The organism is Micromonospora sp. NPDC005806 (assembly GCF_042871425.1).
Classification (GTDB): domain Bacteria; phylum Actinomycetota; class Actinomycetes; order Mycobacteriales; family Micromonosporaceae; genus Micromonospora.
Genome location: NZ_JBIAIL010000002.1, coordinates 56,149 through 112,329 on the forward strand (window position 1 = coordinate 56,149; position 56,181 = coordinate 112,329).

Genomic DNA, 56,181 nt, shown 5'->3' on the forward strand with positions numbered 1-56,181 from the left:
CACCCGCAGCCAGCCGTGATCGACCAGCAGCCCCCCGGTGCCGGCGACCACCGCGCCGAGCCAGGACCGGGTGGTGATCTCCAGGGCGGCCAGGCAGCCGGACGCGCGCGCCGGGTCGGCCGGCAGCACCTCGACCGGGTACGGCGCGACCGCCACCGCCGCGGCCACCTCGCTCCACGCCGACTGATCCATCGGCCCAGCCTGCCAGGCGCGGCGAGAGGCTACAGCGCCACCCCGGTCAGCACCATGACGCGCGGCTCGGTGTAGTCCTCCATCGCGCTGCGCAGCCCCTCCCGCCCGACGCCGGAGCCCTTCATCCCGCCGTACGGCATCTGGTCGGCCCGGAACGACGGCACGTCTCCCACGATCACCCCGCCGACCTCCAAGGTCCGGGACGCGAGGAAGGCCGTTTGCAGGCTGTGCGTGAAGACTCCCGCCTGCAAGCCGTACGCGGAGTCGTTGACGGCGGCGAACGCGGCCCGATCGTCGGCGACCGGGGCGACCACCAGCACCGGCCCGAAGACCTCCTCCGCGCAGACCTTGGCGTCCTTCGGCACTCCGGAGAGCACGGTCGGCGGGTAGGTGGCGCCGTCCCGCCGTCCGCCCACCTCGATGGTGGCCCCGGCGACGACCGCCTCGTCGACCCACTCCTCGACGCGCCGCGCCGCATCCTCGGAGACCAGCGGCCCGACGTCGGTCAGCTCCGAGGCGGGGTCCCCGGTCCGCAGTTCCTCCACCGCGGTGACGAGCCGGGGCAGGAAGCCGTCGTAGAGCCATTCGTGCACGTAGACCCGCTGGACCGCGATGCACGACTGCCCGGCCTGGTAGTTGGCGAAGGTGGCGATCCGGTGCGCGGCGAAGGTCAGGTCCCCGTCGGACGACCAGTCCTCGCAGATCACCGCAGCCGCGTTGCCGCCCAGCTCCAGGGTGACGTGCTTCTCGGGGGCAGCCCGGCGGATGGCCGCGCCGACCGGCCCGGAGCCGGTGAACGACACCACCGGCAGCCGGGGGTCGGCGACCAGTTCGGCGGCCCGCTCGTTGGGCAGCGGCAGCACCGAGAACATTCCCTCGGGCAGCTCGGTCTCGGCGAGGATCTCGCCGAGCAGCAGCGCCGACAGTGGGGTGGCCGGGGCCGGCTTGACGACGATGGGCGCGCCGACGGCGATGGCCGGGGCGACCTTGTGCGCGACCAGGTTGAGCGGGAAGTTGAACGGCGCGATACCCAGCACGGGGCCGCGCGGCACCCGCCGGACCAGCGCGATCCGCCCGGTGGCCGCCGGGTCGGTGTCCAGGCGTTGCAGCTCGCCGGAGAAGCGTCGGGCCTCCTCGGCCGCCCACCGGAAGGTGGAGACCGCCCGGCCCACCTCGGCCTTCGCCCATTTGACCGGCTTTCCGTTCTCGGCGGTGATCAGCGCCGCGACTTCGTCGGCCCGTTCGGCGAGCCGGCGGGAGACGTGGTCCAGGGTGGCCGCGCGGACGTGCGCGGGCAGGGCCGCGGCCGCCGCGGCCACCCCGGCGGCTGCCGCGACGGCGGCTTCGACCTGGTCGGGCGTGGCGAGGGTGGTACGCCCGACCGTCTGGCCGTTGTACGGGTGGGTGACGATCAGCTCGCCCTCGCCGTGGGCGGGGCGGCCGGCGACATAGAAGGCTCTCGGCTCCACGCTTCGGCAGCCTAGACCACCCAGGCTCGCGCGGAAACAGTTGCTCAAGCCCTTGTCTGCCGCGAATTCAGTAGCCAAGATGGCAGTCAGATTGCGATAACCTCCGCTGACCTTCCCCCCGGCCACCCTTCGGAGACTTCTGATGAGCGATCAGCAGCAGCTGCGCAACTTCGTCAACGGCGAGTACGTCGACCCCGTGGACGGCGGCTACGCCGACCTGATCGACCCGTGCACCGGCGAGGTCTTCGCCCAGGCGCCGGTCTCCGGGGCGGCGGACGTGGACGCGGCGATGAGGGCCGCCGCCGCCTCGTTCGAGACCTGGCGGGACACCACCCCCGCCGAGCGGCAGAAGGCTCTGCTCAAGCTCGCCGACGCGGTGGAGGCCCGGGCGGCCGATCTGGTCGACGCCGAGGTACGCAACACCGGCAAGCCGCGCCAGCTCACCGCCGACGAGGAGCTGCCGCCGGCCGTCGACGAGTTCCGCTTCTTCGCCGGCGCCGCGCGTCTCCTCGAGGGCCGCTCGGCCGGCGAGTACATGGCTGGCCACACCTCGTACGTGCGGCGCGAGCCGATCGGCGTCTGCGCCCAGGTGACGCCCTGGAACTACCCGCTGATGATGGCGGTCTGGAAGATCGCCCCGGCACTGGCCGCCGGCAACACGGTGGTGCTGAAGCCCTCCGACACCACCCCGGTGTCGACGCTGCTGCTGGCCGAGATCGCGTCCGAGTTCTTCCCGCCGGGCGTGTTCAACGTGGTCTGCGGCAACCGGGACACCGGTCGGGCCCTGGTCTCCCACCCGACCCCGCAGCTGGTGTCGATCACGGGCTCGACCCGCGCGGGCATGGAGGTCGCCGCCGCCGCCGCGCCGGACCTCAAGCGGACCCACCTGGAGCTGGGCGGCAAGGCACCGGTGGTGCTCTTCGACGACGCGGACGTGGCGGCGGCGGCCGAGGCGATCGCGGTCGGCGGCTACTTCAATGCCGGCCAGGACTGCACGGCCGCCACCCGGGTGCTCGCCGGCCCCGGCATCTACGACGACTTCGTCGCCGCCCTCAGCGAGCAGGCCCGGAACACGAAGACCGGTGCGCCGGACGACGAGGACGTGCTCTACGGCCCGCTGAACAACGCCAACCAGCTCGCCCGGGTGCGGGGCTTCCTGGACCGGCTGCCGGGCCACGCGAAGGTCGAGACCGGCGGCTCGCAGGTGGGCGAGCGCGGCTACTTCTACGCCCCGACCGTGGTCTCCGGGGTGCAGCAGGCCGACGAGATCATCCAGGACGAGGTGTTCGGGCCCGTCATCACCGTGCAGCGCTTCTCCGACGAGGACGAGGCGGTGCGCTGGGCCAACGGCGTGGAGTACGGCCTGTCCGCCTCGGTCTGGACGAAGGACCACGGCCGGGCGATGCGGATGACGCGCCGGCTCGACTTCGGCTGCGTCTGGGTGAACACCCACATCCCGTTCATCTCCGAGATGCCGCACGGCGGCTTCAAGCACTCCGGGCACGGCAAGGACCTCTCGGTCTACAGCCTGGAGGACTACACCCGGATCAAGCACGTCATGCACAACATCGAGGGCTGAGCCGTGGCGTCGAGCGAGGAACTGCACAAGCGGCGCGGGGCGGCGGTCGCCCGGGGCGTCGGCAGCACGATCACCTCCTACGTGGACCGCGCGGGCGGGGGCACGATCACCGACGTTGACGGGCGGGAGTGGATCGACTTCGCCGCCGGCATCGCGGTCGCCAACGTCGGCAACTCCGCCCCACGGGTGGTGGAGGCGGTGCGGGCGCAGGTCGAACGGTTCACCCACACCTGCTTCATGGTCGCTCCGTACGAGTCGTACGTGGCGGTCTGCGAGCAGCTGAACGCGCTGACGCCGGGGAGCTTCGAGAAGCGCTCGGCGTTGTTCAACTCGGGCGCCGAGGCGGTGGAGAACGCCGTGAAGATCGCCCGGCACGCCACCGGGCGGCCGGCGGTGGTGGTCTTCGACCACGCGTACCACGGCCGGACCAACCTGACGATGGCGCTGACCGCGAAGAACATGCCGTACAAGCACCGGTTCGGGCCGTTCGCCGGGGAGATCTACCGGGTACCGATGTCGTACCCGCTGCGCGACGGCGGGCTGGACGGCGCGACCGCGGCGGCGCGGGCGATCGAGATGGTGGAGAAGCAGGTCGGCGCGGAGAACGTGGCCGCGCTGCTGATCGAGCCGATCCAGGGCGAGGGCGGTTTCGTCGTACCGGCGGACGGCTTCCTGCCGGCGCTGCGCGAGTGGGCGACGTCCACCGGGGTGGTCTTCATCGCCGACGAGATCCAGACCGGGTTCTGCCGCACCGGCGACTGGTTCGCCTGCCAGCACGAGGGCGTCGAACCGGATCTGATCACCCTGGCCAAGGGCATCGCCGGCGGCCTGCCCCTCGCGGCGGTGACCGGCCGGGCGGAGCTGATGGACGCGGTGCACGTCGGCGGGCTCGGCGGCACGTACGGCGGCAACCCGATCGCCTGCGCGGCCGCCCTGGCGGCCATCGAGACCATGCACGAGCTGGAGCTGGCCGGCGCGGCCCGGCGGATCGGGCGGGTGATGGGCGACCGGCTGCGGGCGATCGCCGCCCGCGACCCGCGCGTCGCCGAGGTCCGCGGTCGAGGCGCGATGCTCGCCGTGGAGATGGTGCGCCCGGGCACCCTGACCCCGGATCCGGCCGCCACGGCGGCGGTCTCGGCGGCCTGCCACGCCGCCGGCCTGCTCACCCTCACCTGCGGCACGTACGGCAACGTGCTGCGTTTCCTGCCCCCGCTCGTCATCTCCGACGACGAGCTGGCCCGCGGCCTGGACATCCTGGAGGCCGCCTTCGGCTGACCACCGGTCAGCCCCGATCGTGGGACACCGCGGGCGTCGATCCCCCCAGGCGCCGTCCGCGGTGTCCCACCTCCACCGCGACCCCGCGTCGGCCTACAGGCAGAGCCAGCAGTACGCGTCGACGCCGTCGGCCAGCGCTTGGCGAGCCACGCGGCGCAGCTCGACGACGATCTCGGCGAGGATCTCCGGGTCGATGTCCCCCACCCACTCCTCGGCGGTGGCCCACCTGGCGGCGACCGGCTCGACGCGGTCGTCCGGCAGCACGGCCAGCTCGGCCACGAAGGCCGACTCGAGCCGGAGCAGGAACGGCCCCTCGTCGTCGTTGCCGTCGACCCGCTCGGCGTCGGCGGAGAGATCTCCGGCCGACTCATCGGGTCCGCCGTGCCGGACCGCCTCCCACAGCGCCCCGCCCAACACGGTCGGCTCGACGTTCTTGCACCGCAGCGGGGCCAGCTCGTCACCCGGCCCGGTCTGAACGGCGGCCTGCGCCCGCTCGGGGATAGCCGCGAAGTATTCAGTCAGGATGCCCACGCCCGGGACGCTACGTCCCACCTCCGACACATTCCATCGCCGACGGGACACCATGGAGGCATCTTCTGTCCTATAGTCCTACTGTCGTAGGACAATAGGAGGGAAGTTCCCGCGTGATCGAGTTCGTACTGGACGCCCGGTCCAAGGTGAACACCTACGTGCAGTTGATCCAGCAGGTGAAACAGGCGCTGCGGGTGGGGCTGCTGGCGCCCGGCGACCAGTTGCCCAAGGTCCGCGACGTGGCGCAGTCGCTGGCGATCAACCCGAACACGGTGCTGAAGGCGTACCGCGAGCTGGAGATCGAGGGCCTGGTGGAGGGACGGCCCGGGGTGGGCACGTTCGTCCGCCGTACCCTCGGCAGCCCTCCGCTGGCCGACCAGGCCGAGCTGCGCGCGGAGCTAGTCGCCTGGCTGCGCCGCGCCCTGGCCGCCAACCTCACCCCCGAGGACGTCAAAGCCCTGGTCGACACCACCCTGCGGGCCACGCTCGCCGCCGACGCGGCCGGCGCGCGGCCCGCCGCAGCCCGATGAGAGGACACCCGATGGAGATCGCGCTCGAGGCCGACCAGCTCGGCAAGCGGTACGGGCGACGCTGGGCGTTGCAGGACTGCGCGCTGCGCCTGCCCGTCGGGCGGATCGCCGGCCTCGTCGGCCCCAACGGCGCCGGCAAGAGCACCCTGCTGCACCTCGCCGTCGGCCTGCTCCGTCCGGACGCAGGCGAGGTGCGCATCTTCGGCCGCTCGCCGTACGACAACCCGGCGGTGCTGCCCGAGATCGGCTTCGTCGCCCAGGACACTCCGCTCTACCGCGACTTCACCGCGGCCGAGCTGGTCGAGTTGGGCGGCCGGATGAACCGGCGCTGGGACGCCGCGTTGGCCCGCGAGCGGCTCGCCCAGCTCGGCATCCCGCCGAAGCTGCCGGTCGGCAAGCTCTCCGGCGGGCAGCGCGCCCAGGTGGCGCTGGCCCTCGCCCTGGCCAAGCGGCCACGGTTGCTGCTGCTGGACGAGCCGGTCGCCAGCCTCGACCCGCTGGCCCGCCGCGAGTTCCTGCAGTCGTTGATGGGCAGCGTCGCGGAGTCCGGGACGACCGTCCTGCTCTCCTCGCACCTGCTGGCCGACCTGGAACGGACCTGCGACCACCTGGTGGTCCTGCACTCCTCCCGGGTGCGGCTCGAAGGCGCCGTCGACGACCTGGTCGCCACCCACCGGCAGCTGGTCGGCCCCCGGCACGCCGGCGAGCCGATCACCGGGGTGCAGGCCGTGCTCCGGGCCAGCCAGACCGACCGCCAATCCACCCTGCTGGCCCGCGTCGACGGGGTCGTCGACCCGGAGTGGACGGTGCACGACGTGACCCTGGAGGACGTCATCCTGGCCTACCTTGGCGACGGCGAGACCACGGCCAGCCGCAACGAATGGGAGGTGCCCGCATGATCTGGCTGGCCTGGCGGCAACACCGCAAGCAACTGCTGTACACGCTCATCGGGTTCGCGGCACTGGCCGCGCTGATGATCCCGATCGGCCTGTCGATGCGACACACGTTCGCCGACCTCGGACTGCCCGATTGCGTCCGCGAGCTGGCCCGCAGCGACGTGGCCCCGGCGACCGCGGAGCGCTGCGAGGGGGCGTTCCACCAGTTCACCAACCGGTACGGCAGCCTGAACCTGGTGGCGGTCCTGCTGCTGATCCTGCCGATGCTGGTCGGCCTGTTCTGGGGCGCCCCGTTGATCGCCCGGGAGGTGGAGCAGGGGACGCACCGGTTCGCCTGGACCCAGGGCGTCGGCCGCCGGCACTGGGCGCTGGTGAAGTTCGGTCTGGTGGTCGCGGTGGCGGCGGTCGCCGCCATCTGCTACGGGCTGGGCATGTCGTGGTGGGTCGACCCGCTGACCGAGACCGCGCGCCAGGGCCGGCTCGGCTTCATCGTCTTCGACCTGCAGGGCGTCGCCCCGATCGGCTACACCCTCTTCGCCGTGGCGCTCGGCATCTTCGCCGGCACCGTCTGGCGGCGGATGCTGCCCGCCATGACCGTCACCCTCGCCGGATTCGTCGGTGTCCGGGCGGCCGTGGAGCTCCTGGTCAGGCCGCACTACCAGCCGGCCCGCACCCTCACGTTCCCCGTGGCGGGGGACGGCAGGTTGTCGCTGAGCCGCGGCGACTGGATCCTCTCCAGCGGCGTCCGCAACCCCGACGGAAAAATGGTGGCACCCGACACCCAGATCGGCTGCCCGCCGGGCGCCCGGGGGCCGGGCGGCGGCGCCTGCGGGGCCGAACTCGGTATCCAGCCCGGCGCCTACAACTGGCAGCTCTACCAGCCGGCCGACCGGTTCTGGCTGTTCCAGGGCATCGAGACCGGCATCTTCATCGCCCTCGCCGCCGTCCTGCTCTACCTCGCCGTCCGCCGGATCCGCCGCATCGCCTGAGCACCCCCCGCGGTACGCCATGGAGGTCATCCGACCCTGGAGACCTCCATGGCGTTCCACCCGGCGACGTCAGCGGAGCAGCTCCACCAGGTTGCGGCGGACCAGGTTCTTGCCGGGCTCCCGGATCTGGTCCATCGCGGCGGCGTTGAGCAGCACGCAACTGCCCGACGGGCCGGTCACCGTCACGCTCACCGCCTTGCCGTTGTCGAGGTTGGTCACCCGCAACCGGGTGCCGACCGGGAACCGCCCGCTGGTGGCGGCCGGCGCGCCGCCCTCGGCGGAGAAGGTGATCGCCCCGGAGCAGGCGCTGCCGCCGGCCGGCACGTCCACCCCGCCGGCCGGCGCACCCGCACCGGGCTGGGCGTTGCCCGGGCGGACGTCCCCGCCGGCCTGGGGGCCGCCCGGGCGGGCCGCGCCGTCGAGCCGCTCGACGAGGTTGCGCCGGATCACGTTCTTGCCCGGTTCCCGGACCAGGTCCATCGCGGCGGCGTTGAGCAGCACGCAACTGCCGGACGGGCCGGTCACCGTCACCGTCGCCGCCTTTCCGTTGTCCAGGTTGGTCACCCGCAACCGGGTGCCCACCGGGAACCGGTTGCTGGTCGCCGCCGGGGCCCCGGCCTCCGCCGAGAAGGTCACCGAGCCCGAACAGACCGACTGGCGCGCCGGTGCGGTGTCGGCGAACCCGAAGCCGGTCCCCGCTGCCACTCCCGCCGTCGCGAGTACCGCCACGGTCGCCGCCAGCACATGCTTGCGCCGCATCTTCAACGCTCTCTCCCGTCCTCGGTGTGGTGCCACGCCGCCTGGTACGGACGGGAGCGCCGCAGCGTTCAGCCGTGGCGGAAAGTAACAACGGACCGTAGCTGGTGTGTCGCGTTCCGGTCAGCTGCGCCCAGTACCGGTCGCCGTAGGACCAGTGCCACCACTCGGACCGGTCCGGGTAGTGAGCGTGCATCCACCCGGACCGGGTCGACGCTCAGCCGCGCCGGATGCCCAGGGTGCTCTGGGCCGGCAGCATCCCCGAGGCCACCACCGCCTGGGTAACCGGGGCGACGAGCTGAGCGAACCGGCCGACCGCGGGGCCGAGCGCCCGCCACGGCGCGGCGGCCAGTTCGTCCGTACGCCGCTCCACCTCGTCACGGAGCCGCCGGCCGGCGTCGGTGGCGGCGCCGTCGGCGTCGACCAGGCCGCGCGCGGCGAGCCGGTCGCGGGCGGCAGCCCACTCCTCCGGGGTCCAGCGCCGGCTGGCGAACACCTCGACCGGGGCGGCGCCGACGGCGGCGAAGGAGACCAGCGCCTCGGTCGGGTCGAGCCCGGCGGCCAGCAGTGCCGCCACGTGCCCGTCACCGCGGTGCTCGCGCAGGATCGTGGCTGCCTGCCAGAGGGCGAGGTGCGGCGCGTCCGGCCAGGGGAGGTCGGCGTTGGCGGCGGCGAGCGGACGGCCAGCCAGGTCGGCGGCCTGCACGGCGCGCCGGGCCAGCACGGCGGCCTCGGCCAGCTCGGGCGAGTCGACCCGGTCGCCGAGCAGGGCACGCAGCACGCGGTCCACGCCGGACAGTCGGGCGTCGAGCACTTTCGCCGGCTCGGCGGTCGACCAGACGGCCGGCACGTACTCGGCGACCATCCGCGGGCTGAAGCTGTAGTAGGTGGCGGTGACCAGCGCGAGGCCGGCAGCGCCGAGCGGGGCGGACCGCAGGGCGAAGTAGCCCGGCCACCGCTCGTCGGTCGGCAGGCCGAGCGCGGCGGCCTCCTCGGTCAGCTCGGGCGCGTAGTAGACCAGTGCGTGCACGGGCTCGATCAGCTGCCACATCTTCCGGACCATCGCCAGTTCCATGTCGACCTCCCCGACCTCATCTTGTCGTTGTCAAGTTTGCGGCCCGTCATCGGAACTTGTCAACGACAAGATGAGGAGGCGTTTGGCGATCCCGGGTGAGCTGGGTCACCATGGGCGCGAGGAGGTCGCCGATGGCTGACCCGTGGCTCGCCCTGGAATTCGGCGCCGATCCGGCGGAGCGGATCGCGCAGGTCGGCGCCGCCCACGAAGCTTTCCTCACCGGCGGTACCGCGCCGGACCGCGTCCGCGAGGTGGTCCGGCGGTCGTGGGAGCGGTCCGCGCTGCTCGACCCCGAGGCCACCGCCCCGGTCGACCTCACCGACGACGCCCTGGAGAGCTACCGGGCCGCGCACCCCCTCGCCCGGGTGCTGCCGCTCTTCCGCGACCTGCTCGGCGGGATCGCCTTGGACGGCGCGCACCTGATGGCGGTCTGCGACGCGTACGGGCGGCTGCTCTGGGTGGAGGGCCATCCCGGGGTGCTCCGGCACGCCGAGCGGATGAACTTCGTGCCCGGCGCCCGCTGGGACGAGACACACGCGGGCACCAACGCCCCCGGCACCGCCCTCGCCGTCGACCACAGTGTCCAGATCTTCGCCACCGAGCACTTCGTCCGGCCGGTGCAGCGCTGGACCTGCGCCGCCGCCCCGATCCACGACCCGAGCACCGGCCGGCTGCTCGGGGCCGTCGACATCACCGGCGGCGACCACCTGGCCAACCCGCAGAGCCTCGCCCTGGTCCGGGCCACCGCCCGGGCCGCCGAGGCGTTCCTGGCCGGTGCCGTGCCTGCCGAGCCCGACGTGCTGCACGTCGCCGCGCTCGGCCGCGACGAGGCGGAACTGCGGATCGCCGGCCGACGGATCCGGCTCGGCCGCCGGCACAGCGAGCTGCTGGTGCTCCTGATCGACCACCCCGAGGGGCGGACCGGCGAGCAACTCGGGCTGGACCTCTACGGCGACGAGCGGCTGCATCCGGTGACCCTGCGCGCCGAACTGTCCCGGCTGCGCCGGGCGCTCGGCGAGGAGCTGCTCGACTCCCGCCCGTACCGGCTGCGGCCGACCGTGCGCGCGGACTTCCGTACCGTCAGTGAGCTGCTGGAACGCGGCGACCCGGCAGGGGCGCTCCAGGCGTACCCGGGGCCGCTGCTGCCCGGGTCGGACGCGCCGGGAGTGGCGCGACTGCGCCGGCTGGTCGACGGCCAACTCCGCGCGGCCGTGCTGGCCACCGCGGACCCGGCGCTCCTCGCGGCCTGGACCGCGACGCCCGTCGGCGCCGACGACCTCACCGCCTGGCAGGCCCTGGCGCGGGCGTTGCCGCCGGGCGCACCCCGCCGGCCACTCGCCGTCGCCCGGGCCCGCCAGCTCGCCGAGGAGTACGACCTACCACATGCAACGTCCCTGCAACGTCGGTGAAACTAAGGTCCCCCGCCATCCAGCCCTGACGGACGGCGGAGGTACCCATGACGCGCTACGACGCCCCCACCCACTGGCAGTCCCGCTACGACCACTTCATCGGCGGCGAGTACGTGAAGCCGCACGGCGGCCGATACTTCGAGAACCCCACCCCGGTCACCGGGCAGACCTTCTGCGAGGTTGCCCGGGGCACCGCCGAGGACGTCGAGAAGGCCCTCGACGCGGCGCACGGCGCCGCCGACGCGTGGGGCCGCACCTCGGTCGCCGAGCGGGCGCTCATCCTCAACCAGATCGCCGACCGGATGCAGGAGAACCTCGAGTCCCTGGCCATCGCCGAGACCTGGGAGAACGGCAAGCCCGTACGCGAGACCCTGGCCGCCGACATCCCCCTGGCCATCGACCACTTCCGCTACTTCGCCGGGGCGGTCCGGGCCCAGGAGGGCTCGCTCGGCGAGATCGACGACGACACCGTGGCGTACCACTTCCACGAGCCGCTCGGCGTGGTCGGGCAGATCATCCCGTGGAACTTCCCGCTGCTCATGGCGACCTGGAAGCTCGCCCCGGCGCTCGCCGCCGGCAATGCGGTGGTGCTCAAGCCCGCCGAGCAGACCCCGGCATCCATCCACTACCTGCTCTCGCTCATCGCCGACCTGCTCCCGCCGGGCGTGGTGAACGTGGTCAACGGCTTCGGCGTCGAGGCGGGCAAGCCCCTCGCGTCCTCATCCCGGGTGGCGAAGGTGGCGTTCACCGGCGAGACCACCACCGGGCGGCTGATCATGCAGTACGCCAGCGAGAACATCAAACCCGTCACGCTGGAGCTGGGCGGCAAGAGCCCGAACATCTTCTTCGACGACGTCAGCGCCGCCCGCGACGACTTCTTCGACAAGGCCCTCGAAGGCTTCACCATGTTCGCCCTCAACCAGGGCGAGGTGTGCACCTGCCCGTCCCGGGCGCTCATCCAGCAGGGCCACTACTCCGACTTCCTCGCCGCCGCCGTCGAGCGGACCGGTCAGGTACGCCAGGGCCATCCGCTCGACACCGAGACGATGATCGGGGCCCAGGCGTCGAACGATCAGCTCGAGAAGATCCTGTCCTACCTGGACATCGGCCGGCAGGAGGGCGCGAAGGTGCTCACCGGCGGCGAGCGGGCCGACCTCGGCGGCGAACTGTCCGGCGGGTACTACGTGCAGCCGACCGTCTTCGAGGGCGACAACTCGATGCGGATCTTCCAGGAGGAGATCTTCGGCCCGGTGGTCTCGGTGGCCTCCTTCGCCGACCTGGACGACGCCGTCAAGATCGCCAACGACACCCTGTACGGCCTGGGCGCGGGCGTCTGGACCCGGGACATCAACACCGCGTACCGGGCCGGGCGGTCCATCCAGGCCGGCCGGGTCTGGACCAACTGCTACCACGCGTACCCGGCGCACGCCGCGTTCGGCGGGTACAAGCAGTCCGGCATCGGCCGGGAGAACCACAAGATGATGCTGGAGCACTACCAGCAGACCAAGAACCTGCTGGTCAGCTACTCCCCGAAGAAGCTGGGCTTTTTCTGATGGGTGACCCGGTCACCCTCACCCCCGCGGCGGCCGGGCTGATCCGGTCGCTGCGGGCGGCACACGGCCCGATCATGTTCCACCAGTCCGGCGGCTGCTGCGACGGCAGCGCCCCGATGTGCTACCCGGCCGGCGAGTTCCGCACCGGCGGGTCGGACATCCTGCTGGCGTCGCTCGACGTCGACGGCGTCCCCGAGCCCGTCGAGTTCTGGATGTCCACCGCTCAGTGGGAGCTGTGGAAGCACACCAGGCTCACGGTTGACGTGGTGCCGGGTCGAGGTAGCGGCTTCTCCCTGGAAGCCCCCGAGGGCGTCCGCTTCCTCATCCGCTCCCGACTCGCCTGACCAGCCAGGGCCGCCCGACCGCCGGGCGGCCCCGGCTGCCGGCGGTTACCGGTCGAGGACGGCCACCGCCTCGCGCAGGTCGCGCCGGAGCCGCTCGTCCTCCCAGGCGGTGTCCACGTAGACCCCGCCGGTGATCACCCGCGCGTCCCGCTCGGCCAAGTCCCGCAGCGCCGGCAGCACACTCCGAGCTTCCATCTCCACCAGCAGCGGGAGCACGTCGCGCGTCCGTCCCTCCTCGATGAGGCGCACCAGGAGCGGCGCAAGGTCGTCCGGGGACCCGCCGATCCGCCAGAGCGCCCGTACCGGCGCCACCGGGCCCACCCGCTCGCCGAGCAGCTTCCACAGGGCCGGCTCGTACCCCGGCTCGGGGAACCGGGCCACCAGGTCGGCGGCGGCGGACGCGGCCCACCAGCCGGTGCCGAGCACCGCCTGGACGGTGGGCGAAACCGCGTCACCGTCCCCGGTCAACTCGCCCACCACCCGGGCGGCCAGCAGCTGCGCGTACCGCTCCGCCTCCGTCTCCAGCGCGACCCCGGTCAGGTACGACCGCAGCGTCGGCAGCAGCGCGCCGAGCGCCGGGACCGCGTCGAAGGCCTGCCGGAGCCGCCAGTCGTCGCCGTTCGGCCCGGCGTCGAGCTGCCGGGCGACCGCGGTCACCACCGGCTCGACCGCACCCGTGACCCGCCACAGCGTCACCCCGGCACGGACGTCGCCCCGGGCGGCCGCCATCCGCAGCTCCGGCACCGCCGGCTCGGGCGCCGCCCCGATCGCGGCGAGCGCGGCCGCCGCCCGCGCCGGGGCGATCGGCAGCGCGGCCACCAGCTCCGGTACGGCGGCGGAGGCGGTCGGCCCCCACCGTTCGAGCAGGGTGGCCAGCCCGGTGACCAACGTCAGGTTGTCCGCGCCGGCCAGGTGACGCCGGGCCGCAGTGAGCACGGCTTCGTTAAAGGGTGGCTGGTCGACCGGCAGTCGCACCTCGTGCCCGCCGGCCCAGACCGCGCAGATCACGTCGACCCAGCGCGGGTCGGCCAACATGGCGAGGGTCTCCACCGCTCGTTGCTGCGGCGTGAAGCCGGTGGCTTCCACCACCGCCGGCCAACCGGCGGCGACGCGTGCCAGCTCGTCGGCGTGGGCAGCCGCGGCCGGACCGGCGGTACGCAGCACCCCCACCGCCTCGGCCCGGACGCTCTCGTCCGGGTCGTGCAGCGCCTGCCCGAGCAGGGGCAGCAGCAGGGCCGGGGCGGAACGCAGCTGCCGGCACCGCTCACCGATCGCGTACGCGGCGGCCTTCCGGGCCTGCGGTGCGGCGGTCAGCAGGCGGCCGAGCAGGTCCCGCACGAACCGCTCGTCGGCCTCGCTCACCAGCTCGTCCAGCGCCCCACCCTGGCGCTGCCAGGCGTAGTCCAATTCCACCGCCGGGTCGAACGCGGCGGCCAGCGCCTCCGCCGCACCCGCCGGCCAGGGCAGCCCAGCCCGCTTGATCGCGACGGCGGCGGCGACGCGTACCGAAGGGTCCTCCTCGTGCAGAGCGGCGGCCAGCAGACCGGCGGCCCCGGCCGGGTCCCGCAGCCCGAGCGCCAGCGCGAGCGCGGCCCGGACGGTGGGATCGTCCTCGGTGGCCCACCGGTCCCGCAGCAGGGTCACCGGGAGCCGGTCGCCGCACTGCGCCACCGTGTACGCCGCGGCCGCCCGGATCTCTGGATCGGGATCGTCGAGCAGCGGCGGGAAGCGGTCCGCCTGCGCGCGTACCGCCTCGCAGACCTCCTCCGCCTCCTCGCCCCACGCGTGGTGCGGGTCGGCCAGCATCCCGACGGTGGCGAGGAACCAGCCCCGCCGGTGCTGCGCGGTCGACGCCAACTCGACGAGGAACGGCACGGCCGGCACCGTCGCGGGGTAGACATCGCCCTGGTGGAAGATGCTGCCGACGATCTCGTCAAAGGCCTCGCCGACCTCGTCCTCGTCCTCAGAGGCGAGCGCCCGCAGCAAGTCGGGGATATCCTCCGCCGTCCCGTAAGCGTGGCTAAGCCCCGCCCAGTCGATCTCCTCCAGCCCGTCCGCCACCCGCCGCACTCTACGCCGCACCCCTCCTTGCCCCCGCCGATCATGGAGTTGTGGTGCCTCGGATGCCCGACAAGTCCATGATCGGCAGGGAGGGGGGTTAGCGGGCGTCGAGGAGGGGTTGGCGGGGGTTCCAGGGGGGGCCGCCGGCGGCGTCGCGGCGGCGGCGGGCGATCGCGGACAGCGCCTCCAGGACGACCCGGTTGCCCAGGTACGCGGTGATGTCGGCGTGGTCGTACGGCGGGGCCACCTCGACCACGTCCACCCCGACGATCGGCAGTTCGTAGCAGCAGCGGCGGACCGCGTCGAGCAGTTGCCGGGAGGTCAGGCCGCCGGGCTCCGGGGTGCCGGTGCCGGGGGCCATGCCCGGGTCGACCACGTCCACGTCGACGGAGAGGAACACCCCCTCGCACTCGTCCACCGCGATCTCGAACGCCTCGGTCAGACACTCATCCAGGCCACGGGCCACCACCTCGGTCATCTCGTACGACCGCATCCGCTGCTCGGCCATCCACGCCAACGTCGAAGGGCCGGGCCAGTAGCCGCGCAGGCCGATCTGGAGGAAGCGGTCGCCGCGTACCGCGCCGGACTCGATGAGCCGACGCATCGGCTGGCCGTGCCCGTGCAGCGAGCCGAACTCGATGTCTCCGGTGTCGGCGTGCGCGTCGAAGTGCACCAGCGACACCCGGCCGAACCCGTGCTGCCGGGCCACCCCGGTGGCGTCGGGCAGGGCGATGGAGTGGTCCCCGCCCAGCACGATCGGGATGGCTCCGGCCCGCGCCACCGCGTGCACCGCCGTCTCGAGCGACGACAGCGACCGCTCGATGTCGCCGGAGAACATCTCCACGTCACCGGCGTCGTAGACGCGAAGGTCCTGCAGCCCGTCGACCCGCAGGGCGAGCGACGGGCGGGAGCCGTCGTGCGGCAGGTAGCAGGCCTGGCGGATGGCGGACGGGCCGAACCGGGTGCCCGGCCGGTGCGAGGTGCCGCCGTCGAACGGCGCCCCCACGATCACCACGTCCGCGTCGGCATAGGTGACGGGCTCCTCGAGAGTGCACGGCGGCACCCCGAGGAAGGTGATGTCGGGTCCGAACATCGGGCCGTAACGGGTCACCGCTCCTCCATCCCCCACGGCGAGCCGTAGCGGGTCAGCAGGTCGAGGAAGGGCACCGGGGGCAGCGCCTCGGGACCGAGCACGCCGGTGCCGGACCAGGCGCCGGTGGCGAGCAGTTCCAGCGCCACGACCGGGTTGACCGCGGTCTGCCAGACCACCGCCTGGTGGCCGTACTCCTTCATCGACCACTCGTTGTCGACCACGTGGTAGAGGTAGACCTTGCGCGGCCGGCCGTCCACCCCGGTGCCCGTCACGTACGTCCCGGCGCAGGTCTTGCCGCGCATCCGGTCGCCGAGCGTGGCCGGGTCGGGCAGGCAGGCGGCCACCACGTCGCGCGGCGAGACCTCGACGCCGCGCACCGACACCGGGCGCGTCGAGTCGAGGCCGAGCTTGTGCAGGGTCTTCAGCACCTCGATGAACTCGTCGCCGAGGCCGTACTTGAAGGTCACCCGCTTCGCCTTCACCCAGCGCGGGATCAGCAGCACCTCCTCGTGCTCCACGTTGACGCACTCCACCGGGCCGATCCCCGCCGGGAACTCGAAAACCTCCGGCTCGGAGAACGGCGGGGTGGTGTACCAGCCGCGGCCGGCCTCCCAGATCACCGGTGGATTGAGGCACTCCTCGATGGTGGTCCAGATGGAGAACGAGGGCGCGAAGTCGTAGCCGTCGACGGTGAGGTTCGCCCCGTCGCGTACCCCGATCTCGTCGATCTCGGCGAAGAGTTCGTCGGCGGCGTAGCGGGCGAAGATGTCCGACAGGCCCGGCTCGATGCCGATCCCGCAGAGCGCCAGGCGGCCGGCCTCGGTCCACCGACCGGCGACAGCGAACTGGTCGTCGCCGAGCTTGACCCCGGCCTCGGCGTAGGGCGCCGTCGGGTGCGGGTGGGACAGCGACATCGCCATGTCCAGGTAGTCGGCCCCGGCGGCGAACGCGCCGTCGAAGATCGGCATGACGAAGCGCGGGTCGACCGCGTTGAGCATGTGGGTGATCCGGTGCTCCCGGCAGAGCGCGGCCACCGCGTCCGCGGACGAGGCGTCGAGATGGGCGGCGACGAAGCGGGAGTCATGGTCGGCGATCGCCCGCGACGCGCGGCCGAGGTCGTAGTCGGCCACCACCAGGGTCTCGAAGAAGGAGCGGCGGGCGGCGATGGCGACGGCGGCGGAGCCGACGCCGCCGGCGCCGACGAGGAGGATGCGCATCAGGAATCGAACCCCAGTCCAAGACGATCGAGCGTACGGAGCCAGAGGTTGCGCCGGCCTTCGCGCGCGTCGGCGCGGGCCAGCGACCAGCGGGTGAGATTGATGCCGGCGGCCCGGAACGGCTCCGGCGGGAACGGCAGCGGCTTGCTGCGGACCAGGTCGAGCCGGGTCAGCGGGGTCTCCTCGGCACCGAGCAGGTCGAGCATCACCTGCGCGCCGAACCGGGTCGCGCCCACGCCGAGCCCGGTGAAGCCGCCGGCATACGCCAGCCGACCCTCGTAGGCGGTGCCGAAGAACGCGCAGAACCGGGTGCAGGTGTCGATGACCCCGCCCCAGCGGTGGCTGAACCGGAGGCCCGCCAGCTGGGGAAAGGTGGCGAAGAAGTGCGCGGCCAGCGCGGTGAAGGTGGCCTGCCGCTGCGCCAGCTCGGGGGCCATCCGGTTGCCGTAGTGGTAGACCGCGTCGTAGCCGCCGAAGAGGATCCGGCCGTCGACGGTGATCCGGTAGTAGTGGAACTGGTTGCCGACGTCGGCCAGCCCCTGCCGGTTCGCCCAGCCCACCGCCTCGCGCTGGGAAGGCGTGAGCGGCTCGGTCATCAGTGCGTAGTCGTAGACCGGCACCAGCCAGGCGCGCAGCCGGCGCAGCAGCGGCGGGAACGCGTTGGTGGCCAGCACGACCTGCCGGGCCCGGACCGCACCGGGCGCCCCGTCCGGGCCGCCGGCCGTGGCCGCGCGCAGCGCGCCGCCGTCGCGGGCCAGCCCGGTGACCCGGGTGTGCTCGTGGATCCGTACGCCGAGGTCGCGGCCGGCGCGGCGCAGCCCCCAGGCCAGCTTCGCCGGGTCCAGCATGGCCACCCGGTCCCGGTCCCACATCCCGCCGAGGTACGTCGGCGAGTCCACCTCGGCGCGTACTTCGTCGCGGTCGAGCAGCCGGACGTCGTGGCCGTACCGGCGGGCCAACTCGGCGTCCTCGGTGAGCCCGGCGAGCTGGTACGGCTCGACGGCCACCGCCAGCTCACCGGTCCGCTCGAAGTCGCAGTCGATGCCGTGCTTCGCGACGGTGCCGGCGAAGGCGTCCAGGTTCTCCCGGCCGAGCCGTTCCAGGTCGGCGATCTCGCCGGGGAACCGGTCGACGCCGTTGGCCAGGCCATGGGTGAGCGAGGCGGCGCAGAAGCCGCCGTTGCGCCCCGAAGCCGCCCAGCCGCAGGTGCCGGCCTCGACCAGGAGCACGTCCCGGTCGGGGTCGGCCTCCTTGGCCAGCAGCGCGGCCCAGAGTCCCGAGTAGCCGCCGCCGACCACCAGCAGGTCGGCGTCGTGGGTACCGGTCAGCGGCGGCAGCGGGTCGGGGCGTTCCGGTCGGTCGAGCCAGTACGGGACGGGCGCGGCGTCGGCCAGCGCCCGGCCGGTATGCGGGAGTTTCATGATCCGCTCTTCGCCGTCGACGCGGACGCGACGGGGGCGACGAGGGCGGCCCGCCGGGCCTGCCGTCCGCGCAGTGAGCTGGCGCCGACCAGCAGCAGCGCGATCACGAACATCGCCGTGCCGATGACGTTGACCTGCGGCGGGATGCCGCGCTGGGCGGCGCCCCAGACGTACATCGGGAAGGTGACGGTGGTGCCGGCGTTGAAGTTCGTGATGATGAAGTCGTCGAAGCTGAGTGAGAAGGCCAGCAGCGCGGCGGCCACGATGCCGGGCAGCACCAGGGGCAGGGTGATCCGCCGGAACGTCTGCCACTCGCTGGCGTACAGGTCCATGGCGGCCTCCTCCAGCCGCCGGTCCATGCCGGACAGCCGGGCCTTCACCGTGACCACCACGAACGACACGCAGAACATCACGTGCGCGATCACGATGGTCCAGAAGCCCTGCGGCACCCCGGCGGCGACGAAGAGGGCGAGCAGCGAGGTGCCCATCACCAGCTCCGGGGTGGCCATCGGCAGGAAGATCAGTCCGTTGATCCCGGACCGGCCGCGGAAGCCGTGCCGGACCAGGGCGAACGCCATCAGCGTGCCGAGGATGGTGGAGACCACCGTGGCGATCAGGCCGATCTCCATGCTGCGGACCACCGCGTCGCACATGTCGGCGGTGGCGCACGGCTGCGTCCAGTTGTCCAGGGTGAACTCGTTGAAGTCGTAGGACAGCCGGCTGGAGGGCCGGTTGAAGGAGAGGCCGGCCACCACGACGATGGGGAGCGAGAGGTAGCCGAGGACGAGCAGGGCCACGCCCATCACCCACCGGTCGGCGATCCAGCGCCGCATCACAACACCTCCTCTGTGCCGGCCTTGCGCAGGTAGACGAAGACGATCGCGAGGATCGCCGCCATCAGCAGGAACGACAGGGCCGCGCCCTGCGGATAGTCCAGCCGGACCAGGAACGCCGAGTCGATGACGTTGCCGATCATGTATTCGTTCGGGGTGCCGAGCAGTTCGGCGTTGATGTAGTCACCGGTGGCCGGGATGAAGAAGAGCAGCGTGCCGGCGATCAGGCCGGGCATCGACAGCGGCAGGGTGACCTTCTGGAAGGCCCGCAGCGGGCTCGCGTACAGGTCGCTCGCCGCCTCCAGCAGCCGGTAGTCGAGCCGCTCCAGGCTCGCGTACAGCGGCAGCACCAGGAAGGGGAGGAAGTTGTACGTCAGGCCGAGCACCACCGCGAACGGGGTGGCCAGCAGCCGGCCGTCCGGCCCGAGCAGGTGCACGTCGCGCAGCAGCCCGACCAGCCAGCCGTTGTCCGACAGGATGGTCTTCCAGGCCAATGTGCGGACCAGGAAGCTGGTGAACTGCGGCGCGACCACCGCGACCAGCAGCAGGTTCTTCCACCGTCCGGCCTTCTGCGCGATCGCGTACGCCAGCGGGTAGCCCATCAGCAGGGCCAGCACCAGCGCGATCGCCGAGTAGGCGAACGACCGGACGAACTGCGGCCAGTACGCCTGCAACGCGTCCGGGTAGTTGCCGAACGCCCAGGTCATCGCGTACCCGGTGGAGAGGGATCCGCTCGGGTCGTAGAGGCTGGCGGCGGCGAGCTGGAGCAGCGGCAGGGCGAAGAAGACCAGCAGCCAGGCCGCGCCCGGCAGCAGCAGCAGGTATGGCAGCAGCTTGTAGCGTCCCCGGCGGGGTGCCGACGGCGCGGCCGGCTCCCCCGACGAGGTCGGTACGTGGGCCAGCGCGGTCATGACGCCACCTCGCTCCGCTCGGCGTCGCCATGACCGGGCAATGGGCTGCGCCGGCTGATTCGCTCGCTCCGCTCGCTCATGACCCGACACCGACCGGCGGCTCGTCCAGCAGCGGGTTGGTCTGGTCGTCCTCACCGGGCTCACGGGGCAGCACGAAGGCGTGCCGGGGGTCCCAGTGGGCGGTCACCGGGGCGGCGAGGGACAGCCGCCCGCCGGCCCCGCTGTTCGCGGCGAACACCGACAGCTCGCTGCCCCACGCCGTCTTCACCAGGTACTGCGTGCTCACCCCGACGTACGAGGCGTCGGTGACCACGCCGCCGACGTGCTGGTGCCCGACCGGCACGTCGCCGGGGTCGTCGACCAGGTGCAGCTTCTCGGGGCGTACCCCGAGGAAGACCGGCCCGTGGTCGATGCGGGCCCGGGCCGCGGGCACCGAGAAGCGCGAGCCGTGCGCGCTGACGAGCACGTCGTCCCCGCTGCGCCCGGCCGCCTCGCCGGCGAGCAGGTTGGACTGGCCGAGGAAGTTCGCCACGAACGCGGTGGCCGGGTACTCGTACAGGTCGGCCGGGGCGCCGAGCTGCTCGATCCGGCCGGCGTTCATCACCGCGACGGTGTCGGCCATGGTCATGGCCTCCTCCTGGTCGTGGGTGACGTGCACGAAGGTGACGCCGACCTCGATCTGGATCCGCTTCAGCTCGATCTGCATCTGCCGGCGCAGCTTCAGGTCGAGCGCGCCGAGCGGCTCGTCCAGCAGCAGCACCTGCGGGTGGTTGATCAGCGCGCGGGCCAGCGCGACCCGCTGCTGCTGCCCGCCGGAGAGCTGGGCGGGCTTGCGCGGGCCGTACCCTTCGAGCTGCACCAGCGCCAGCATCCGCTCGACCTGGTCGGTCACCTTGCGGATGCCGCGCCGCCGCAGCCCGAAGGCCACGTTCTCGTTGATGTCGAGGTGCGGGAAGAGCGCGTAACTCTGGAACACGGTGTTCACCGGCCGCTTGTACGGCCGCAGCCCGGCGATGTCCCGGTCGCCGAGCAGCACCTGCCCGCTGGTCGGCTCCTCCAGCCCGGCGATCATCCGCAGCGTGGTGGTCTTGCCGCAGCCGGACGCCCCGAGCAGGGCGAAGAACGAGCCCTGCGGGATGGTCAGGCTGAGGTCGTCCACGGCGGTGAAGGCGCCGAACCGCTTGGTCAGGTTGGCCAGCCGCAGGTCGCCGGCCGGTGTCTCGTGTCCCATCGTTCTCACGCCCCGATGACCTTCTGGAACTTGGCCTCGTAGTCCTTCTCCTGCTTCTCGTCCAAGGCCATGAAGACCTTGGACTTCGACAGGATCGCCTCGTCGGGGAAGATGAGCGGGTTCTTGGCCAGGTCCGGGTCGATCTTCTCCATCTCGGCCTGCGCGCCCTTGACCGGGCAGATGTAGTTGACGTAGGCGGCGAGCTTCGCGGCCACGGCCGGGTCGTAGTAGTAGTTGATCAGCTCTTCGGCGTTCGCCTTGTGGCCGGCCTTGTTCGGGACCAGCATGTTGTCCGACCAGAGCATGACGCCGGAGTCCGGCACCACGAACTTGATCTTGTCGTTGTCGAAGCCGAGCTGGATCACGTCGCCGGACCAGGCGATGCAGGCGGCGATGTCGCCCTTGTTGAGGTCCTGGGAGTAGTCGTTGCCGGTGAACTTGCGGATCTGCCCGGAGTCGACGGCCTTCTGCAGCTTGTTCAGCGCGTCGTCGAACTGGGCGGCGGTGAAGTTCGCCGGGTCGTGACCGTTGGACTGCAGCAGCAGGCCCATGGTGTCGCGCATCTCCGACAGCGCGGTCACCTTGCCCTTCAGGTCCGGGCGGGTGAGCAGCTCGTCGACCGTACGGATCTCCTTCGTCACCTTGCCGTTGTAGGCGATGCCGGCGAGGCCGGACTGCCACGGGACGGCCAGCTGGCCGTCCCGGTCGAAGGAGCGGCCGCGCAGCGAGGGCAGCAGATTGGCCTCGACGTTGGGGAGCTTCGCCTTGTCCAGCTTCTGGATCCAGCCGAGCCGGATCATCCGGGCCGCCATCCAGTCGGTGAGGACCATGATGTCCCGCCCGGTGGGCTGGCAGCCGGCGAGCTGGTTCTGCACCTTGCCGAAGAACTCGTTGTTGTCGTTGACGTCCTCGGTGTATGTCACCTGGATGCCGGACTTGGCGATGAAGGCGTCCAGGGTGGGCCGCTTGGACTCATCCTTCTCGTCCACGTCCATGTACTGCGGCCAGTTCGAGAACGCCAGCTTCTTCTCCGTCGCGGAGAGGTCATCACTCTTGCAGCCGGCCTCGGTCTGCTGTGCACCCTTGGTGCCGCAGCCGGCCAGCGTGCCCGCCGTGGCGAGCAGAGCGGCCGAGCCGAGGGTGCCGGTGAGCAGACCACGCCGGGTAAGGGGCCGGAGGGGACTACGCATGACGACTCCTATGGGGGTCATCGTCGGCGGCAGGACGGGGGGTCGCACGCCGGCGGGAGGGTCAATGGCGATGGACGACTGATCCTGACATGAGGTGACCTTCCTTACAAGGGATTCCGTTGCGGGAATAGCCTGGGACGACGAAATACGCCAGACTACGCGCGGGCACTACGCTCATCCGCAAGGAATCGGACATGGGGAGCGAACGGATGGTCAACCGGCAGTTGGAGACTGGCAACGGCGCACGCCGGATCACGGTGCGCGAAGGGGCCAGTCACGCCCTGCTCGACGACGTGGCCAAGCAGATCATCGAGCAGCTCCAGGAGGACGGCCGGCGCCCGTACGCGACCATCGGCAAGGCGGTCGGCCTCTCCGAAGCGGCGGTCCGGCAGCGGGTGCAGCGGCTGCTCGACGCCGGGGTCATGCAGATCGTCGCGGTGACCGATCCGCTCCAGCTCGGCTTCCCGCGCCAGGCCATGATCGGCCTGCGGACCGACGGTGACCTGGAGGCCGTGGCCGACCGGCTCGCCGAGTTCGAGGAGATCGACTACGTGGTGATCACCGCCGGCTCGTTCGACCTGCTGGCCGAGGTGGTCTGCCGCAACGACGAGCACCTGCTGGAGATCCTGCAGAAGCTGCGCGGCGTCTCCGGCGTGCTGTCGACCGAGGCGTTCGTCTACCTCAAGCTGCGCAAGCAGACCTACAGCTGGGGCACCGCCTGATACGGAATCCGTTGCATCGGTCAGTTGCGCTCGCTGAATCCGTTGCCGAACGCCATCGGGACTTGCCTTATCAGCATCGGCTGTGCGATAACCGTCAGCAGAGCGGCCGGTGTCACCCCTGACCGGCCCGAGACCCGATGGGGCTGACATGGCCAACGCCACCGACCACCTCTGGATGCACTTCACCCGGATGGCCAGCTACTCCGCCGGCGAGGTACCGACGATCGTGCGCGGCGAGGGCGCGTACGTCTGGGACTCGCAGGGCCGCCGCTACCTGGACGGACTCGCCGGGCTCTTCGTCGTCAACGCCGGCCACGGCCGGACCGAACTCGCCGAGGCGGCCGCCAAGCAGGCCGCCGAACTGGCCTTCTTCCCACTGTGGTCGTACGCCCACCCGACGGCCGTCGAACTGGCCGAGAAGGTCGCCTCGCTGGCCCCCGGCGACCTGAACCGGGTCTTCTTCACCACCGGCGGCTCCGAGGCCGTCGAGGCGGCGTGGAAGCTGGCCCGGGCCTACTTCAAGCGCACCGGCCAGCCGAACAAGTACAAGGTGGTCAGCCGGTACATCGCGTACCACGGCACCTCGATGGGGGCGCTGTCGATCACTGGCCTGCCCGGCATCAAGAGCGACTTCGAGCCGCTGGTGCCCGGCGGCATCAAGGTGCCGAACACCAACTTCTACCGGGCCCCCGAGCACGGCGACGACCCGGAGGCGTTCGGCCGCTGGGCCGCCGAGGAGATCGGCCGGGCCATCGAGCGGGAGGGGCCGGACACGGTCGCCGCGGTCTTCCTGGAGCCGGTGCAGAACTCCGGCGGCTGCTTCCCGCCGCCGCCCGGCTACTTCGAGCGGGTCCGCGAGATCTGCGACGCGTACGACGTGCTGCTCGTGAGTGACGAGGTGATCTGCTCCTGGGGCCGGCTCGGTGAATACTTCGGCGCCACCCGGTACGGCTACCAGCCCGACATCATCACCACCGCCAAGGGGATCACCTCCGGCTACGCCCCGCTCGGGGCGATGATCGCCAGCGACCGGCTGATGGAGCCGTTCCTCACCGAGACCGGCATGTTCGCCCACGGGGTGACCTTCGGCGGCCACCCGGTCTCCTGCGCGGTCGCCCTGGCCAACCTGGAGGTGTTCGCCCGCGAGGACCTGGTCGGGCACGTGCGCGCCAACGAGGCCGCGTTCCGGTCCACCCTGGAGAAGCTCAACGACCTGCCGATCGTCGGCGACGTCCGGGGCGACGGCTACTTCTACGGCATCGAGCTGGTCAAGGACAAGGCGACCCGGGAGACCTTCGACGAGGCCGAGTCCGAGCGGCTGCTGCGCGGCTTCCTCTCCACCGCGCTCTTCCAGGCCGGGCTCTACTGCCGCGCCGACGACCGCGGCGACCCGGTGGTGCAGCTCGCCCCGCCGCTGATCGCCGGACAGCAGCAGTTCGACGAGATCGAGCAGATCCTGCGCGCCGTGCTGACCGAGGCATGGTCGCGCCTCTGACCGGCGGCCCAGGGCCGGACGGGGCCGGGACCCGCGACGGGTCCCGGCCCCGCGCCACCGACCCGGCCGCCGGGGATGGCGCCGTCGGGGGCACCGACCGGACCCGGGTACGCCGCCTGCCCGACCTCGCCGTCCACGACCGGTCGGTGCTGCACGCCGTGCTCGACGCCGGCCGGGTCGGCCACCTGGCCATCGCCGACAGCGACCAGCCGTACGCGCTGCCCGTCGCGTACGCCCGGGACGGCGAGCGGGTGCTGGTGCACGGCTCCACCGGCAGCCGGCTGTTCCGGCAGCTCGCCGCCGGCGCGTCGGCCTGCCTCACCGTGACCCTGCTCGACGGGCTGGTGCTGGCCCGCAGCGCCTTCGCGTCCTCAATGAACTACCGCTGCGCGATGGTGCTCGGCCACCTCGTCACGCTCGACGGCGACGAGAAGCTGGCCGCCCTGGAACGCCTCTCCGAACACCTGCTCCCCGGGCGCTGGGCGGAGATCCGGCCGCCGTCAGTCAAGGAGCTGGCCGCCACGCTGGTGCTCGCGCTGCCGCTGGACGAGTGCTCGGTGAAGGTCAGCGCCGGCCCGCCCGACGACCCCGAGGACGACCTCGACCGGCCGGTCTGGGCCGGGGTGGTGCCGGTCGTCGAGACGTACGGCACCCCGCAGCCCGACCCGCGGCTGCGCCACGACCTGCCCCCACCGGAGTGGTGATGCGCTACCAGGAGCTGTCGTACTGGCTGTCCAGCATGGACGAGCCGCTGGCCCCGCGCCCCGGGCTGCCCGGCGACATCGACGCCGACGTGGTGGTCGTCGGGGCCGGCTACACCGGCCTGTGGACGGCCTACTACCTCGCCGCAGCGGACCCGTCGCTGCGGATCGTGGTGCTGGAGAAGGAGATCGCCGGGTACGGCGCGTCCGGGCGCAACGGCGGCTGGTGCTCGGCCCTCTTCCCCACGTCGCTGCCCGCGCTGGCCCGCCGGCACGGCCGGGACCGGGCGCTCGCCATGCAGCGGGCCATGCAGGAGACCGTCCGCGAGGTAGGCCGGGTGGTCGCCGCCGAGGACATCGACTGCGACTGGCGGGCCGGTGGGACGGTGGTGCTGGCCCGCACCGAGGTCCAGCTCGGCCGGGCCCGGGCCGCCGTCGCCGAGGCCCGGGAGTACGGGCTCGCCGACGAGGACCTGGTGCTGCTCGACGCCGCCGAGGCCGCCGCCCGCTGCCACGCCGACGAGGTACGCGGCGGCACGTACACCCCGCACTGCGCCGCGGTGCACCCGGCGAAACTGGTCCGCGGCCTGGCCCGGGCGGTGGAACGCCGGGGCGTACGGATCTTCGAGCGGACCCCGGTGACGGCGGTACGCCCCGGCGCGGCGGTGACCCCGGCCGGGGTGGTCCGCGCGCCGGTGGTGGTCCGGGCGACCGAGGGCTTCACGCCCGCCCTGCCCGGGCAGCGGCGAGCCGTCGCGCCGGTGTACTCGCTGATGGTGGCCACCGAGCCGCTGCCCGAGGCGACCTGGGCGGAGATCGGGCTGGCCGAGCGGGAGACCTTCTCCGACTACCGGCACGTCATCATCTACGGCCAGCGCACCGCCGACGGCCGGCTCGCCTTCGGCGGGCGGGGTGCCCCCTACCACTTCGGCTCCCGGGTCCGCCCCGACTACGACCGGGAACCACGGGTCTTCGCCGCTCTGCGCCGGGTCCTCGGCGAGCTCTTCCCGGTGCTCGGGCCGGAGGTGCCGGTCAGCCACGCCTGGGGCGGGCCGCTCGGAGTCACCCGGGACTGGGCCGCCTCGGTGGGCCTGGACCGCACCACCGGTCTCGCCTGGGCCGGCGGGTACGTCGGCGACGGCGTCGGCACCAGCAACCTGGCCGGCCGTACGCTCGCCGACCTGATCCGGGGCGAGGCGAGCGACCTGACCGCGCTCCCCTGGGTCAACCACCGCTCCCCGCGCTGGGAGCCGGAACCCCTGCGCTGGCTCGCGGTCAACGCCGGCCTGAGGGTGATGTTCTCCGCCGACGAGGCCGAACTGCGCACCGGCCGCCCCTCCCGCCGCGCCGCCGCCTTCTCCCGCCTCCTCGGCCATTGACCGCCTCATACCCCGCCTCGTTGATCATGAGGTTTGCGGCAGCGAGGGAGATCAAAACGCCGCCAACTTCATGATCGACGGAAGCGTCGGGCGCGGCGTGCGGGCTGCGGGGGGGTCAGTGGGTGGGGGGGATGACGCGGAGGTGGCCGCGGCGGCCCTGCTGCGGGGCCTGGGGGAGGGCGTGGTCGTCCTCCGGGGGGCGGGGTGGAGCGGGGCGGGCGGCCTCGCGGACGGCCTCGGCCAGGGCGACCAGGTCGTCGGTGGTGGGCGGCGGCGGCTCGAACTCGCCCTCGTGCCGGACCACGTCCCAGCCGCGCGGCGCGGTGAGGCTACGGGCGTGCGGCTCGCAGAGGTCGTACGTGTGCGGCTCGGCGAAGGCCGCCAGCGGGCCCACCACGGCGGTGGACTCGTTGTAGACATAGGTCAATGTGGCGACCGCTTGCCGGGGGCAGCCGTTACGGGAGCAGCGCCGTGGTGACCTCACGGCGGCAGGGTATCTCCCTTACCGGGTCTGGCGCATCGCTTCGCGCTGCGACACGCCCGTCATGGTGATCACACATCATCCGATCGGAGCACTGGCGCGCCGTCCCGACGGCGCAACGGCGAGCAGCCAGGTCGCACGGGCTACCCTTTGCGTCATGACGAGCCCGGATAACCGCCGCCCCGGCTCCGGCCGGCGCACTCACCGCGACCGTCACGGGCGGGGGTTGCGGGGGCGGCTGGTGCCGGCCACCGTACCGCTGGCCCGGACCAAGGCCGAGGTCTTCGACGACCTGGTGCTGGACACGGTCGAGACCCTGGAACGCCGCTTCGCCAAGGAACTGGCCGGGGTCGAGTTCGCCGTCGAGGACGTCCCGCCGGACCTGAACGTCTACGACTCGGACGTGCTGGAGGACGGCGAGGTGCCGCTCGCCCGGCTGCTGCCCGGACGCCCGGGACGGCAGGAGGTGCCCCCGCGGATCGTGCTCTACCGCCGACCGCTGGAGTTCCGCGCGATGGACCGCGAGGACCTCGCGGATCTCGTGCACGACGTCATCATCGAGCAGGTGGCGAACCTGCTCGGGGTCGACCCCGACGAGCTGGCCTGACCGGTCACCGGTCCGGCTGCGCCCACAGATCCCGGCCGGCCCCCACCGGCCGAGCTGTCGGCCCGAGCCGGGCGGCCCCCACCGCCCCGGCCCGGTACGTCAGGCGGCGACCCGCCGCTTCAGCTTGCGCCGCTCCCGCTCCGAGAGCCCGCCCCAGATCCCGAACCGCTCGTCGTGGCCCAAGGCGTATTCCAGGCATTCCGTCTTGACTTCACACCGCGAGCAGATGCGCTTCGCCTCGCGGGTCGAGCCGCCCTTCTCGGGAAAGAACGCCTCCGGATCGGTCTGCGAGCAGAGCGCCCGCTCCTGCCACTCCGGCGCGTTTCCGAGCAGGTCGGCCACCTCGAGCTGGCCGTCCATCAGTTGCCTCCTTGTCGCGCACCGGCGTCATCGCCGCTGCAACCCCCCACGCGAAAGGCGTGCTTGTCCGTCCGGGCCCAATTTGTTGTGTTCCGAACGAACAACCCCATTCAAATTACACGCGTGTAATGCGTGCGCCGTCAAGCCGAACTTGATAATGGAGTCGCCCTCCCGACACGTGCCGGACGACCATCCGAGCCGCCCGAGCCTCGCAACCTGCCCTATCGATTCAGACCCCGGACGAGTAACGCCCTCTCCGGCGAGTTGCCCAAGATTTTCGCCGTGGCGCACCCGGTGCGGACACCGCCGGAGGCCCCCGCGGGAGGCTTCGGCGGGCCGTACCCGGGCGGCCTTCGCGACACCGTTCAAGATCAGCATTGTCGTGGGGCAAAGGTTAACCCGCCCGGCGCACAACCGCCCGTCGAGCCCGGACCCGCCGACAGCGCCCCGTCCACCTGATGGACGGGGCGCGACGGCGGGCAGGGTGGGTACGGTCAGCTCGCCCCCGGAGGTGAGCTGGTCGGCCAGACGAACTCGGCGATCGCGCCACCGGTGACGGAAATCGCGCCGGCCGCAGTGCGCTCGTCCCACCAGACGGTATAGCGGCCCGCCTCCAGATCCGGGTAGACGGCACTGTGGAACACCCCGTCGCGGACGTGGCGCTCCCGTACCGCCGAGTGGGTGCGCGGCCCCTCCCGGTCGGCGCGGCTGATCTCGATCTCCCGTCCGTGCAGCTCGCGTCCGGTGTAGATGATCAGCGCTCCGGAGGTGCCGCCCAGGTCGAGCACGACGCTGCCGCTCTCCGACGGCCCGAGGGTGTGCTGGTGCTGGTGCACGGCCCGCTCCTCAGGGCTTCTTCGTCGGTGGGTTGCTGAACCCGTCGTACGGCGTGCCGAGGAACGGGAAGTCGCCGAGGAACGGCGCGGTCACGTCGGCGGCGCTCAGTCCCGGGGTCACCGCGGCCGCCGCCGCGTCCGGCTTGAACGTCTTGTCCACCAGCGGCACGGTGACCCCGGCGATCGCCCGCAGCGCGATGCTGACCACGTCGTCACCGACCCGCCGGCCGTTCGGGAAGCCGGCCAGGTCGCCGCCGAGCAAGCCGAAGCGGTCCGGCTTGCGATTGGGCCGGATGGCGGTGTTCAGCCGCAGCATGTCGGCTTGGACGTCGCCGGTGGTGTTGGCGAAACCGTCGACCAGTCCGGCCGGGATGCCGGTGAGCAGGATCGCCACCAGGTCGGCCCGGGGCTTCTCGGACTTGTTCAGCGCGTCCAGGTTGGGAAAGACGCCCGGGTAGAGCGCGGGCAGCAGGGCGGCCAGCTCGGGGCGCTCGACCAACTCGGCGAACCGCTTGTCCTCCGCGGGCGGCAGCGTGTTCCACAGGTCCTTCTTGGACATCGGCACGATGACCTCGTTGAACAGCGGGTTACCCAGCCGGGAGACCTGGGTTAAGGGGCCGGCGGCGGTGTCCGCGGCCAGCCGGTCGCCGAGCACCCGGACCTGCTGGCGGGACGCGGTCGTCCACACGCCGATCGTCGAGGCGCGGTCGGCGTAGCCGTAGCGGCTGGCCCTGCGGCGTACCAGGCTCAACGGCACCTGCACCGCGATGCTGTGCACGTTCGTCCGGTCCAGCGCGTTGACCGGCTGGCCCTCGGTCTTGAAGAGCTTCTTGCCGGCGACGTGGAGCTGCTGGAACGGGCGGAGCGTACCGAGGTCGAAGATGGCGCCCAGGTCGACGAAGAACCCGTCCGCCCGCTGCCCGGCGAAGACCTTCTCCCCGGTCGACAGCCGGTACGTGGCCTGCCGGACGAGATCGTGGTATTTCGGCGTGGAGAGCGGACCGACGTTGCACGGCGGGCAGGGCAGTTTGTGCGCCAGCACGTGCGCCCGGCCGTCCGCCACCCGGGTCAACCGGTAGAACTGCCGCCGGTTCCAGTTCTTGCTGTCCAGCGACTCGATCGGTCCGGTGTTGTAAAGAAAGCTGTTCGGATTCGTGATCTCGGTGGTGAATTCGAAGCGATAGGTGACATCGGGATAACCGTCGCCGTCGTTGTCGAGGTGAATCTCGTACCGGACGTCGTCGCCGAACTCGAAGAAGTTCGGGCCGCCGGAGGGAAGCTGCACCGGCACGTAGTTGGCGATCAGCGTGACCGTGTCCGGCCGGTCGGGGCTGACGAACGCGTACAGGTCAGAGCTGTCGGCGACCGGATCCTTGGCTATCTCGGGGGCTTCGCGGTGAGAGGACATGGCGGACCACACCTTCGTCGAAATGAAGTCGAGGGGACGACCGGCGTCGAGAGCCCGCGCCGGGAGCGGGTCGCGCCGCCGACGGCGACGCGTACCGGTCAGCGCCGGCCGGCGGCGCGCACCAGCCGGTCCGCCAGGCCGCGGTCGCGTACCTGGATCCGCTTCGTGCCGACGAAGACGTCCAGCGCGCCGGAGGCCGCGTCGCGGAGGTGCACCACGATCGGCTCGTCGCGGCGGCCCGAGGAGGGCGTGTTCTGTGCGGCCGACAGGCCCGGCACGGTGAGGGCGGCGGCGCCCAGGGTGGCGCTCGCGGCGGCGGTCAACGTCTGCCGGCGGGTCAGTCGCGGCCAGGGCCGCTTCCGCTGATCACTGGTCATGGGCAACCTCTCCGGGCCGACGCCGCAGCGCCCGCGGTGGCGGGAGACCCGGGGGTCCGCCGAGGCGGACGCCGCCGGGTCCCCCGTGAGGGGTCACCGGCGGCGACCCTCGCCGCGACCGCCGCCGGCATGCACTGGTACGGGCGGCGGCGGGGAAAGGTTCGACGCTACGCGCCGGCGTGACCGTACGCGGTCGTCCGCTTGCGGGCCGGTCGACCGGCCGCCGCCGCGATCGCCTTCAGCTGCTCCTCGGTGCGGGCCGAGCCGTTGCCCGAGCCGGCCATCCGGGAGATCGTCTCCTCCATCAGCGTGCCGCCCAGGTCGTTGCAGCCGGCCCGGAGCATCGCCACGGTGCCCTCGTCGCCGAGCTTCACCCAGGAGCACTGGATGTTGGCGATCCGGCCGTGCAGCAGCAGCCGGGCCATCGCGTGCACCGCCCGGTTCTCCCGCCAGGTCGGCCCCGGCCGGGCGATCCCGGCGAGGTAGATCGGCGCGTTGGTGTGCACGAAGGGCAGCGCCACGAACTCGGTGAAGCCGCTGGTCCGGTCCTGCACGCCGGCCAGCACCCGGAAATGGGCGAGCCACTGTCCGGGGTGGTCGACGTGGCCGTACATCATCGTGGAGCTGGACCGGATGCCCAGCTCGTGGGCCGTGCTGACCACCTCGACCCAGGCGGCGGCCGGCAGCTTGCCCTTGGTGAGCACCCAGCGCACCTCGTCGTCGAGGATCTCCGCCGCGGTGCCCGGAATGGTGTCCAGGCCGGCGTCGCGGAGCTGGAGCAACCACTCCTTCACCGGCACGCCCGCCTTCGCCGCGGCGGTGACGATCTCCATCGGCGAGAACGCGTGCACGTGCATCCCCGGCACCCGGGCCTTGATCGCCCGGACGATGTCGGCGTAGCCGGTGACCGGCATCTTCGGGTCGATCCCGCCCTGGAGGCAGACCTCGCTGGCACCGGCCGCCCAGGCCTCCTCGGCCCGGTCGGCGACCTGCTCCACCGAGAGCCGGTACGCGTCGGCGTCGGACTCCCGCTGGGCGAAGGCGCAGAACCGGCAGCCGACGTAGCAGACGTTGCTGAAGTTGATGTTGCGGTTGACCACGTACGTCACGTCGTCGCCGACCGCGTCCCGGCGCACGTCGTCGGCGATCCGGCACAGCTCGTCCAGCGCCGGCCCGTCGGCGCCGAACAGCGCCAGCGCCTCGGCCTGGTGCCTCGGTTCCAGCAACGCGGCCGGGTCGTCGGCGGCCAGTCGCAGGCCGGCCCGCAGGTCGGGGTCGCTCGACCCGGCCACCGGGACGGTCACCTTGCCGGCCACCTCCGACCAGTCGCCGTAGACGCTGTCGAAGTCACCGCGCCGGTCCCCGGTCCGCCCGGTGGTGTCGATGGTGGTGTACAGGTCGATACGCCCGCCGAAGACCTCCTCCGGCTCCTGCCAGGGCCGGCCAACGGGGCGGGCCGCCTCGACGGCGAGGCCGGTCTCCGGGTCGGCGAGGGCGGTGACGTGCGGCAGCAGGCGCGGGTCCAGCCACGGGTCGCCGGCCCGGACGTACTCCGGGTAGATGGTGAGCCGTTCGCGCAGGGTGAAGCCCGCCTCGGCGGTGTGCCGGGCCAGCTCGTCGAGCTGCGGCCAGGGGCGCTCCGGGTTGACGTGGTCCGGGGTCACCGGCGAGACGCCGCCCCAGTCGTCGATGCCGGCGCGCAGCAGCAGGTCGTACTCGCCCTCGATGAGGTTCGGCGGGGCCTGGATCCGGGCCCGCGGACCGAGCACCACCCGGGCCACCGCCACGGTGGCGGCCAGGTCGTGCAGCTCGGCGTCGGGCATCCCCCGCATCGCGGTGTCCGGCTTGGCGCGGAAGTTCTGCACGATCACCTCCTGGAGGTGGCCGTACTCCCGCATCCGCCGGCGGATCGCGAAGAGCGCGTCGACCCGCTCGGCCGGGGTCTCCCCGATGCCGATCAGGATCCCGGTGGTGAACGGCACCCCGACCCGGCCGGCGTCGTCGAGCACCCGGAGCCGGACGGCGGGTTCCTTGTCCGGCGAGCCGTGGTGCGGCCCACCCGGCTCGGACCAGAGCCGGGTGGCGGTGGTCTCCAGCATCATGCCCATGCTCGGCGCGACCGGCTTCAGCCGTTGCAGCTCCGACCAGGACAGCACGCCCGGGTTGAGGTGGGGCAGCAGGCCGGTCTCCTCCAGCACCGCCACCGCGCAGGCGCGCAGGTAGTCGAGGGTGGAGTCATAGCCGCGCTCGTCCAACCACCGCCGGGCCGCCGGCCAGCGCTCCTCGGGGCGGTCGCCGAGGGTGAACAGCGCCTCCTTGCAGCCCTGGGCGGCGCCCTCCCGGGCGATGGCGAGCACCTCGTCCTTCTCCAGGTACGCGGCGGGCAGCCGGTGCGGCACCGTGGCGAAGGTGCAGTAGTGGCAGCGGTCCCGGCAGAGCCGGGTCAGCGGGATGAAGACTTTCTTGGAGAAGGTGACCACGCCCGGACGGCCGGCCTCGCGCAGCCCGGCGTCGCGCACCTCGCCGGCGATCCGGAGCAGCTCGTCCAGCGCGGCGCCGCGTGCGGCCAGCAGGGCGCTCGCCTCGTCGACGTCCAACGCCCGCCCGGTGGCGGCCCGGCGCAGCGCCCGCCCCACACTCGCCGCGGTCGGGACGGACTCGGTGCGATCAACCATCCGTCCAGCCTAGGCGCTGGACGACCCGCCCCTGCCTCCCCCGGCGGAGTGCGGACGCCGCGCCGCCCCGCGCGGCGGGGCCGGTTTCCCGGAAAGAGTGGCCGCCCGGCGTCGGGAAGCCACTCTTTCCGGAAATCCGCACGGAGGCGCGAGAGGTCAGCGCGAGTTGTTCGGATCGTCCCGGTCGAAGCGCTGGGTACGGTCGCTGTCCGGCGAGGACGGCTGACCCGGGTCGACCGGCTGGCGCGGGATGGCCTGGGTCGGGTCGGCCGACGGCGGCTGACCGAACGGCGGCGCCGGGTGCGGGGCACCGTACGGGGGCGCGGGCGGCGGGGCGGCGTTGAACGGCGGCGCCGACTGCGGCGAGCCGTACTGGCCGGGTACCGGATAGCCGCCGGGCTGGCCACCGGGGGCGTAGCCGCCGTGGCCGGGGACCGGGTAGCCGCCCGGCTGCTGCGGCCAGCCCGGCTGCGGCTGCCCGTACACGCCGGGCTGCGGCTTGGGCTTCGGCACGTAGTAGAGGCTGCGCCAGATGCGGAACACCACGAACGCGGCGACCCCGAAGATCGCCAGCCAGGCCAGCTGGGTGAGCAGGCCGAAGAAGGCGTCCAACACATCGCCGTTGGTGAGCCGGCCGACCAGCGAGATCAGGAAGGTCAGCGCACCGAACAGGAGGGCGAAGGCGTACTCGCCGAGGGCCACCTGGGTGATCACCTTCGCGCGCGGCAGCACCGGGTGCACGTGGGTGGCGAGCAGCGCGGCCAGCAGCGGCAGCACGGCCGACTCGAAGCCGATGAAGATGAAGAAGGTGTTCCCCGCCCGGCCGGTGATGGTGCTGTAGTCGTGCGTCGGCACCAGCAGGCGGAGCAGGCCGACGAAGAGCAGCACGGCGGTGGCGCCGAGCAGGACGAGCGCGGCCAGTTCGCGCAGTGGCTTGGTCACCTGGCTGGCCTGCGTCGCGTCGCCGGACGCGGGCTCGGCGGGGCTGATCACGAACTCCCCCTGGGGACGAAAACGGACAGTTGCCGACGTGAGCCTAGTCTCTCCGGCCACGGGCGGACCGGCGGCGGCGCGTGCGGAAGGATGGACGCCATGCGCATCGTGGTTCTGACCGGCGGGATCGGCGGCGCCCGGTTCCTGCTCGGCGTCCGGGCGTACGCCCGGGAGGTGGGGGCCGAGGTGACCGCCGTGGTCAACGTCGGCGACGATCTGCTGCTGCACGGGCTGAAGGTCTGCCCCGACCTGGACAGTGTGATGTACACGCTGGGCGGCGGCGCCGACCCGGAGCGGGGCTGGGGCCGGGTCGGCGAGACCTGGACGGTCAAGTCCGAGCTGGCCGCGTACGGCGCCGAGCCGACCTGGTTCGGCCTGGGCGACAAGGACATCGCCACCCACCTGGTGCGGACGACGATGCTCAACGCCGGCTACCCGCTCTCCGCCGTCACGCAGGCGCTGGCCACCCGGTGGGAGCCGGGCCTGAGCCTGCTGCCGGCCACCGACGACCGCCTGGAGACCCACGTGGTGGTCGACGGCGACCAGGGGCAGCGGGCGATCCACTTCCAGGAGTGGTGGGTGCGCTACCGGGCGGACGTCCCGACCCACCGGTTCGTCTTCGTCGGTGCCGAGACGGCGAAGCCGGCGCCGGGCGTGCTGGAGGCGATCGGGGCGGCCGACGTGGTGCTGATCGCGCCGAGCAACCCGGTGGTGAGCATCGCCCCGATCCTGGCCGTGCCGGGGCTGCGCGACGCGGTGGCCGACGGTCGGGCCCCGGTGGTCGGGGTGTCCCCGATCATCGGCGGCGCGCCGGTCCGCGGCATGGCCGACCGCTGTCTCGCCGTGGTCGGCGTGGAGTGCAGTGCGGCCGGGGTGGGTGGTCTCTACGGTGCCGGGTCGGCCGGCGGTCTGCTCGACGGCTGGCTGGTCGCGCCCGAGGACGAGGGGACGCTGGTGCCGGAGGTGACCGTACGGTCGGTACCACTGCGGATGACGGACGAGGCGGCGACGGCGACGATGGTCCGGGCCGCGTTGGAGCTGGCGTGAGACTGGAGATCCTGCCGGTGCCGGGCATCGGCGACGTGACCGAGGGCGACGACCTGGCGGCGCTGATCGCCACCGCGGCGCCGTGGCTGCGCGACGGCGACGTGCTGGTGGTGACCAGCAAGATCGTGTCGAAGGCGGAGGGTCGGCTGGTCGACGTGCCGGCGGACGGGCCGGACCGGCTCGCCGCCCGGGACGACGTGCTGGCCGGGGAGACGGCCCGGGTGGTGGCCACCCGCGGGGCCACCCGGATCGTGCAGACCCACCACGGCTTCGTGATGGCCTCCGCCGGCATCGACGCCTCGAATGTGGACAAGACCCGCCTGGTGCTGCTGCCGAAGGACCCGGACGCGTCCGCCCGGGCGCTGCGGGCCGCCCTGCGCGACCGGTACCACCTGGACGTCGCGGTGATCATCAGCGACACCATGGGCCGGCCGTGGCGCAACGGCCTGACCGACGTGGCGCTCGGGGTGGCCGGGATGCCCGCGATCCGCGACCACCGCGGCGAGATCGACCCCTACGGCAACGAGCTCCAGCTGACCCAGATGGCGGTGGTGGACGAGCTGGCCGGCGCCGGTGAGCTGATCAAGGGCAAGTGCGACCAGGTGCCGGTGGCGGTCGTCCGGGGTTACCTGGGTGTGGGGCGGGACGACGACGGCGCGGGGGCCCGGGCGCTGGTCCGGGACGCCGAGCTGGACCTCTTCTCGCTGGGCACCGCCGAGGCGAGGACGGCCGGGCTCCGGGAGGCTGCCACCCTGGCCGACGGCCCAGGGCCGACGCCGGCCGACCCGGCCGCCGTCGACCGGGCGATCGCCGCGGTCGCCGAGGTGGTCGCGCCCGGCACCGTCTTCACCCACGTCACCGATGCCGAGGTACGCGCCGGCCTGGCCGCGAGTGTGCCGGGCTGGCCCGAGCACGCCAGCGGCCTGGTGCTGGGTGTCCCGCCGGCCCCGGTCGACCAGGCTGACCTGGTGCGCTTCGGCGCCGACCTGCAACGACTGCGGACCGCGCTGGCCGCCGAGGGCGTCTCCTCGGCCCTGCTGCCGCCCCCGACGGGCAGCACCGCCAGCGCCGCTCTGGCCGTCTGACCCGCCCGCCGCACCCCCGCCCCACCACACGGCAGGCCCCGCCAGCGCCGGCGAGGTGTGGCCACAAATTCACGGAAAGAGTGGCCAGGCCGCGCGCCATAGCCACTCTTTCCGTGAATCTGCGCGGATCTTGGGCGGGGGGGCGAGGGCCAGGCGGCGGAGACTTGGGCGGTCAGGCGTCGAGGACGGCGCGGCCGAGCGGGGTCAGGATGTGCAGCACGGTGTTGCGGTCCCGATGGCTGACCAGCAGTCCGGCGTTGCGCAGCACGCTGGCGTGCTGGCTGGCCGCGGCGGGAGAGATGTGCAGCCGGCGGGCCATCTCCCCGGTGGTGCAGCCGTCCTCGGCGGCCGCCAGGACGGCGGCCCGGGTGCGGCCGAGCAGGGCGGCGAGGGCCTCCCGGCCGCCGTCCGGATCTGCGGCGGCAGCGGAGCCCGGCCCGGGCGCGAGCCCGCCGAGCCGGTCGACGGGGTAGACCAGCACCGGGGGCAGCGCGGGGTCGAGGAGCGCGACCGGGGTCCGGGCGCAGAAGAAGGCCGGGACCAGCAGCAGGCCCCGGCCGTCCAGGCGCAGCTCGCGGGTGTCCGGGTAGTCGAGCACCTCGAGCACCCCGTCCGCCCAGCGCATGGCTGGGCGGAGGCTGGCGAGCAGCCCCTCGGGCCCGTCGGCGAGCATGGCGCGGGCCCGCCGCGCCCGGTCGGCCTCCACCGCGGCCTGGATCCGAGGCCAGTACGGGGTGATGGCGAACGTCTGGTAGTGCGCCATCGAGTCGGTGAGGTGGCGCACCACCTCGGGCTCGCCCCGGGCCAGCGCGGCGGCCGGGGCGGGCAGATGGTTCTCCTCGGCCAGCACAGCCAGGTCACGGCGCAGCATGCCGACCGGAGTGCCCCGGACGGCTTCCAGCCCCGCCTCGAGGCCTTCCCGGCTGGCGTACGGGGTGAGGAAGTCGGGGAAGTAGCCGCGCGGCGGGTTGAGGGCAAGGAGCAGGCGGAACCGTTCGGTGGCGGTGTCCGTCCGCAGGGTGCGGGCCACGGCGCGGCGCCACTCGAGCATCAGTGGCTCAGGCCCGCGGCCCTGGAGCAGGTGCAGGCTGAGGACCAGTTCCCAGACCGGGTCCGCGGCGGATGCCACCCTGGTCCGCAGGATGTCCTCGCGCGAGAAGTGGATCTTCAGCATGGAGCGCTCTCCCGGGCGGACCGAGGGAGTGCCCGCCACCACAGGCACTGTACCCGCTGGAACAAATCTCCATTTTTAAGCGAGGACTGAAAAACCTCGACGCCGAGCGCGCGGGTTGGGCACACTTCCCTTGCCTGCCGGGCCGGACGTGTCACCACCGACCGGCGAGCACCGGGGGGGGGTCGGGGGAGACGGACGACCGGACAGCACCACGAGGGTCTGCGGCGACACTCCGCAGAGGTGCCATCCGGTCGTCCCACCCCGTCCGGCCGCCTCAGGCGATCCAGAGCGCCACCCGGTGGTCCTCGTCCGTGACGTAGTAGCAGGACCCATCCAGCTCGGCCAGCCCCTCCACGTGGTGGAACGGGGCCAGCTCGGCCATCAGCTTCCCCGCCAGCCGGGCGTCCGGGCCGACCTCCCACCGGAAGGCGACGTGCCGCGAGGTCACCTCACCACCGTGCGGATGGTCGTCCAGCAGCACCGAGCCCTTGCCCAGCGCGTCGATCGAGCCGATCACCGCCGCGTACCCGCCGTCGGCGGTGGGGGCGACGGCCCGGAAGCCGGCCAGCGCGCCCGGCGGGGTCACCCCGGTCAGGGCGTACGCCCCGACGGCGGCGGGCCATCCCGGGTCGGCGGCGAACATCTCCGCCACCCCGGCCAGCTCGACCAGGATCGGCTCGCCCTCGGCGGTCACCGGGAACCGCAGCCCGAGCAGCACCGTCCCGGTCGGGGTGAACGCGGCCGCCTCGACATTGATCGGCAGGTCGTCCTCGGCCAGCCGGTTCACCCAGCTCTTCGCCCGGGCGGTGCCCCGGGCCACGGTCTCCACGATGAACCGGTCCCGGACCCGGTCACCCGGCGGCAGCGGGGTCAGCGGCGCCGCCGCGAGCGCGTCGTTGATCGCCCGGTGCAGCCGGAACCGGTTGCGCACCACGTGCACCGGCAGCACCCCGGCGGCGGCATCCTCCTCGCGGAACCGGGCCACGAACGCGCGGCGGGGCCGCAGCGGGCCCGCTTTCGAGCCGAAATGCGAGCCGAAGACGTACACCCAGCCGTCGTGGTGGGCGAGCGCCTCGCCGTCCTCGGTGCGGCCGTTCTCCCGGCCGGCGTCGGCCGCCACGTGGCGCGCGACCCACTCGCCGTCGTCCCGCTCCAGCAGCAGGGCCAGGCAGCGTTCCACCGGCCCCTCGTCCAGCACCGTCCAGAAGCCCCGACGGGCGCCATGGGCGCGCAGCAGCGCCCGGGACCGCACCGGCAGCAGGTCGCTCGCCTCGTTGCCGGACACGACGAACTCCACGAGTCGCAGGGTCACCCGGCCAGGGTACGGAGGCCCCGCTCGTAGAGTGTCCGGGTGGACACCGACCTCCGGACGTACGCCGACCTGCACGCCGACGCCACCGCGGTGCTGAGCGGCTGGCCGGCGACCAGCCCGGCGGCCGCCGCGAACCGGGACCGGACCCTGGAGCTGCTGGCGGCCGGGCCGGTGGCGATGAGCCGCGGCCACCGGCCCGGGCACGTCACCGCCAGCGCGCTGGTGCTCGACGCCACCGGTGAGCGGGTGCTGCTCTGCCTGCACGGCAAGTTCCGCAGGTGGGTGCAGCTCGGCGGGCACTGCGAGCCCGGCGACCGGACCCTGGCGGCCGCCGCGCTGCGCGAGGCCGGCGAGGAGTCCGGGATCGCCGGGCTGGTGGTCGACCCGACTCCGATCGACGTCGACATCCACCCGGTCTCCTGCCAGGGTGGCTCACTGCACTACGACGTCCGGTTCGCCGTGCTCGCCCCGCCGGGGGCGACCGAGCGGGTCAGCGACGAGTCCGAGGCGCTGGGCTGGTTCCCGCCGGACCGGCTGCCCGAGCCGCTGGCCGACGGGACCGTCCAACTCGTCGCGCCGGCTCTCGCCGCGCTGGCTCGCCGGGCCGCCGGCTGAGCCGGCGGCGCGGTCAGACCAGGCCCTCCTCGCCGCGCTCCTTGAGCTCGTCGACCAGCTTCTTCACGTCCTGCGCCCGGTCCCGCGGGCAGACCAGCAGCGCGTCCGGGGTGTCCACCACGATCAGGTCGCGGACGCCGACGGCGGCCACCAGCCGGCCCGACTGCGGCACCACCACCAGGTCGGCGGTGTCCCGCAACAGCACGCCCGGCTTGGCGTCGGTGCCCAGCACCACGTTGCCGTCGGCGTCGGCGGGGAGCACCTCGCCGAGGGTGTGGAAGTCGCCGACGTCGTTCCAGCCGAAGTCGCCGGGCACGGTGGCCACCCGGCCGGCGGTCGCCGCGCCCTCCATCACCGCATAGTCGACGGAGATCTTCGGCAGGGTCGGCCAGACGGTGCCCAGCACGTCGTCCTGCTCGGGGGTGCCCCACGCCGCCGCGATCGCGGTGATCCCGGCGTGCATCGCCGGCTGCTGCCGGGCCAACTCGGCGAGGAAGACGTCCACCCGCCAGACGAACATGCTGGCGTTCCAGAGGTGCCGGCCGGAGTGGACGTAGACCTCGGCCACCTCGGCGGCGGGCTTCTCCTTGAACTCGATCACCGGGCGCAGCGGACCGCCGCTCACCGGCTCGCCGGTCTCCAGGTAGCCGTAGCCGGTCTCGGGCCGGGTCGGGGTGATGCCCACCGTCATGAGCAGCCCCTGCTCGGCGCCCCGGATCGCCTGGCGTACCACCTCGGCCCAGCGCGCCGGGTCACCGATCAGATGGTCGGCGGCGAACGAGCCCATCACCGCCGCCGGGTGGCGCTCCGCGATCACCGCGGCGGCCAGCGCGATGGCCGCGCAGGAGTCGCGGGGCGAGGGCTCGACCAGGATGTTCTCCTCCGGCAGGCCAGCCAGTTGCCGGGCCACCGCCGCGACGTGCGCGGCCCCGGTGACCACCAGCGTGCGCTCGGGGGTGGTCAGCGGTGAGAGCCGGTCCACCGTCGCCTGCAGCAGCGAGGCCGGGGTACCGGTCAGCGGGTGGAGGAACTTGGGATGGCCGGCGCGGGACAGCGGCCACAACCTCGTGCCGCTGCCACCCGCCGGGATGACGGCGTAGAACATCAGCACATCATGCCCGAAACCGTCATGCTAAGGACGCGCGGTCCGTGGGACGGCATTCAACACTCAGGAACGGGCCCGGCTCCAGGCGGCGATGTGCACCTCCGCGCTGGACTCCCAGGTGAACTCCTTGGCCCGGTCGAAGCCGGCCTTGGCCAGGGCGAGCCGGCGCTGCTCGTCGTCCAGCAGGGCCGCCAGGTCGGTGGCGATCTGGTCCGGGTCCTCGCTGGTGTACGCCACCGCGTCGCCGCCCACCTCGGGCAGGGAGAGGCGCGGCGTGGTCAGCACCGGCGCCGCGCAGGCCATCGCCTCCAGGATCGGCAGGCCGAACCCCTCGCCGTACGACGGGTAGGCGGCGACCAGCGCACCGCCGAGGAAGCCGGGCAGGTCGGCGTAGCGGAGGTAGCCCGGGCGGAGCAGCCGCAGGTGCGACGGCACCTCGGCCACCGCCCGGTCGATGTCGTCGTCGTGCCCCTGCCCACCGGCGATCACCAGGGCGGGCGGGTTCTCCCGGTCGGCCACCGCGCGAGCCCAGCCACGGATCAGGTTGGGGACGTTCTTGCGCGGCTCCTTGGCCCCGAGGAAGGCGATGTAGCTGCTGCTGCCCAACCCGAGGCGGGCCCGGACCCGGGCCTTCTCCTCCTCGCTCGGGGCATGGAAGGCGGCGTGGTCGACCCCGTGGTAGGCGACGTCGATCCGGGTCGGGTCGGCGTCCAGCAGGCGGATCAACTCGTCCCGGGTGGCCTTGCTCGGCACGATCACCCGGTCGGCCCGGCGCAGCGAGGTCTTGATCGCGCTGCGGAAGAACGTCCGGCGGGACTTGTCGTAGTGCTCCGGCTCGGTGAAGAACGTCGCGTCGTGCACGGTGACCGTCACCGGGCAGCCGGCCCGCAGCGGGCAGGTGTAGAAGGGCGAGTGCAGCACCTCGGCGCTCACCTGCTGGGCCAGCAGCGGCAGGCCGGTCTGCTCCCAGGCGAGCCGGGCCGGGCGGTGCGCGACCGCCGCCGGGGCGGGGATCACCTCGGCCGCCGGCAGCATCCGGGTGTAGCGCTCCAGATCGGTGCGGAGGCTCACCACGACCAGGTCCACGGCGGAGCCGCAGACCCTGCCGAGGGCGCCGAGCAGGCCGTCGACGTATCTACCGACGCCGCCACGGTCGGCGGGGACACTCGTGGCGTCGATGAGCACGCGGGGCGGGCGACCGGCGGTCACGGGGCGACTCCTCAGGCAGGCGGTCTGTGGGGAACAACACTGTCGGCAAGCCTACGCCGGGCCCGGGTCCCGGCGGTGACCGCGACCCGACGGTACGCCGAGTTGTCCTTGCCATCGAGTACGGGTCACCGGCGCGTATCGTTCGCGCCGATGGCCGACAACATTGCCCGGGTCTTCGCCGACGCGATCGCGACCGACCCCACCCGACCACTGCTGACCTGGTACGACGATGCCACCGGCGAGCGCACCGAACTGTCCGGCGCGACCCTCGCCAACTGGGTGGCCAAGACCGCCAACCTGCTCGTCGACGAGGTCGCCCTGGCTCCCGGCGACCCGGCCGGCGTGCTGCTGCCCCCGCACTGGCAGACCGCTGCCGTACTGCTCGGCTGCTGGTCGGCGAAGCTGACCGTGGTCGACACGCCGGGCGACGTGGACGTGCTCTTCGCCGCCGCCGGGCGGGTCGCGGAGGCGGGCGAGTGGTCGGCCGGCGAGCGGTACCTCCTCGCGCTCGACCCGTTCGCCCTGCCGATGCGGGAGGTGCCGCCCGGCTTCGCCGACTTCGTCTCGGCGGTCCGCGGTCACGGCGACCACTTCACTCCGTACCCGCAGGGCGGCGAGGGGGACGCCGAGCTGCTGGCCCGCGCGACCGACCGGGCCGCGGAGCTCTGCCTCGCCGCCGGCGACCGCGTCCTGGTCGACGCGGCACGGCATCCCGATCCGACCGACTGGCTCCTCGCCCCGCTCACGGCGGGTGCCAGCATCGTCCTCTGCGGCAACCTCGACCAGTCCCGCCTCGACGCCCGCACCGCCACGGAGAAGGTCACCCGCACCCTCGCCTGACCGGGTGCCGGCCCGGGCGCCCGGACCGGCACCCGCTGGGTCAGGCGGGCGTGGACTCGTCGGTGTGGGCGCGGCGCTGGGCGAAGGCGGCGAAGGCGGTCAGCGACTCCGGGTTCGCCAGGGCGCCCCTGGCCGCCGCGTTGTCCACCGGGGTGCCGGTCAGGATCTTCTTCACCGGCACCTCCAGCTTCTTCGCCGAGAGGGTCCGCGGGACGGCCCGGACCTGGTGGATCTCGTCGGGGACGTGCCGCGGCGAGAGGGCGGTACGCAGCTCCCGGCAGATCTTCTTCCGCAGCTCGTCGTCCAGCTCCAGCCCCTCGGCGAGCACCACGAAGAGCAGCAGCTCCCCGGCGCCGCCCTGGTCGTCCTCCAGGTGCACCACCACCGAGTCGACGACCTCGTCCAGCCCCTCCACCACCGAGTAGAACTCGGCGGTGCCGAGCCGGACGCCGCCCCGGTTCAGGGTGGCGTCCGAACGGCCGGTGATCACGCAGCCGCCCCGGTCGTTGATCGTGATCCAGTCGCCGTGCCGCCAGACGCCCGGGTAGACCTCGAAGTACGCCTCCCGGTAGCGGGTGCCCTCCGGGTCGTTCCAGAAGCCGACCGGCATGCTCGGCATCGGCTCGGTGATCACCAGCTCACCGAGCTGACCGATGACCGGGGTGCCGTCGGCCGAGCGGGCCTCCACCTTGGCGCCGAGCGCCCGGCAGGTGATCTCCCCGGCGTGCACGGGCAGCAGCGGCACCCCGCCGACGAAGCCGGTGCAGACGTCCGTGCCGCCGGAGAGCGACTGGAGCTGGAGCCGGTCGCCGACGTTCTCGTACACCCAGGTGAAGCCCTCGGCGGGCAGCGGCGCGCCGGTCGAGCCGACCCCGCGCAGCGCGGCAAGGTCGGCGAGTTCCTTCGGCACCAGGCCGGCCTTGCGGCAGGCCAGCAGGAACGGCGCCGAGGTGCCGAAGTACGTGGTGCCGGTCTCCGCGGCCAGCCGCCAGAGGGCGCCCAGGTCCGGGTGCCCCGGGTTGCCGTCGAAGAGCACGATCGTGGCGCCCACCGCCGGCCCGGAGACCAGGAAGTTCCACATCATCCAGCCGGTGGTGGTGAACCAGAAGAACCGGTCCGCCGGACCCAGGTCGTGGTGCAGGGCCAGCATCTTCAGGTGCTCCAGCAGGATGCCCCCGTGACCGTGCACGATCGGCTTGGGCAGGCCGGTGGTGCCGGAGGAGTAGAGCACGTAGAGCGGGTGGTCGAACTCGACCGGGGTGAAGGCCAGCGGCTCGTCGGTCTCCGCCGCCAGCTCGGCCCAGGAGATCGCGCCGGGCGGCGGCGCGCCGGCCGGGTCGAGGTACGCGATGCCGACGGTGTGCTCCAGCGACGGCAGCGCGGCCCGGATGGCGGCCACCTCGCCCCGCCGGTCGACCGGCTTGTCGCCGTACCGGTAGCCGTCCACAGCGACCAGGACCTTCGGCTCGATCTGCTGCCACCGGTCGGTGACGCTGCGGGTGCCGAACTCGGGGGCGCAGGAGGAGAAGATCGCGCCGAGGCTGCTGGTGGCCAGCAGCAGCACGAAGGTCTCCGGGATGTTCGGCGCGTACGCGGCCACCCGGTCGCCCCGGCCGACGCCGAGCCGGCGCAGCCCGGCCGCCACCCGGCGGACCTGCTCGCGCAGCCCGGCCGCGGTCAGCGTCTCCGGCGCGCGGGTCTGCCCGTGCGCGATCACCACCGGGTCGTCGTCGCCCCGGCCGGGCATCCGCAGCACGTTCTCGGCGTAGTTGAGCGTGGCGCCGGGGAACCACCGGGTGCCGGGCATGGCCCGGTCGGTGAGCGTGCCGGTCGGCGGGGTGTGCGCGACCACCTCGAAGTAGTCCCAGATCGACCGCCAGAAGGCGTCCAGGTCGGTCACCGACCAGCGCCACAGCGCGTCGTAGTCGGCGAACTCCAGCCCCCGGTGCTCGGCCAGCCAGCGCAGGTAGTCGCCGATCCGGGACCGCTCACGCACGTCGGCCGGCGGCGTCCACAGCACGTCACCCACTGCTCCACCCTCCCTGGGCCCGGTCACGACACTGTGCATGGGCCGTGCCGCCATCTTGCCCTACCTCGAGATGCCATTCTCCGCACCCGGTGCCGGTCAGGGGGCGTGCCCTGCCCACACCCCCCGACCGCCGGCTGTGTGGATGGGCGGTAAGGAGGGGCGCTGGTTGGCGCCTGGCGTTGTAGCGGGCCCCTCCTGACACCTCAGCCGGCGCGGTGCGCCTGGATCGCCCGCCGCCGGGCCAGCCGGTGCGCCCGGCGGATCTCCGCCTCCCGGCAGCGCCGCTCGTCCTCCGGGGTCTCCGGCAGCACCGGCCGGACCGGGCGCGGCGCGCCGCCCACGTCCACCCCCACGAAGACCAGGTAGGCGGTGGCCACCGGGACCGGCTCGTCCTCGGCCGAGTCCCAGCGCTCGGCGACCACCTTCACCCCGACCTCCATCGAGGTGTGGCCGGTCCAGTTGACCTGGGCGTGCGCGTGCACCAGATCGCCCACCCGGACCGGCTCGGAGAACACGATCTCGTCGATCGACGCGGTGACCGCGGTGCCCCCGCTGTGCCGGGCGGCGGCCGCCCCGGCGACATCGTCGACGAACTTCATCAGTACCCCACCGTGCACGGTCCCGTACAGATTGACGTCAACTGCGGTCATGATCCGGCTCAGCGTGACCCGCGAGTACGAGGTCGGCTTGCCCGCCGGCCCGGTGGAGGGGTGATCTGTCATGCCAGAAACGGTACGGTGCGCGGATGCGACATCTCTGGAGCTTCCTCGCCGGGTTGGTGGTGGCGCCCGTCACCTGGGTGCTCGTCACGCTCGGTCAGGACGGATCTGGACGCACCATCCACCGCTGGGTGGAACTCGGTACGTACAGCACCCCCAACCTGATCGAGCCGGCCGTCTACCTCGGCGTCGCCGGCATCCTGCTCGGCCTGCTCGCCACGCTGCGCTTCTCGCCGTTCGGCCCGCTGGTGGCCGGACTGCTGCTGGCCGTCCCGTACATCGGGATGTTCGTCGCGCCGTTCACCGTCCGTGACCAGGTCCCCGAGGGCTGGAAGCTGTTCGAGGACCCGCTGCCACTGCGCCAACCGCTGGAGAACGGCACGCTGTTCCTGATCGGCGTGCTGCTCCTGATGGCCGTGTTCAGCGGGCAGCGCTGGCGGCGGTGGCCCGGAGAGCCGGCGGCCGGGGCGGAGCTGACCGCGGCCGACAAGCCGATCGAGCACAGCGCCGCGCTCGGCGACTGGCCCCCGTCCGACTCGGCGAAGGACACCGCCCCGCTCACCGTGGGCTACCCCGAGCCCACCCCAACCGACCCCCTGCCCCGCCGCACCGGCAGCGAGTCGCCGTGGTCCGCGCCTCCGCGCGCGACCAGCCGACCGGAGGGCACCACCGAGATCCGATGACGGCCGCGGGCGGGCCGGGGAACCGGCCCGCCCGCCCGACCGTCGGCCGGCCCGGTCAGTCGTGCTCGGGAGTGAGCAGGCCGCGTCGGAAGGCGACGGCAACGGCAGCTGCGCGGTCGTTGACGCCGAGTTTTGTGTAGATGTGCAGCACGTGGCTCTTCACCGTGGCCTCGCTGATGAACAGGCGCGCGGCGGCCTCGCGGTTGGTGGCGCCGTCGGCGATGAGGCGGAGGACCTCCAGTTCCCGGGCGCTCAACGGGTCGGCGGGGGCGCGGACCTGGCCGAGTAGGCGGGTGGCGACCGACGGGGAGAGCACGGCTTCGCCCCGCGCCGCCGTACGAACGGCATGGATGAGTTCCTCGCGGCCGGTGTCCTTGAGGACGTAGCCGGTGGCCCCGGCCTCGATGGCGGGTACGACGTCCCGGTCGGTGTCGTAGGTGGTGAGGACGAGAACGCGGGCCGCGATGCCAAGCCTGGCGAGTTCCTTGATGGCGGCGACGCCGTCCATCCGGGGCATGCGGAGGTCCATGAGGATCACGTCGGGATTCAGCACCCGCGCGAGTGCGACGGCCTGGGCGCCGTCTCCCGCCTCGCCGAGCACCTCGAATTCCGGGTCGCCGGCGAACATGCCGCGGATGCCGTCCCGGACGACGGGATGGTCGTCGGCGATCAGCAGTCGGATCAGGGGCTCAGCCACGTGTCACCGCCGGAACACTCGCGGAGATCGCCGTGCCGAAACCGGGTTCCGACTCGATCGCCAACGTGCCTGCCAGGCGGCTCACCCGCTTGCGCATCGAGGTCAGGCCGAAGCCCCCGCCGTCGGGCGCGCGCTCGGGGTCGAACCCAGCGCCGTCGTCGCGCACGTCCAGGGTGACCACGTCCTCCATGTACGACAGGGTCAGCCCGACCCGGGACGCACCGGCGTGCTTGGCCGCGTTGGCCAGGGCCTCCTGCGCGGTGCGGAGCAGCGTCTCCTCAACCTCCGGATGCATGGGACGGACCGTGCCTGTGATGGCGAAATCCACCCGTACCGTGTTGAGCTCGCCCCACTGGGTGACGACATCCTTCAGCGCCTCGGGCAGCGGTGCCGCCGCCAACTGGCCGGGGCCCACCGCGCGCACGGAGCGCCGGGCCTCGGCAAGGCTGTCCCGCGCCAGCCGGACCGCGTTGTCCACATGACGCCGCCAGTCCTCGGCCTGCTGCGCCGCCTGGAGCTGGGTGATGATGCCGGTCAGGCCCTGGGCGAGGGTGTCGTGGATTTCCGCCGCCATCCGCTGCCGTTCGTCGAGCACGCCCCCCTCGCGGGCCTGAACCAGCAACTGAGCGTGCAAACCCGCGTTCTCCCGCAGTGCCTCCTCGAGCTGCACCACCATCCGCTTGCGTTCCGCGCTCCGCTCGGCCGTGACCTCGCCGACGAAGCTGAACAGGCCGACCACTGCCACGATGGCGGCGATGAAGAACAGATAGACGAGCACCCCGGAAGGGGTTGGATCGGGCAAACCGCCCCGATAGGCCGCGACGCTGATCGCCGCCGTGGCGGTCACCCCGACGAACCGCCAATTTCCCCTCAGATACTGCCAGGAATGGAGGTATCCGGTGAAGCCGAAGAAGCTGGCAAACCACATCCCTTGCGTACAGAGCGCCCCAATCAGCACCACCAACCCCGCGACGTAGACCGCGCCCCGCGGCACCAGCCAGATCCAGGCGGCGGCGAACGCCGCCAGGCCGAGCGTGAGCCACGACCGGCCATCGGTCAGCAGGGTGAGCACCGTGGAGGTCGCCAGCAAGACGTACGGCGCGGCCGCCAGCTGGCGCTCCAGCAGCCGCTCCCACCGGTCGAGCCGCGCGGTCATACCTCACTCCCAGCGGAAGAACTTCGCCGCAGCGGTGCTGACGACCACGGCGTACGCGGCCAGCACACCGACCAGCAGGGGGCTGGGAGCGCCATCCGCCCAGACGGCCTGCAGGCTCTGCCGGAAGGCGCCCAGCGGGGTGTACTCCCCGATGCGGGCCACGATAACGGGCATCTGATCGGTGGGCTGAATGAGGCCGGCGAGGTAGGCCATCGGGAAGTACAGCAGGACACCGATCCCATTGGCGGCTCGGCCGTTCGGCGCGACGGCGGCGATGAGCAGGCCGACGGCGAACATGGCCGCCGTGCCGAACAGGAAGGTCAGCAAACCGGGCAGCGCCCGGGTGGGCAGGTGGGCGCCAAGGACGGTGCCGGCGACCGCCAGCAGCAGCGCGCACGCGGTCAGCGCCAGGACGAACTGCAGGAGCACCTGCACCAGCAGCAGGTTCCCCGGACGTACCGGCGTGGTGGCGAGCCGGCGCAGGATGCCCCGCTCGCGATAGGTGGCCATGGTGGTGGGCAGCAGGTACAGGCCGACGAGCCCCACGGCGATCGCCAGTGCCATCGGCAGGAGCACGGTGTCGCCCTGCTCGATCGAGCTGCCGAAGACCACCAGAATGAACAGCGGGATGAGCAGGGAGAACATCGCCCCGGGTTCCCGGGTCAGCAGCTTCAGTTCGACGATGGCGAGCTTGGTCATGATTTTCTCCGTCAGTGGGCAGAGTCGAAGGAGCGGCCGGTGAGGGCGACGAACGCGTCGTCGAGGGTGCGCTTGTCGATGCGTAGATCGCTGACCAGGACGTGGTGGCGGGCGAGCTGAGCGGTGACGGCGGTGGCGAAGTCACCCGTGCCCGTGACGACCACCCGGTTTCCGGTCCTGGTCACGCCGGTAACCCCGGGCAGCCCACCCAGCTCGATCAGGTCCCCCGCCATCAGCGTGAACCGCATCTGGTGTTCGGCGTCGATCCCGTCGACCAGCCCGGAGGGGGTGTCTATCGCGACGACCTTGCCATGGTCGAAGACGGCGACGCGGTCGCAGAGCTCCTCCACCTCGTCCATGAAGTGGCTGACCAGCACCACCGTCACGCCGCTCGCCCGGACCCGCTTGATCAGCTCCCAGGTGGTACGACGAGCCTGGGGGTCGAGCCCCGTGGTCAGCTCGTCGAGGATCGCCACCCGCGGATTGCCCACCAGCGCCAGCGCGATGAACAGCCGTTGCTTCTGGCCACCGGACAGCTTCCCGAAGCGGGCGTTGCGCTTGTCCGTCAGCCCCCACTCCTCAAGCAGCTCACGCCAGTCGCGGGGCCGGGCATAGAAGGACGCATACAGATCGAGCGCTTCCCAGACCTTGATGTTCTCCGGCAACTGGGTGTGCTGGAGCTGCACCCCGATCTGTTCGCGTAGCTCGCGCCCGTCCTTGACCGGCTCGAGCCCGAGCACCCTGATCGACCCGCCGTCGGGCCGCCTCAGTCCCTCCACGCACTCCACGGTGGTGGTCTTGCCGCTGCCGTTCGGCCCGAGTATCCCGAAGATCTCGCCCTCCGCCACGGAGAACGACACCCCGTCCAGAACGGTCAGGTCCGCGTACCTCTTGCGGAGGTCGTTGACTTCGATGACTGCCATGGCTCAAGCATCTTTTGCCTGCTCTCGGCACGAATCGATCTGCCAGCCATACCCATCCGGGGATACTGTTGACCGGAAAATCCACCGTTTGGTTGATGCCAACGTGGACCTGCCGCATACAGCGAACCCCGCCTCCCGAGCCGGGAGACGGGGTTCTGCTGGTCAGCGCCTACTTGAGCAGCTGGCGGGCCATGACGATGCGCTGCACCTGGTTGGTGCCCTCGTAGATCTGGGTGATCTTGGCGTCCCGCATCATCCGCTCGACCGGGTAGTCGCGGGTGTAGCCGTAGCCGCCGAGGAGCTGCACCGCGTCGGTGGTGATCTCCATGGCGGCGTCCGAGGCGAAGCACTTCGCGGCGGCGCCGAAGTAGGTCAGGTCCGCGTCGCCCCGCTCGGACTTGCCGGCGGCGGCGTAGGTGAGCTGGCGGGCCGCCTCCAGCTTCATGCCCATGTCGGCGAGCATGAACTGGATGCCCTGGAAGTCGGCGACCGGCTTGCCGAACTGCTTGCGCTCCTGGATGTACCCCTTGGCGTAGTCCAGGGCGCCCTGGGCGATGCCGACCGCCTGGGCGGCGATGGTCACCCGGGTGTGGTCGAGGGTCCGCATCGCGGTGGCGAATCCGGTACCCTCGGCGCCGATCATGCGGTCCGCCGGGATCCGCACGTTGTCGAGATAGACCTCGCGGGTGGGCGAGCCCTTGATGCCGAGCTTCTTCTCTGGCGCGCCGAAGCTGACCCCGGCGTCGGACTTCTCCACCACGAAGGCCGAGATGCCCCTGGAGCGGGCTGCGGGATCGGTCACAGCGAAGACCGTGTAGTACTCCGAGACGCCCGCGTTGGTGATCCACCGCTTCACGCCGTTGAGCACCCAGTGGTCACCGTCCCGGACCGCCTTGGTGGTCATCGAGGCGGCGTCGCTGCCCGCTTCCGGCTCGGAGAGGCAGTACGAGAACATCGCGTCACCCGCGGCGACGGGGGTCAGGTACTTCCGCTTCAGCTCCTCGGACCCGGCCAGCAGCAGCGGCATGGTGCCCAGCTTGTTCACCGCGGGGATCAGCGACGACGAGGCGCAGGCGCGGGCCACCTCCTCGATCACGATCGCCGTGGCCAGCGCGTCCGCGCCGGCGCCGCCGTACTCGACGGGGACGTGCGGGGCGTGGAAGTCGGCCGCCCGCAGCGCGTCGTAGGACGCCTTCGGGAACTCACCCGTCTCATCCGCCTCAGCGGCGTGCGGAGCCACCTTCGCCACACAGACCTCACGGACCGCCTCCCGGATCGCCTCGTGCTCCTCGGGCAACCGGTAGACGTCGAACGACTGCTCTGCGGGCATGTCCGCCCCTCCCCTTCACCGCTAAGATGCGCAATCTGTGACGCCCGGAGGCCGCCGACTGACGCAGACTGAAGGATAGCCACCAGGCTTCAGCCGGGCCTTACCGGCGGGTAGGCTCGCGCACGACAGGCGTCGACACGGCACAACTACCCTCACACAAGACGACAGGTTCCCTCGGTGCCCCGGCATGGCGCCCAGCCGATTGCGACGCAACGAAGCGCCGCCAGTGCGAGCGGAGAAGACAGGCGTGACGATCCCGTACCCGAACACCCAGCCGATGCCGGCCATCGCCGCGGTGACCCCGCCCTCCGGCGCGGCCCGGCCCCGGGTGACCTTCCTCGGCACCGGCTACCTCGGCGCGACGTACGCCATCTGCTACGCCGAACTGGGCTACGAGGTGCTCGGCTTCGACGTCGACGCGGACAAGATCGCCAAGCTGAACGCCGGCGAGGTGCCGATCCACGAGCCCGGCCTGGACGAGCTGCTCCGGCGCAACCTGGCCGCCGGCCGGCTGCGGTTCAGCACCGACATCCAGGAGACCGCCGACTTCGGCGACGTGCACTTCATCTGCGTCGGCACCCCCCAGCGGGCCGACAGCATGGGCGCCGACCTGTCGTACGTCGAGGCGTCGGTGACCAGCCTGGCCCAGCACCTGACCCGCAAGGCGCTGATCGTCGGCAAGTCGACCGTGCCGGTCGGCACCGCCGAGTGGGTGGAGCAACTGGTCGGCAAGCACAGCCCGGCCGACCTGGGCGTCGAGGTGGCGTGGAGCCCCGAGTTCCTCCAGGAGGGCTTCGCCGTCGACGACGTGCTGCGCCCCAACCGGATCGTGGTCGGGGTCAAGAGCGAGTGGGCCAACGGCATGCTCTACGCCGCCCACAAGGGCGTCTTCGACCTGGCCGCCACCGAGGACCGCGAGGTGCCGCTGGTGGTCACCGACTTCGCCACCGCCGAGCTGGTCAAGGTCGCCGCGAACGCCTTCCTGGCCACCAAGATCTCCTTCATCAACGCGATGGCCGAGGTCTGCGAGGCCGCCGGCGGCGACGTGACCCAGCTGGCCCGCTCCATCGGGTACGACCCCCGGATCGGCAACCGCTTCCTCCAGGCCGGCCTCGGCTTCGGCGGCGCCTGCCTGCCCAAGGACATCCGGGCGTTCCAGGCCCGGGCCCAGGAGCTCGGCGCCGGCGAGGCGCTGCGCTTCCTGCACGAGGTCGACCTGATCAACCTGCGCCGGCGCACCCGGGTGGTCCAGCTCGCCGCCGACCTGCTCGGCCGCCGCTCCGGCCCGGCCGGTCCGGACCTCTCCGGCACCCGGATCGCCGTGCTCGGCGCGACCTTCAAGCCGAACACCGACGACGTCCGGGACGCCCCGGCCCTCGCCGTCGCCGCGCTGCTCGGCAAGGCCGGCGCCGACGTGCACGTGTTCGACCCGCAGGGCACGGAGAACGCCCGCCGCGCGGTGCCCGAGCTGACGTACGAGGCGAGCATGACCGACGCGGTCCGCGACGCCGACCTGGTCTGCGTGCTCACCGAGTGGGCTGAGTTCCGCAACGCCGACCCGGTCGCCCTGGGCGAGCTGGTCAACGGCCGCAAGGTGGTCGACGGCCGCAACTGCCTGGACTCCACACTGTGGACGCAGGCGGGTTGGGAGTACCGCGGCCTGGGCCGCCCCTGACCGCTCCGCACCTGGATCGGCCGTGGCAAACCGCCACGGCCGATCCTTTTTGTTGTCCCGAACGCGCCGGCAATTGTCGAAATCCGCGCCCGGTCAAGGCATGCTGCGACAGTGGGGGTCCACACCACGGGCCGGCCGGACGGAGGGACGTCGTGCAGACCTTCAGGTGCGCCTCGTGCGGGCAGGAGATCAAGCCCGCCGTGATCTGCCCGCACTGCGGGGCGGACCAGCCACAGTGGGCCGAGCACCTGGCGGACATCGAACGCTCGATCGCGGAGATGAAGGCCCGCGACGCCGAGATCGCCCGCGAGCAGCGGCAGATCGCGGCAAAGATGCAGGCGGCCCTCTTCCAGCGGGACATCCTCGCGCACGCCGGTGAGGAGCGGATCAAGCAGACCAGCCGGCCCCGCCGAGTCCTGCGCCGCCGGGCCGGCCGCCGCCCGCCCACGGCCACCACCGGCGCGCCGCCCCGGGTGCCCCGCCAGGGCACCCCGCCGCCCGGTCCGGACGACCTCCCGCCGCGAGCCAGGGCGCAGTGGCTCGACGTGGACGACCCGGAGCATCCGCCGGAGGCGTCCTCCCGAGAGGTGCAGAACATCCCCCTCGGGCTCGGCGCGCTGCTGCTCGGCGTCGCCGCGGTGGTCTTCGCCGCGGTCGCCACCAGCTCGATGGACGCGCTGGCCCGGCTCGGCGTGCTGCTCGTCGCGACGGTGCTCATGCTGCTCGCGCCGCCGGTGCTGGCCCGCCGGGGGCTCACCTCGACCGCCGAGACGATCGCCGCGGTGGGCCTGCTGCTGCTGCCGCTGGCGGGGTACGCGCTCTGGGCCGTGGACCGGATCAACGGCGCCGTTTCCGGGCCGGCCTTCGCCGGGTCGATCTTCCTGGTCACCGCCCTGATCTCCGTCAGCTACGCGTACGCGACGGGGCTCCGCGCGCCCCGCTTCGCCACCGTCCTCGCCGCCCAACCGGTGCTGCCGCTGCTGGCGTACGAGCGGATCACCGGGCCGGCCGGCTGGGCGCTGGTGCTGACCGTGGTGGCCGTCGTCGACCTCGCCCTGGCCCGCTCGGCGGTGGTCGTCGAGCGGCCGGTCCGGCGGGACCTGCCCGCCCCGGAGCCGGCACCCGCCCCGCCCCGGCAGCGTTCCGCCGACGAGCGCCCGGAGGCGGCCCCGGAGGAGTCGGCCGAGGTGCTCGGCGCGGAGCCGCCCGAGGTCGACCGGGCCGTCCCGCCGGCTCGCCCGGTGCCCTGGCTACGCGAGCTGACCTGGCTGCTGCACGGCGCGGCGGTCGCCGTCGCCCTGGCGTACGCGGTCACCGCGCTGCTGCGCGCCGCCACGGTGCCGGCCGCCGCCGGGGCCGGGGCGGTGCTGCTGCTCGCCGCGCTGGTGGGGCTGGCCGGCGCGCTGGTGCTGCGCCGCCCACCGCTGCCGGACGTGGGCGCCGGCCTCGTCACGCTCGCGGTGATCGGCGCGCTGGGCCGGGTCGCCTCGGTCGCCTTCCCCGGCCGGTCACTGCTGCTGATCGCCGCGGTCATCGCGCTGACCGGGTTCGCCGTCCGGGCCGTACCGGGGGCGGCCCGCCGCGGACCGCAGCTCGCCTCGGCGGTGGCGCTGACCGTCAGCGGCCTGGTGGTGGCCGGCGGCGCCCTCCGCGCCGGGCTGGCACCGGTCCGCGCGTCGCTGCCCGCCTGGTCGGCCGACCTGGGCGGGTGGCATGCCGAACTGGCGGCGGCGGTGGGACCGACCGGCTGGCAGCTCGCGGCGAGCGCCCTGCTGCTCACCATCGCCGCGGTGATCGCCCTGCCGCCGGAGATCCGGCGCGAGTTCGCGGTGGTCGGGGCGGCGCTGACCGCGCTCGCCGTGCCGGCCTCCGTCAACCTGGGCTGGGCCACCGCCTGCTGGCCGATGCTGCTGACCGCCGTGGCCATCGGCGTGCTGGGGCTCGTCGCCGGCACCCGGCGCGCCGCGGTGGTGCACGCGGTGACCGCCGCCGGGCTGGGCCTGATCGGCGCCGGTGCCGCGCTCGCCCGGCCCGCGCTCACCGCCGCCGCGCTGACCCTCCTCTTCCTGGCCGGCGCGCTGGTGTCCCTGGCGCCCCGGGTTCGGACCGCCGCCGCGGCCGACACGCTGCGCGGCTGGGCGGCGGGCGGGGCGGCGTTCGCGCTGCCCGGTGCGGTGGCCGCGTTCGTCGCCGCCACCGAACCGACCCCGCCGACCCTCAGCCCGGCCAGCCTGCGCGAGGTCACCGTCCCGATCCTCGCGGCGAGTTTCCTCGGCGTCTGCGTCACCCTCGGCCACGCCGCCCTCGTCCAGGTCGCCCAGCGGCACCTCAGCGCGCCGCACGCGATCGGCACCGTGCTGGGCTCGGTGGCGGTCGCCGCGGCCGCGTTCGGGGCACCCGGTTCCACCACCGCCGACGCCTGGGTTGGCGGCCTGCTGCTGCTCGCCGCCGCGCTGCTGGCGCTGGCTCCACGGATCGACGCCGGCCGCCGCTCCGACCTGACGCTGGACGGCTCGGACCTGGCCCTCGCGGCCACCACGGCGGCGCTGATCGCCACCCTGGTCCGGATCGCCGCCGTGCTCGCGCCCGGCGGTCAGCTCGTGGTCGCCGCCGCGCTGGTGCTGGTGGTCGCCGTCGCCGCCCGGGCCATGCCCGAGGAGTGGCGGCGCGGCCCGATCCTCGGCATCGCGATCGGTGGCACGCTGATCGGTCTGATCGCCGGCTGGAGCGCGCTGCGCGGCGGGGTGGGCGTCCTGGCCACGCCCGGGCCGATCTGGGCCGGCGACCTGAGCGGGTGGCCGGCCGCGCCGACCGGCGGGTCGACCTGGCAGGCACCCGTCGCGCTGGCGCTGCTGGCGGTGGCCGCCGGGATCCTGCTGCCGACCCCCTGGAGGTACGACATCTCCGGGGCGGCCGCCGTGCTCGCCACCATCGGCGCCCCGGCCGCCTTCGACCTGCCCTGGTGGTCGCCGGTGCTGGTGGGCGCCATGGTCGCCACGGTCTTCGGGATGGCGGCGGTGGCGACGGTCGACCCGCGGGCCGCGCTGTCCCGGGCCACCGTGGCCGGGGTGGTCGCCCTGCACGCCGCCGGCGCCGGGTTGGTCCGGCCGTGGACCACCGCGCTGGCCCTGGGCAGCATCGCGCTGATCGGGGTGGTGGTGGCGGCCCTGGCCCGGGTGCTCGCGCCGTCGTTGGTCGAGGACGTGCGTACCGAGGGGATGCCGCTGCACCTGGTGCAGGTGGGCGGCGCGGCGTTGGGCGCCGCCGTGCTCGCGCTGCCCGGGGCGGTGGCCG

Annotated in this window: 51 protein-coding genes (2 of these 51 cut by a window edge); 20 read left to right on the forward strand and 31 right to left on the reverse strand. The window is 72.8% G+C overall.

The window, feature by feature from the left end; genetic code table 11:
• Positions 1-192, reverse strand: partial view of a DUF2625 family protein gene (locus ACFYOS_RS02810; protein ID WP_387135371.1) — the 5' end (the start) only. The gene continues 420 nt to the left of window position 1, outside the view; only the first 192 of its 612 coding nucleotides appear in the window; its start codon is at positions 190-192; the stop codon falls past the left edge of the window.
• Positions 193-221: 29 nt separating this feature from the next.
• The gene (locus tag ACFYOS_RS02815; RefSeq protein ID WP_387135374.1) at positions 222-1,661 is read right to left on the reverse strand and encodes an aldehyde dehydrogenase family protein; all 1,440 of its coding nucleotides are present in this window, start codon (positions 1,659-1,661) and stop codon (positions 222-224) included.
• Between the two features lie 142 nt (positions 1,662-1,803).
• Here ACFYOS_RS02815 and ACFYOS_RS02820 point away from each other — a divergent pair, with 142 nt between their 5' ends.
• Positions 1,804-3,240 carry a gamma-aminobutyraldehyde dehydrogenase gene (locus tag ACFYOS_RS02820; RefSeq protein ID WP_387135376.1) on the forward strand — a complete coding sequence of 479 codons (1,437 nt, stop codon included), beginning with the start codon at positions 1,804-1,806 and terminating at the stop codon, positions 3,238-3,240.
• A 3-nt stretch (positions 3,241-3,243) separates the two neighbouring features.
• Entirely contained in the window at positions 3,244-4,515 is a 1,272-nt protein-coding gene (gene gabT, locus ACFYOS_RS02825) for a 4-aminobutyrate--2-oxoglutarate transaminase (RefSeq protein ID WP_387135379.1), read from the forward strand.
• 93 nt (positions 4,516-4,608) lie between these two features.
• Here the strand turns inward: gabT and ACFYOS_RS02830 are convergent, their stop codons facing one another.
• Complete coding sequence (locus ACFYOS_RS02830) at positions 4,609-5,046, reverse strand: hypothetical protein (protein ID WP_387135381.1); 438 nt, start codon at positions 5,044-5,046, stop codon at positions 4,609-4,611.
• Positions 5,047-5,159: 113 nt separating this feature from the next.
• On the opposite strand from ACFYOS_RS02830, the gene ACFYOS_RS02835 reads away from it, so the two are divergent.
• Genes ACFYOS_RS02835 through ACFYOS_RS02845 form a run of 3 tightly spaced genes read left to right on the forward strand, consistent with a single transcriptional unit; the run spans position 5,160 to position 7,461 of the window.
• On the forward strand, positions 5,160-5,576 hold the full coding sequence (locus ACFYOS_RS02835; RefSeq protein WP_387135384.1) for a GntR family transcriptional regulator: 417 nt from the start codon (positions 5,160-5,162) through the stop codon (positions 5,574-5,576).
• Positions 5,577-5,587: 11 nt separating this feature from the next.
• Positions 5,588-6,475 carry an ABC transporter ATP-binding protein gene (locus ACFYOS_RS02840; protein ID WP_387135387.1) on the forward strand — a complete coding sequence of 296 codons (888 nt, stop codon included), beginning with the start codon at positions 5,588-5,590 and terminating at the stop codon, positions 6,473-6,475.
• Positions 6,472-7,461 carry a transporter gene (locus ACFYOS_RS02845; protein WP_387135390.1) on the forward strand — a complete coding sequence of 330 codons (990 nt, stop codon included), beginning with the start codon at positions 6,472-6,474 and terminating at the stop codon, positions 7,459-7,461. Before ACFYOS_RS02840 ends, ACFYOS_RS02845 begins: the two co-directional genes overlap by 4 nt.
• A gap of 69 nt (positions 7,462-7,530) precedes the next feature.
• On the opposite strand, the gene ACFYOS_RS02850 is transcribed toward ACFYOS_RS02845, so the two are convergent.
• Both ACFYOS_RS02850 and ACFYOS_RS02855 read right to left on the reverse strand, forming a co-directional pair.
• Positions 7,531-8,220: a hypothetical protein gene (locus tag ACFYOS_RS02850; RefSeq protein ID WP_387135392.1), complete on the reverse strand. Its 690-nt coding sequence runs from the start codon at positions 8,218-8,220 to the stop codon at positions 7,531-7,533.
• Between the two features lie 214 nt (positions 8,221-8,434).
• Positions 8,435-9,292: a hypothetical protein gene (locus ACFYOS_RS02855; RefSeq protein WP_387135394.1), complete on the reverse strand. Its 858-nt coding sequence runs from the start codon at positions 9,290-9,292 to the stop codon at positions 8,435-8,437.
• A 131-nt stretch (positions 9,293-9,423) separates the two neighbouring features.
• On the opposite strand from ACFYOS_RS02855, the gene ACFYOS_RS02860 reads away from it, so the two are divergent.
• The 3 genes from ACFYOS_RS02860 to ACFYOS_RS02870 are packed head-to-tail and all read left to right on the forward strand — an operon-like array spanning position 9,424 to position 12,598.
• Positions 9,424-10,701 carry a GAF domain-containing protein gene (locus ACFYOS_RS02860; RefSeq protein WP_387135396.1) on the forward strand — a complete coding sequence of 426 codons (1,278 nt, stop codon included), beginning with the start codon at positions 9,424-9,426 and terminating at the stop codon, positions 10,699-10,701.
• A 47-nt stretch (positions 10,702-10,748) separates the two neighbouring features.
• Positions 10,749-12,254 (forward strand): aldehyde dehydrogenase, encoded by a 1,506-nt coding sequence (adh, locus tag ACFYOS_RS02865; protein ID WP_387135399.1) that lies wholly within the window; start codon positions 10,749-10,751, stop codon positions 12,252-12,254.
• Entirely contained in the window at positions 12,254-12,598 is a 345-nt protein-coding gene (locus ACFYOS_RS02870) for a DUF779 domain-containing protein (RefSeq protein ID WP_387135402.1), read from the forward strand. Before adh ends, ACFYOS_RS02870 begins: the two co-directional genes overlap by 1 nt.
• Before the next feature lie 45 nt (positions 12,599-12,643).
• Here ACFYOS_RS02870 and ACFYOS_RS02875 read toward each other — a convergent pair whose 3' ends face one another.
• The 8 genes from ACFYOS_RS02875 to ACFYOS_RS02910 all read right to left on the reverse strand — a co-directional run bounded on the left by ACFYOS_RS02875 (position 12,644) and on the right by ACFYOS_RS02910 (position 22,555).
• Complete coding sequence (locus ACFYOS_RS02875; protein WP_387135405.1) at positions 12,644-14,659, reverse strand: HEAT repeat domain-containing protein; 2,016 nt, start codon at positions 14,657-14,659, stop codon at positions 12,644-12,646.
• A gap of 97 nt (positions 14,660-14,756) precedes the next feature.
• Positions 14,757-15,770 carry an agmatinase gene (gene speB, locus ACFYOS_RS02880; protein WP_387135407.1) on the reverse strand — a complete coding sequence of 338 codons (1,014 nt, stop codon included), beginning with the start codon at positions 15,768-15,770 and terminating at the stop codon, positions 14,757-14,759.
• A complete protein-coding gene (locus tag ACFYOS_RS02885; RefSeq protein WP_387135409.1) occupies positions 15,767-16,969 on the reverse strand; it encodes a saccharopine dehydrogenase family protein in 1,203 nt (400 codons plus the stop codon). The genes speB and ACFYOS_RS02885 overlap by 4 nt, the downstream gene beginning before the upstream one ends.
• The gene (locus tag ACFYOS_RS02890) at positions 16,969-18,390 is read right to left on the reverse strand and encodes an NAD(P)/FAD-dependent oxidoreductase (RefSeq protein ID WP_387135411.1); all 1,422 of its coding nucleotides are present in this window, start codon (positions 18,388-18,390) and stop codon (positions 16,969-16,971) included. Before ACFYOS_RS02890 ends, ACFYOS_RS02885 begins: the two co-directional genes overlap by 1 nt.
• On the reverse strand, positions 18,387-19,223 hold the full coding sequence (locus tag ACFYOS_RS02895) for an ABC transporter permease (protein ID WP_387135414.1): 837 nt from the start codon (positions 19,221-19,223) through the stop codon (positions 18,387-18,389). Before ACFYOS_RS02895 ends, ACFYOS_RS02890 begins: the two co-directional genes overlap by 4 nt.
• Positions 19,223-20,134, reverse strand: coding sequence for an ABC transporter permease (locus ACFYOS_RS02900; RefSeq protein ID WP_387135417.1), 912 nt, complete (start codon positions 20,132-20,134; stop codon positions 19,223-19,225). Before ACFYOS_RS02900 ends, ACFYOS_RS02895 begins: the two co-directional genes overlap by 1 nt.
• Positions 20,135-20,210: 76 nt before the next feature.
• Entirely contained in the window at positions 20,211-21,365 is a 1,155-nt protein-coding gene (locus ACFYOS_RS02905) for an ABC transporter ATP-binding protein (RefSeq protein ID WP_387136041.1), read from the reverse strand.
• Positions 21,366-21,370: 5 nt separating this feature from the next.
• On the reverse strand, positions 21,371-22,555 hold the full coding sequence (locus ACFYOS_RS02910) for a PotD/PotF family extracellular solute-binding protein (RefSeq protein WP_387135419.1): 1,185 nt from the start codon (positions 22,553-22,555) through the stop codon (positions 21,371-21,373).
• A gap of 209 nt (positions 22,556-22,764) precedes the next feature.
• Between ACFYOS_RS02910 and ACFYOS_RS02915 the strand changes: the two genes are divergently transcribed.
• The 4 genes from ACFYOS_RS02915 (at position 22,765) to ACFYOS_RS02930 (ending at position 26,852) form a co-directional block, all read left to right on the forward strand.
• Entirely contained in the window at positions 22,765-23,277 is a 513-nt protein-coding gene (locus ACFYOS_RS02915; RefSeq protein ID WP_387136042.1) for an Lrp/AsnC family transcriptional regulator, read from the forward strand.
• Positions 23,278-23,425: 148 nt separating this feature from the next.
• Positions 23,426-24,772 (forward strand): aspartate aminotransferase family protein, encoded by a 1,347-nt coding sequence (locus ACFYOS_RS02920; RefSeq protein ID WP_387135422.1) that lies wholly within the window; start codon positions 23,426-23,428, stop codon positions 24,770-24,772.
• Positions 24,757-25,476: a pyridoxamine 5'-phosphate oxidase family protein gene (locus ACFYOS_RS02925; protein ID WP_387135425.1), complete on the forward strand. Its 720-nt coding sequence runs from the start codon at positions 24,757-24,759 to the stop codon at positions 25,474-25,476. The genes ACFYOS_RS02920 and ACFYOS_RS02925 overlap by 16 nt, the downstream gene beginning before the upstream one ends.
• Complete coding sequence (locus ACFYOS_RS02930; protein ID WP_387135427.1) at positions 25,476-26,852, forward strand: NAD(P)/FAD-dependent oxidoreductase; 1,377 nt, start codon at positions 25,476-25,478, stop codon at positions 26,850-26,852. The genes ACFYOS_RS02925 and ACFYOS_RS02930 overlap by 1 nt, the downstream gene beginning before the upstream one ends.
• Positions 26,853-26,967: 115 nt before the next feature.
• Here ACFYOS_RS02930 and ACFYOS_RS02935 read toward each other — a convergent pair whose 3' ends face one another.
• Positions 26,968-27,336: a DUF3499 domain-containing protein gene (locus tag ACFYOS_RS02935; RefSeq protein WP_387135430.1), complete on the reverse strand. Its 369-nt coding sequence runs from the start codon at positions 27,334-27,336 to the stop codon at positions 26,968-26,970.
• A gap of 154 nt (positions 27,337-27,490) precedes the next feature.
• Between ACFYOS_RS02935 and ACFYOS_RS02940 the strand changes: the two genes are divergently transcribed.
• Positions 27,491-27,940 carry a metallopeptidase family protein gene (locus tag ACFYOS_RS02940; RefSeq protein ID WP_387135432.1) on the forward strand — a complete coding sequence of 150 codons (450 nt, stop codon included), beginning with the start codon at positions 27,491-27,493 and terminating at the stop codon, positions 27,938-27,940.
• Positions 27,941-28,039: 99 nt separating this feature from the next.
• On the opposite strand, the gene ACFYOS_RS02945 is transcribed toward ACFYOS_RS02940, so the two are convergent.
• The 6 genes from ACFYOS_RS02945 to ACFYOS_RS02970 all read right to left on the reverse strand — a co-directional run bounded on the left by ACFYOS_RS02945 (position 28,040) and on the right by ACFYOS_RS02970 (position 34,589).
• Positions 28,040-28,300: a WhiB family transcriptional regulator gene (locus ACFYOS_RS02945; protein WP_013284161.1), complete on the reverse strand. Its 261-nt coding sequence runs from the start codon at positions 28,298-28,300 to the stop codon at positions 28,040-28,042.
• A gap of 494 nt (positions 28,301-28,794) precedes the next feature.
• Positions 28,795-29,136 carry a phospholipase gene (locus tag ACFYOS_RS02950; RefSeq protein ID WP_387135434.1) on the reverse strand — a complete coding sequence of 114 codons (342 nt, stop codon included), beginning with the start codon at positions 29,134-29,136 and terminating at the stop codon, positions 28,795-28,797.
• Positions 29,137-29,146: 10 nt separating this feature from the next.
• Positions 29,147-30,544, reverse strand: a complete 1,398-nt coding sequence (locus ACFYOS_RS02955; RefSeq protein WP_387135437.1) for a DUF4331 domain-containing protein — start codon at positions 30,542-30,544, stop codon at positions 29,147-29,149.
• Positions 30,545-30,642: 98 nt separating this feature from the next.
• Positions 30,643-30,921 carry a hypothetical protein gene (locus ACFYOS_RS02960; RefSeq protein WP_387135440.1) on the reverse strand — a complete coding sequence of 93 codons (279 nt, stop codon included), beginning with the start codon at positions 30,919-30,921 and terminating at the stop codon, positions 30,643-30,645.
• Positions 30,922-31,088: 167 nt separating this feature from the next.
• Positions 31,089-33,596: a bifunctional FO biosynthesis protein CofGH gene (locus tag ACFYOS_RS02965; protein ID WP_387135443.1), complete on the reverse strand. Its 2,508-nt coding sequence runs from the start codon at positions 33,594-33,596 to the stop codon at positions 31,089-31,091.
• A 156-nt stretch (positions 33,597-33,752) separates the two neighbouring features.
• Positions 33,753-34,589 (reverse strand): hypothetical protein, encoded by an 837-nt coding sequence (locus ACFYOS_RS02970; protein WP_387135446.1) that lies wholly within the window; start codon positions 34,587-34,589, stop codon positions 33,753-33,755.
• A 99-nt stretch (positions 34,590-34,688) separates the two neighbouring features.
• Between ACFYOS_RS02970 and cofD the strand changes: the two genes are divergently transcribed.
• On the forward strand, positions 34,689-35,636 hold the full coding sequence (gene cofD, locus ACFYOS_RS02975) for a 2-phospho-L-lactate transferase (protein ID WP_387135448.1): 948 nt from the start codon (positions 34,689-34,691) through the stop codon (positions 35,634-35,636).
• Positions 35,633-36,721 carry a coenzyme F420-0:L-glutamate ligase gene (locus ACFYOS_RS02980; protein WP_387135451.1) on the forward strand — a complete coding sequence of 363 codons (1,089 nt, stop codon included), beginning with the start codon at positions 35,633-35,635 and terminating at the stop codon, positions 36,719-36,721. The genes cofD and ACFYOS_RS02980 overlap by 4 nt, the downstream gene beginning before the upstream one ends.
• A 172-nt stretch (positions 36,722-36,893) precedes the next feature.
• Here ACFYOS_RS02980 and ACFYOS_RS02985 read toward each other — a convergent pair whose 3' ends face one another.
• Positions 36,894-37,934: an ArsR/SmtB family transcription factor gene (locus ACFYOS_RS02985; RefSeq protein WP_387135454.1), complete on the reverse strand. Its 1,041-nt coding sequence runs from the start codon at positions 37,932-37,934 to the stop codon at positions 36,894-36,896.
• A gap of 235 nt (positions 37,935-38,169) precedes the next feature.
• Positions 38,170-39,207, reverse strand: coding sequence for a hypothetical protein (locus ACFYOS_RS02990; RefSeq protein ID WP_387135457.1), 1,038 nt, complete (start codon positions 39,205-39,207; stop codon positions 38,170-38,172).
• Between the two features lie 39 nt (positions 39,208-39,246).
• Between ACFYOS_RS02990 and ACFYOS_RS02995 the strand changes: the two genes are divergently transcribed.
• The gene (locus tag ACFYOS_RS02995) at positions 39,247-39,822 is read left to right on the forward strand and encodes an NUDIX hydrolase (protein ID WP_387135459.1); all 576 of its coding nucleotides are present in this window, start codon (positions 39,247-39,249) and stop codon (positions 39,820-39,822) included.
• Positions 39,823-39,835: 13 nt separating this feature from the next.
• On the opposite strand, the gene ACFYOS_RS03000 is transcribed toward ACFYOS_RS02995, so the two are convergent.
• Together ACFYOS_RS03000 and ACFYOS_RS03005 are read right to left on the reverse strand one after the other, a co-directional pair.
• On the reverse strand, positions 39,836-40,927 hold the full coding sequence (locus ACFYOS_RS03000; RefSeq protein ID WP_387135462.1) for a mannose-1-phosphate guanylyltransferase: 1,092 nt from the start codon (positions 40,925-40,927) through the stop codon (positions 39,836-39,838).
• Between the two features lie 63 nt (positions 40,928-40,990).
• Positions 40,991-42,136: a glycosyltransferase family 4 protein gene (locus ACFYOS_RS03005; RefSeq protein ID WP_387135464.1), complete on the reverse strand. Its 1,146-nt coding sequence runs from the start codon at positions 42,134-42,136 to the stop codon at positions 40,991-40,993.
• Positions 42,137-42,286: 150 nt separating this feature from the next.
• On the opposite strand from ACFYOS_RS03005, the gene ACFYOS_RS03010 reads away from it, so the two are divergent.
• The gene (locus ACFYOS_RS03010) at positions 42,287-42,976 is read left to right on the forward strand and encodes a TIGR03089 family protein (protein WP_387135466.1); all 690 of its coding nucleotides are present in this window, start codon (positions 42,287-42,289) and stop codon (positions 42,974-42,976) included.
• 40 nt (positions 42,977-43,016) lie between these two features.
• On the opposite strand, the gene ACFYOS_RS03015 is transcribed toward ACFYOS_RS03010, so the two are convergent.
• A complete protein-coding gene (locus ACFYOS_RS03015; protein ID WP_387135468.1) occupies positions 43,017-45,005 on the reverse strand; it encodes an acetoacetate--CoA ligase in 1,989 nt (662 codons plus the stop codon).
• A gap of 203 nt (positions 45,006-45,208) precedes the next feature.
• Entirely contained in the window at positions 45,209-45,727 is a 519-nt protein-coding gene (locus tag ACFYOS_RS03020) for an acyl-CoA thioesterase (protein ID WP_387135471.1), read from the reverse strand.
• A gap of 23 nt (positions 45,728-45,750) precedes the next feature.
• On the opposite strand from ACFYOS_RS03020, the gene ACFYOS_RS03025 reads away from it, so the two are divergent.
• Entirely contained in the window at positions 45,751-46,407 is a 657-nt protein-coding gene (locus ACFYOS_RS03025) for a hypothetical protein (protein ID WP_387135473.1), read from the forward strand.
• Positions 46,408-46,462: 55 nt separating this feature from the next.
• Here the strand turns inward: ACFYOS_RS03025 and ACFYOS_RS03030 are convergent, their stop codons facing one another.
• From ACFYOS_RS03030 to ACFYOS_RS03050, 5 genes are all read right to left on the reverse strand, one after another.
• Positions 46,463-47,104, reverse strand: coding sequence for a response regulator (locus tag ACFYOS_RS03030; RefSeq protein WP_387135476.1), 642 nt, complete (start codon positions 47,102-47,104; stop codon positions 46,463-46,465).
• The gene (locus ACFYOS_RS03035) at positions 47,097-48,260 is read right to left on the reverse strand and encodes a sensor histidine kinase (RefSeq protein WP_387135479.1); all 1,164 of its coding nucleotides are present in this window, start codon (positions 48,258-48,260) and stop codon (positions 47,097-47,099) included. The genes ACFYOS_RS03030 and ACFYOS_RS03035 overlap by 8 nt, the downstream gene beginning before the upstream one ends.
• Positions 48,261-48,263: 3 nt before the next feature.
• The gene (locus ACFYOS_RS03040; protein ID WP_387135482.1) at positions 48,264-48,959 is read right to left on the reverse strand and encodes an ABC transporter permease; all 696 of its coding nucleotides are present in this window, start codon (positions 48,957-48,959) and stop codon (positions 48,264-48,266) included.
• 11 nt (positions 48,960-48,970) lie between these two features.
• The gene (locus ACFYOS_RS03045) at positions 48,971-49,882 is read right to left on the reverse strand and encodes an ABC transporter ATP-binding protein (protein WP_387135484.1); all 912 of its coding nucleotides are present in this window, start codon (positions 49,880-49,882) and stop codon (positions 48,971-48,973) included.
• A gap of 169 nt (positions 49,883-50,051) precedes the next feature.
• Positions 50,052-51,212 carry an acyl-CoA dehydrogenase family protein gene (locus ACFYOS_RS03050; RefSeq protein ID WP_387135486.1) on the reverse strand — a complete coding sequence of 387 codons (1,161 nt, stop codon included), beginning with the start codon at positions 51,210-51,212 and terminating at the stop codon, positions 50,052-50,054.
• A gap of 247 nt (positions 51,213-51,459) precedes the next feature.
• Between ACFYOS_RS03050 and ACFYOS_RS03055 the strand changes: the two genes are divergently transcribed.
• Both ACFYOS_RS03055 and ACFYOS_RS03060 read left to right on the forward strand, forming a co-directional pair.
• On the forward strand, positions 51,460-52,887 hold the full coding sequence (locus tag ACFYOS_RS03055; RefSeq protein ID WP_387135489.1) for a UDP-glucose dehydrogenase family protein: 1,428 nt from the start codon (positions 51,460-51,462) through the stop codon (positions 52,885-52,887).
• A 152-nt stretch (positions 52,888-53,039) separates the two neighbouring features.
• On the forward strand, positions 53,040-56,181 hold the 5' portion of the coding sequence (locus tag ACFYOS_RS03060; protein WP_387135492.1) for an SCO7613 C-terminal domain-containing membrane protein. It continues 1,757 nt past the right edge of the window; the window shows 3,142 of its 4,899 coding nt (coding positions 1-3,142); its start codon is at positions 53,040-53,042; its stop codon lies off the right edge, out of view.

Coding starts and splice junctions, on each gene's coding strand:
- ACFYOS_RS02885 (WP_387135409.1), bottom strand. CDS start 16,969: ATGCGCATCCTCCTCGTCGGCGCCGGCGGCGTCGGCTCCGCCGCCGTC.
- ACFYOS_RS03010 (WP_387135466.1), top strand. CDS start 42,287: ATGGCCGACAACATTGCCCGGGTCTTCGCCGACGCGATCGCGACCGAC.
- ACFYOS_RS02890 (WP_387135411.1), bottom strand. CDS start 18,390: ATGAAACTCCCGCATACCGGCCGGGCGCTGGCCGACGCCGCGCCCGTC.
- ACFYOS_RS02910 (WP_387135419.1), bottom strand. CDS start 22,555: ATGCGTAGTCCCCTCCGGCCCCTTACCCGGCGTGGTCTGCTCACCGGC.
- ACFYOS_RS02925 (WP_387135425.1), top strand. CDS start 24,757: ATGGTCGCGCCTCTGACCGGCGGCCCAGGGCCGGACGGGGCCGGGACC.
- ACFYOS_RS02915 (WP_387136042.1), top strand. CDS start 22,765: ATGGTCAACCGGCAGTTGGAGACTGGCAACGGCGCACGCCGGATCACG.
- ACFYOS_RS02870 (WP_387135402.1), top strand. CDS start 12,254: ATGGGTGACCCGGTCACCCTCACCCCCGCGGCGGCCGGGCTGATCCGG.
- ACFYOS_RS02945 (WP_013284161.1), bottom strand. CDS start 28,300: ATGGACGGCCAGCTCGAGGTGGCCGACCTGCTCGGAAACGCGCCGGAG.
- ACFYOS_RS03025 (WP_387135473.1), top strand. CDS start 45,751: ATGCGACATCTCTGGAGCTTCCTCGCCGGGTTGGTGGTGGCGCCCGTC.
- ACFYOS_RS03035 (WP_387135479.1), bottom strand. CDS start 48,260: ATGACCGCGCGGCTCGACCGGTGGGAGCGGCTGCTGGAGCGCCAGCTG.
- ACFYOS_RS03020 (WP_387135471.1), bottom strand. CDS start 45,727: ATGACAGATCACCCCTCCACCGGGCCGGCGGGCAAGCCGACCTCGTAC.
- cofD (WP_387135448.1), top strand. CDS start 34,689: ATGCGCATCGTGGTTCTGACCGGCGGGATCGGCGGCGCCCGGTTCCTG.
- ACFYOS_RS02895 (WP_387135414.1), bottom strand. CDS start 19,223: ATGCGGCGCTGGATCGCCGACCGGTGGGTGATGGGCGTGGCCCTGCTC.
- ACFYOS_RS02940 (WP_387135432.1), top strand. CDS start 27,491: ATGACGAGCCCGGATAACCGCCGCCCCGGCTCCGGCCGGCGCACTCAC.
- ACFYOS_RS02840 (WP_387135387.1), top strand. CDS start 5,588: ATGGAGATCGCGCTCGAGGCCGACCAGCTCGGCAAGCGGTACGGGCGA.
- ACFYOS_RS03045 (WP_387135484.1), bottom strand. CDS start 49,882: ATGGCAGTCATCGAAGTCAACGACCTCCGCAAGAGGTACGCGGACCTG.
- ACFYOS_RS02920 (WP_387135422.1), top strand. CDS start 23,426: ATGGCCAACGCCACCGACCACCTCTGGATGCACTTCACCCGGATGGCC.
- ACFYOS_RS02930 (WP_387135427.1), top strand. CDS start 25,476: ATGCGCTACCAGGAGCTGTCGTACTGGCTGTCCAGCATGGACGAGCCG.
- ACFYOS_RS02820 (WP_387135376.1), top strand. CDS start 1,804: ATGAGCGATCAGCAGCAGCTGCGCAACTTCGTCAACGGCGAGTACGTC.
- ACFYOS_RS02860 (WP_387135396.1), top strand. CDS start 9,424: ATGGCTGACCCGTGGCTCGCCCTGGAATTCGGCGCCGATCCGGCGGAG.
- ACFYOS_RS02960 (WP_387135440.1), bottom strand. CDS start 30,921: ATGACCAGTGATCAGCGGAAGCGGCCCTGGCCGCGACTGACCCGCCGG.
- ACFYOS_RS02955 (WP_387135437.1), bottom strand. CDS start 30,544: ATGTCCTCTCACCGCGAAGCCCCCGAGATAGCCAAGGATCCGGTCGCC.
- ACFYOS_RS03050 (WP_387135486.1), bottom strand. CDS start 51,212: ATGCCCGCAGAGCAGTCGTTCGACGTCTACCGGTTGCCCGAGGAGCAC.
- ACFYOS_RS02900 (WP_387135417.1), bottom strand. CDS start 20,134: ATGACCGCGCTGGCCCACGTACCGACCTCGTCGGGGGAGCCGGCCGCG.
- ACFYOS_RS02845 (WP_387135390.1), top strand. CDS start 6,472: ATGATCTGGCTGGCCTGGCGGCAACACCGCAAGCAACTGCTGTACACG.
- ACFYOS_RS03040 (WP_387135482.1), bottom strand. CDS start 48,959: ATGACCAAGCTCGCCATCGTCGAACTGAAGCTGCTGACCCGGGAACCC.
- ACFYOS_RS03000 (WP_387135462.1), bottom strand. CDS start 40,927: ATGTTCTACGCCGTCATCCCGGCGGGTGGCAGCGGCACGAGGTTGTGG.
- adh (WP_387135399.1), top strand. CDS start 10,749: ATGACGCGCTACGACGCCCCCACCCACTGGCAGTCCCGCTACGACCAC.
- ACFYOS_RS02850 (WP_387135392.1), bottom strand. CDS start 8,220: ATGCGGCGCAAGCATGTGCTGGCGGCGACCGTGGCGGTACTCGCGACG.
- ACFYOS_RS02905 (WP_387136041.1), bottom strand. CDS start 21,365: ATGGGACACGAGACACCGGCCGGCGACCTGCGGCTGGCCAACCTGACC.
- ACFYOS_RS02855 (WP_387135394.1), bottom strand. CDS start 9,292: ATGGAACTGGCGATGGTCCGGAAGATGTGGCAGCTGATCGAGCCCGTG.
- ACFYOS_RS02965 (WP_387135443.1), bottom strand. CDS start 33,596: ATGGTTGATCGCACCGAGTCCGTCCCGACCGCGGCGAGTGTGGGGCGG.